At 69.4% G+C, this 56,738-nt stretch carries 53 protein-coding genes and 1 pseudogene (2 of these 54 running past the window's edge); 31 read left to right on the top strand and 23 right to left on the bottom strand.

Annotated features, from left to right (window positions below):
* The 8 genes from FOH10_RS21240 to FOH10_RS21205 all read left to right on the top strand — a co-directional run.
* Positions 1-105: the 3' end of a ribonuclease HII gene (locus FOH10_RS21240; protein ID WP_039816341.1), read on the top strand. Its footprint begins 546 nt before the window's first position; the window shows 105 of its 651 coding nt (coding positions 547-651); its start codon lies beyond the left edge, outside the window; it ends in the stop codon at positions 103-105.
* A 53-nt stretch (positions 106-158) separates the two neighbouring features.
* Complete coding sequence (locus tag FOH10_RS21235; protein WP_011210678.1) at positions 159-464, top strand: DUF2469 domain-containing protein; 306 nt, start codon at positions 159-161, stop codon at positions 462-464.
* A gap of 431 nt (positions 465-895) precedes the next feature.
* Positions 896-1,261 carry a YraN family protein gene (locus FOH10_RS21230; RefSeq protein WP_143984237.1) on the top strand — a complete coding sequence of 122 codons (366 nt, stop codon included), beginning with the start codon at positions 896-898 and terminating at the stop codon, positions 1,259-1,261.
* On the top strand, positions 1,261-2,769 hold the full coding sequence (locus FOH10_RS21225) for a YifB family Mg chelatase-like AAA ATPase (protein WP_029930017.1): 1,509 nt from the start codon (positions 1,261-1,263) through the stop codon (positions 2,767-2,769). The genes FOH10_RS21230 and FOH10_RS21225 overlap by 1 nt, the downstream gene beginning before the upstream one ends.
* A 707-nt stretch (positions 2,770-3,476) precedes the next feature.
* Positions 3,477-4,649, top strand: coding sequence for a DNA-processing protein DprA (gene dprA, locus FOH10_RS21220; protein ID WP_425326165.1), 1,173 nt, complete (start codon positions 3,477-3,479; stop codon positions 4,647-4,649).
* Positions 4,650-5,258: 609 nt separating this feature from the next.
* Entirely contained in the window at positions 5,259-6,182 is a 924-nt protein-coding gene (locus tag FOH10_RS21215; protein ID WP_143982055.1) for a tyrosine recombinase XerC, read from the top strand.
* 105 nt (positions 6,183-6,287) lie between these two features.
* Entirely contained in the window at positions 6,288-7,064 is a 777-nt protein-coding gene (locus FOH10_RS21210; protein ID WP_143982054.1) for a siderophore-interacting protein, read from the top strand.
* A gap of 90 nt (positions 7,065-7,154) precedes the next feature.
* Entirely contained in the window at positions 7,155-7,466 is a 312-nt protein-coding gene (locus FOH10_RS21205; protein ID WP_029930010.1) for a nuclear transport factor 2 family protein, read from the top strand.
* Here the strand turns inward: FOH10_RS21205 and FOH10_RS21200 are convergent.
* Positions 7,457-7,978, bottom strand: coding sequence for a DUF1990 domain-containing protein (locus FOH10_RS21200; protein WP_143982053.1), 522 nt, complete (start codon positions 7,976-7,978; stop codon positions 7,457-7,459). The two genes, FOH10_RS21205 and FOH10_RS21200, sit on opposite strands and share 10 nt — an antisense overlap.
* A 260-nt stretch (positions 7,979-8,238) precedes the next feature.
* Between FOH10_RS21200 and FOH10_RS21195 the strand changes: the two genes are divergently transcribed.
* Both FOH10_RS21195 and FOH10_RS35795 read left to right on the top strand, forming a co-directional pair.
* The gene (locus FOH10_RS21195) at positions 8,239-8,595 is read left to right on the top strand and encodes a YidH family protein (protein ID WP_143982052.1); all 357 of its coding nucleotides are present in this window, start codon (positions 8,239-8,241) and stop codon (positions 8,593-8,595) included.
* Positions 8,592-8,930: a DUF202 domain-containing protein gene (locus FOH10_RS35795; RefSeq protein WP_186000951.1), complete on the top strand. Its 339-nt coding sequence runs from the start codon at positions 8,592-8,594 to the stop codon at positions 8,928-8,930. Before FOH10_RS21195 ends, FOH10_RS35795 begins: the two co-directional genes overlap by 4 nt.
* Positions 8,931-8,968: 38 nt before the next feature.
* Here FOH10_RS35795 and FOH10_RS35790 read toward each other — a convergent pair.
* A pseudogene (locus FOH10_RS35790) lies at positions 8,969-9,442 on the bottom strand (M23 family metallopeptidase); the annotation flags it as partial.
* A gap of 494 nt (positions 9,443-9,936) precedes the next feature.
* Between FOH10_RS35790 and rpsB the strand changes: the two are divergent.
* Positions 9,937-10,803: a 30S ribosomal protein S2 gene (gene rpsB / locus FOH10_RS21180; protein WP_029929999.1), complete on the top strand. Its 867-nt coding sequence runs from the start codon at positions 9,937-9,939 to the stop codon at positions 10,801-10,803.
* Between the two features lie 105 nt (positions 10,804-10,908).
* Positions 10,909-11,733, top strand: a complete 825-nt coding sequence (tsf, locus tag FOH10_RS21175; protein WP_029929998.1) for a translation elongation factor Ts — start codon at positions 10,909-10,911, stop codon at positions 11,731-11,733.
* 180 nt (positions 11,734-11,913) lie between these two features.
* Here tsf and FOH10_RS21170 read toward each other — a convergent pair whose 3' ends face one another.
* Positions 11,914-12,354, bottom strand: coding sequence for an SRPBCC family protein (locus tag FOH10_RS21170; RefSeq protein WP_039816087.1), 441 nt, complete (start codon positions 12,352-12,354; stop codon positions 11,914-11,916).
* 259 nt (positions 12,355-12,613) lie between these two features.
* Between FOH10_RS21170 and pyrH the strand changes: the two genes are divergently transcribed.
* From pyrH to FOH10_RS21155, 3 genes are all read left to right on the top strand, one after another.
* Positions 12,614-13,348 carry a UMP kinase gene (gene pyrH / locus FOH10_RS21165; protein WP_039816082.1) on the top strand — a complete coding sequence of 245 codons (735 nt, stop codon included), beginning with the start codon at positions 12,614-12,616 and terminating at the stop codon, positions 13,346-13,348.
* Positions 13,349-13,401: 53 nt separating this feature from the next.
* Positions 13,402-13,959, top strand: coding sequence for a ribosome recycling factor (frr, locus tag FOH10_RS21160; protein WP_029929992.1), 558 nt, complete (start codon positions 13,402-13,404; stop codon positions 13,957-13,959).
* 183 nt (positions 13,960-14,142) lie between these two features.
* Positions 14,143-15,003 (top strand): phosphatidate cytidylyltransferase, encoded by an 861-nt coding sequence (locus FOH10_RS21155; RefSeq protein ID WP_052373344.1) that lies wholly within the window; start codon positions 14,143-14,145, stop codon positions 15,001-15,003.
* 33 nt (positions 15,004-15,036) lie between these two features.
* Here FOH10_RS21155 and FOH10_RS21150 read toward each other — a convergent pair whose 3' ends face one another.
* Positions 15,037-15,387, bottom strand: coding sequence for a LapA family protein (locus FOH10_RS21150; RefSeq protein WP_143982051.1), 351 nt, complete (start codon positions 15,385-15,387; stop codon positions 15,037-15,039).
* A 152-nt stretch (positions 15,388-15,539) separates the two neighbouring features.
* Between FOH10_RS21150 and rlmN the strand changes: the two genes are divergently transcribed.
* The gene (gene rlmN, locus FOH10_RS21145) at positions 15,540-16,649 is read left to right on the top strand and encodes a dual-specificity RNA methyltransferase RlmN (RefSeq protein ID WP_029929987.1); all 1,110 of its coding nucleotides are present in this window, start codon (positions 15,540-15,542) and stop codon (positions 16,647-16,649) included.
* A gap of 345 nt (positions 16,650-16,994) precedes the next feature.
* Here rlmN and FOH10_RS21140 read toward each other — a convergent pair whose 3' ends face one another.
* Genes FOH10_RS21140 through FOH10_RS21120 form a run of 5 tightly spaced genes read right to left on the bottom strand, consistent with a single transcriptional unit; the run spans position 16,995 to position 18,505 of the window.
* Complete coding sequence (locus FOH10_RS21140; protein ID WP_143982050.1) at positions 16,995-17,267, bottom strand: hypothetical protein; 273 nt, start codon at positions 17,265-17,267, stop codon at positions 16,995-16,997.
* A gap of 8 nt (positions 17,268-17,275) precedes the next feature.
* The gene (locus tag FOH10_RS21135) at positions 17,276-17,686 is read right to left on the bottom strand and encodes a hypothetical protein (protein WP_143982049.1); all 411 of its coding nucleotides are present in this window, start codon (positions 17,684-17,686) and stop codon (positions 17,276-17,278) included.
* A 47-nt stretch (positions 17,687-17,733) separates the two neighbouring features.
* Positions 17,734-18,114 (bottom strand): hypothetical protein, encoded by a 381-nt coding sequence (locus FOH10_RS21130; protein WP_143982048.1) that lies wholly within the window; start codon positions 18,112-18,114, stop codon positions 17,734-17,736.
* The gene (locus tag FOH10_RS21125; protein ID WP_143982047.1) at positions 18,111-18,305 is read right to left on the bottom strand and encodes a hypothetical protein; all 195 of its coding nucleotides are present in this window, start codon (positions 18,303-18,305) and stop codon (positions 18,111-18,113) included. The genes FOH10_RS21130 and FOH10_RS21125 overlap by 4 nt, the downstream gene beginning before the upstream one ends.
* Positions 18,302-18,505 carry a hypothetical protein gene (locus FOH10_RS21120; RefSeq protein ID WP_143982046.1) on the bottom strand — a complete coding sequence of 68 codons (204 nt, stop codon included), beginning with the start codon at positions 18,503-18,505 and terminating at the stop codon, positions 18,302-18,304. Before FOH10_RS21120 ends, FOH10_RS21125 begins: the two co-directional genes overlap by 4 nt.
* A gap of 338 nt (positions 18,506-18,843) precedes the next feature.
* Here FOH10_RS21120 and FOH10_RS21115 point away from each other — a divergent pair, with 338 nt between their 5' ends.
* The 3 genes from FOH10_RS21115 to FOH10_RS21105 are packed head-to-tail and all read left to right on the top strand — an operon-like array spanning position 18,844 to position 20,505.
* Positions 18,844-19,170 (top strand): hypothetical protein, encoded by a 327-nt coding sequence (locus FOH10_RS21115; protein ID WP_143982045.1) that lies wholly within the window; start codon positions 18,844-18,846, stop codon positions 19,168-19,170.
* Positions 19,148-19,678 (top strand): DUF6879 family protein, encoded by a 531-nt coding sequence (locus tag FOH10_RS21110; protein ID WP_143982044.1) that lies wholly within the window; start codon positions 19,148-19,150, stop codon positions 19,676-19,678. Before FOH10_RS21115 ends, FOH10_RS21110 begins: the two co-directional genes overlap by 23 nt.
* Complete coding sequence (locus tag FOH10_RS21105) at positions 19,675-20,505, top strand: helix-turn-helix domain-containing protein (RefSeq protein WP_143982043.1); 831 nt, start codon at positions 19,675-19,677, stop codon at positions 20,503-20,505. The genes FOH10_RS21110 and FOH10_RS21105 overlap by 4 nt, the downstream gene beginning before the upstream one ends.
* Positions 20,506-20,631: 126 nt before the next feature.
* On the opposite strand, the gene FOH10_RS21100 is transcribed toward FOH10_RS21105, so the two are convergent.
* Positions 20,632-21,408 (bottom strand): hypothetical protein, encoded by a 777-nt coding sequence (locus FOH10_RS21100; protein WP_143982042.1) that lies wholly within the window; start codon positions 21,406-21,408, stop codon positions 20,632-20,634.
* Positions 21,409-21,755: 347 nt separating this feature from the next.
* Here FOH10_RS21100 and FOH10_RS21095 point away from each other — a divergent pair, with 347 nt between their 5' ends.
* On the top strand, positions 21,756-25,214 hold the full coding sequence (locus tag FOH10_RS21095) for a serine/threonine-protein kinase (protein WP_143984235.1): 3,459 nt from the start codon (positions 21,756-21,758) through the stop codon (positions 25,212-25,214).
* Between the two features lie 89 nt (positions 25,215-25,303).
* Here FOH10_RS21095 and FOH10_RS21090 read toward each other — a convergent pair whose 3' ends face one another.
* The 4 genes from FOH10_RS21090 to FOH10_RS21075 all read right to left on the bottom strand — a co-directional run bounded on the left by FOH10_RS21090 (position 25,304) and on the right by FOH10_RS21075 (position 30,696).
* Entirely contained in the window at positions 25,304-25,888 is a 585-nt protein-coding gene (locus tag FOH10_RS21090) for a YdeI/OmpD-associated family protein (protein ID WP_143982041.1), read from the bottom strand.
* 124 nt (positions 25,889-26,012) lie between these two features.
* Positions 26,013-29,126 carry an ATP-binding protein gene (locus FOH10_RS21085; protein WP_143982040.1) on the bottom strand — a complete coding sequence of 1,038 codons (3,114 nt, stop codon included), beginning with the start codon at positions 29,124-29,126 and terminating at the stop codon, positions 26,013-26,015.
* Positions 29,123-29,731, bottom strand: coding sequence for a hypothetical protein (locus FOH10_RS21080; RefSeq protein WP_143982039.1), 609 nt, complete (start codon positions 29,729-29,731; stop codon positions 29,123-29,125). The genes FOH10_RS21085 and FOH10_RS21080 overlap by 4 nt, the downstream gene beginning before the upstream one ends.
* Positions 29,732-30,099: 368 nt before the next feature.
* Positions 30,100-30,696: a TetR/AcrR family transcriptional regulator gene (locus FOH10_RS21075; protein ID WP_186000545.1), complete on the bottom strand. Its 597-nt coding sequence runs from the start codon at positions 30,694-30,696 to the stop codon at positions 30,100-30,102.
* Between the two features lie 92 nt (positions 30,697-30,788).
* Between FOH10_RS21075 and FOH10_RS21070 the strand changes: the two genes are divergently transcribed.
* Genes FOH10_RS21070 through FOH10_RS34900 form a run of 3 tightly spaced genes read left to right on the top strand, consistent with a single transcriptional unit; the run spans position 30,789 to position 33,936 of the window.
* Positions 30,789-31,811, top strand: coding sequence for a saccharopine dehydrogenase NADP-binding domain-containing protein (locus FOH10_RS21070; RefSeq protein ID WP_143984234.1), 1,023 nt, complete (start codon positions 30,789-30,791; stop codon positions 31,809-31,811).
* Positions 31,812-31,821: 10 nt separating this feature from the next.
* On the top strand, positions 31,822-32,679 hold the full coding sequence (locus tag FOH10_RS21065; RefSeq protein WP_143982037.1) for an NAD(P)H-binding protein: 858 nt from the start codon (positions 31,822-31,824) through the stop codon (positions 32,677-32,679).
* A 60-nt stretch (positions 32,680-32,739) separates the two neighbouring features.
* Positions 32,740-33,936, top strand: coding sequence for a hypothetical protein (locus FOH10_RS34900; protein ID WP_186000544.1), 1,197 nt, complete (start codon positions 32,740-32,742; stop codon positions 33,934-33,936).
* A 24-nt stretch (positions 33,937-33,960) separates the two neighbouring features.
* Here the strand turns inward: FOH10_RS34900 and FOH10_RS21050 are convergent, their stop codons facing one another.
* Positions 33,961-34,383, bottom strand: coding sequence for a DUF5997 family protein (locus tag FOH10_RS21050; RefSeq protein ID WP_143982034.1), 423 nt, complete (start codon positions 34,381-34,383; stop codon positions 33,961-33,963).
* A gap of 60 nt (positions 34,384-34,443) precedes the next feature.
* Here FOH10_RS21050 and FOH10_RS21045 point away from each other — a divergent pair, with 60 nt between their 5' ends.
* On the top strand, positions 34,444-35,163 hold the full coding sequence (locus tag FOH10_RS21045) for a LysR family substrate-binding domain-containing protein (protein WP_143982033.1): 720 nt from the start codon (positions 34,444-34,446) through the stop codon (positions 35,161-35,163).
* A gap of 273 nt (positions 35,164-35,436) precedes the next feature.
* Positions 35,437-36,174: a DUF8020 domain-containing protein gene (locus FOH10_RS21040; RefSeq protein WP_143982032.1), complete on the top strand. Its 738-nt coding sequence runs from the start codon at positions 35,437-35,439 to the stop codon at positions 36,172-36,174.
* A 76-nt stretch (positions 36,175-36,250) separates the two neighbouring features.
* On the opposite strand, the gene FOH10_RS21035 is transcribed toward FOH10_RS21040, so the two are convergent.
* Positions 36,251-36,535, bottom strand: coding sequence for a DUF2631 domain-containing protein (locus FOH10_RS21035; protein WP_039816066.1), 285 nt, complete (start codon positions 36,533-36,535; stop codon positions 36,251-36,253).
* Positions 36,536-36,663: 128 nt separating this feature from the next.
* Here FOH10_RS21035 and dxr point away from each other — a divergent pair, with 128 nt between their 5' ends.
* From dxr to FOH10_RS21020, 3 genes are read left to right on the top strand one after another with little or no spacing between them, the layout of a single operon-like run.
* Positions 36,664-37,803, top strand: coding sequence for a 1-deoxy-D-xylulose-5-phosphate reductoisomerase (gene dxr / locus FOH10_RS21030; RefSeq protein WP_244961309.1), 1,140 nt, complete (start codon positions 36,664-36,666; stop codon positions 37,801-37,803).
* A 20-nt stretch (positions 37,804-37,823) separates the two neighbouring features.
* Complete coding sequence (locus FOH10_RS21025; RefSeq protein WP_143982030.1) at positions 37,824-39,026, top strand: M50 family metallopeptidase; 1,203 nt, start codon at positions 37,824-37,826, stop codon at positions 39,024-39,026.
* 35 nt (positions 39,027-39,061) lie between these two features.
* Positions 39,062-39,814: an AAA family ATPase gene (locus FOH10_RS21020; RefSeq protein ID WP_186000543.1), complete on the top strand. Its 753-nt coding sequence runs from the start codon at positions 39,062-39,064 to the stop codon at positions 39,812-39,814.
* Positions 39,815-39,829: 15 nt separating this feature from the next.
* Here FOH10_RS21020 and FOH10_RS21015 read toward each other — a convergent pair whose 3' ends face one another.
* Entirely contained in the window at positions 39,830-40,513 is a 684-nt protein-coding gene (locus tag FOH10_RS21015; protein ID WP_244961308.1) for an endonuclease V, read from the bottom strand.
* A 238-nt stretch (positions 40,514-40,751) separates the two neighbouring features.
* On the opposite strand from FOH10_RS21015, the gene ispG reads away from it, so the two are divergent.
* The 3 genes from ispG (at position 40,752) to FOH10_RS21000 (ending at position 44,706) form a co-directional block, all read left to right on the top strand.
* Entirely contained in the window at positions 40,752-41,885 is a 1,134-nt protein-coding gene (gene ispG / locus FOH10_RS21010) for a flavodoxin-dependent (E)-4-hydroxy-3-methylbut-2-enyl-diphosphate synthase (protein WP_228808073.1), read from the top strand.
* A 73-nt stretch (positions 41,886-41,958) separates the two neighbouring features.
* Complete coding sequence (locus FOH10_RS21005) at positions 41,959-42,822, top strand: GNAT family N-acetyltransferase (RefSeq protein ID WP_244961307.1); 864 nt, start codon at positions 41,959-41,961, stop codon at positions 42,820-42,822.
* A gap of 93 nt (positions 42,823-42,915) precedes the next feature.
* A complete protein-coding gene (locus tag FOH10_RS21000; RefSeq protein ID WP_143982028.1) occupies positions 42,916-44,706 on the top strand; it encodes a penicillin-binding transpeptidase domain-containing protein in 1,791 nt (596 codons plus the stop codon).
* Between the two features lie 11 nt (positions 44,707-44,717).
* Here FOH10_RS21000 and FOH10_RS20995 read toward each other — a convergent pair whose 3' ends face one another.
* From FOH10_RS20995 to FOH10_RS20970, 6 genes are all read right to left on the bottom strand, one after another.
* Positions 44,718-44,942 (bottom strand): hypothetical protein, encoded by a 225-nt coding sequence (locus FOH10_RS20995; protein WP_143982027.1) that lies wholly within the window; start codon positions 44,940-44,942, stop codon positions 44,718-44,720.
* Positions 44,943-45,197: 255 nt separating this feature from the next.
* On the bottom strand, positions 45,198-45,710 hold the full coding sequence (locus tag FOH10_RS20990; RefSeq protein ID WP_051037548.1) for a peroxynitrite isomerase: 513 nt from the start codon (positions 45,708-45,710) through the stop codon (positions 45,198-45,200).
* A 92-nt stretch (positions 45,711-45,802) separates the two neighbouring features.
* Positions 45,803-46,621, bottom strand: a complete 819-nt coding sequence (locus FOH10_RS20985) for an ABC transporter permease (protein WP_081872454.1) — start codon at positions 46,619-46,621, stop codon at positions 45,803-45,805.
* A 1-nt stretch (position 46,622) separates the two neighbouring features.
* The gene (locus tag FOH10_RS20980) at positions 46,623-47,432 is read right to left on the bottom strand and encodes an ABC-2 transporter permease (RefSeq protein WP_244961306.1); all 810 of its coding nucleotides are present in this window, start codon (positions 47,430-47,432) and stop codon (positions 46,623-46,625) included.
* On the bottom strand, positions 47,429-48,403 hold the full coding sequence (locus tag FOH10_RS20975; protein WP_143982025.1) for an ATP-binding cassette domain-containing protein: 975 nt from the start codon (positions 48,401-48,403) through the stop codon (positions 47,429-47,431). Before FOH10_RS20975 ends, FOH10_RS20980 begins: the two co-directional genes overlap by 4 nt.
* Positions 48,400-56,738: the 3' portion of a non-ribosomal peptide synthetase gene (locus FOH10_RS20970; protein WP_143982024.1), read on the bottom strand. The gene runs 4,903 nt beyond the window's last position; the window shows 8,339 of its 13,242 coding nt (coding positions 4,904-13,242); the start codon falls outside the window, past its right edge — the gene reads right to left on this strand; its stop codon occupies positions 48,400-48,402. Before FOH10_RS20970 ends, FOH10_RS20975 begins: the two co-directional genes overlap by 4 nt.

The raw sequence follows: 56,738 nt of genomic DNA, 5'->3' as shown, positions 1-56,738 counted from the left end.
ACCGAGGCGCTGAACCGGCTCGGCCCCACCTCCGAGCACCGTCGATCGTGGCGAAACGTACGAGAGACCGGCCGGGTGGCTACCGATACCGCGTATGCGGGATGATGTTCTGATAAGCCAGTGTGGCCAGTGTGGCGAGAAGGAGGATTTTCCACCCGATGAGCGCCGAGGATCTCGAGAAGTACGAAACCGAGATGGAACTCTCGCTGTACCGCGAGTACAAGGACATCGTCGGCCAGTTCTCGTACGTGGTGGAGACCGAGCGCCGCTTCTACCTCGCCAACTCGGTCGAGCTGCGGCCGCAGAACGCGGACGGCGAGGTGTACTTCGAGGTGCGGATGTCCGATGCGTGGGTCTGGGATATGTACCGGCCCGCCCGCTTCGTGAAGCATGTTCGAGTCATCACCTTCAAGGACGTGAATATCGAAGAGCTGGAGAAACCCGACCTGCGGCTGCCTGAGTAGGCGGTCCGGAGGCCGGGTTGTCCACAACCCGGCCGACTATCCCCAGACTTTCTGTTTTCCCAGCTCGGCGTGGGCGGGACCATCGCGGTCCCGCCCACGCTGGTCGTATGGCACAGAAACCGCTGGCACAGCATCCAGCGCTCGAGGGCGCACATACACCGGTACTGCTCCCGGACGGTGGTCCGCCGGGGGGTGGTGTGCTGGGAGGCGGTGTGCTGAGCAGCGATCCGCCGACCGCCGGTCTGCCGGGTGCGGTCCCGCCGGGTGGCGGGCTGCCAAGGGGTGGTCTGCCGGGTGGCATTCCGCTAGGCGGTGATCTGCCGGGTGCCGTTCCGCCGACCGGTGGGGCGGCAGGGGCTGTGGCGCGCGGTCGGGGTGGTGGTGGCGGGGCGCACGACCGCGTTACCGGTGGTGAGCCGCGTGATCGAGTTCTGGACGGTGGGCCGCACAATCAGGTGCTGGGTGCGCGCGGGGAGGAGCTGGCGGCGCGGTACCTGCGGGCCGCGGGTATGGAGGTGCTCGCTCGCAACTGGCGGTGCCGTTACGGCGAACTCGACCTCATCGTGCGTGATGCGGAGGTCACGGCCTTCGTCGAGGTGAAGACGCGCAGCGGTGTCGGGTTCGGGCTGCCTGCCGAGGCGGTGACCTTCACCAAGCAGCGGCGCATCCGGCAGCTGGCGCTGCTGTGGTTGCGGGAGCAGACCGGGCCATGGCTGCGCATCCGCTTCGACGTGGTCTCCGTGCTGCTGCCGCCCGGCGGGGAGCCGGAGATCACACATCTGCCGGGGGTGTTCTGATGCCGCTGGGGCGGGCGTATTCGGTGGCGGTCGCGGGGGTGGACGGGCAGCTGGTCGAGATCGAGGCCGATATCGGGCAGGGGCTGCCGTCCCTGCACCTGGTGGGGCGGCCGGACACCACCTTGCAGGAGTCACGGGATCGGGTGCGGGCGGCGGTCACCAACTCGGGGGAGCGGTGGCCCGACGGGCGCGTGGTGCTCGCGCTGTCACCGGCGACGCTGCCCAAGGTCGGCAGCGTGTACGACCTGGCACTGGCCACGGCGGTGCTCGATGCGGCGGGCGCGGTGCCGGTCGACCGGCTCGCCAAGGCAGTGCTGCTCGGTGAGCTGGCCCTCGACGGGCGGGTGCGCCGGGTGCGGGGCGTACTGCCCGCCGTACTGGCCGCGCGCACGGCCGGACGGTCCACGGTGGTGGTGCCCATGGCGGCCCTGCCCGAGGCCGGACTGGTGGACGGCATCGAGGTCTTGGGCGCGCCCACCCTGCGCGCGCTGCTGGACTGGCTGCGAGGCGACGGAGATCTGTTCGCCCCCGACCGCGTGCAGCCCGCACCGACCTGGACCGGTGGTGATCTCACCGAGGTGGTCGGTCAGGACGAGGCGCGGTGGGCGCTGGAGGTGGCCGCCGCGGGCGGGCACCATCTGCTGCTCACCGGCCCGCCCGGCATCGGCAAAACCATGCTGGCCCAGCGACTTCCGGGGCTGCTGCCGCCGCTGAGCGAACGTGAGTCGCTCGAGGTGACGGCCATCCACTCGGTGGCGGGCACTCTGTCGGGCAACCATCCGCTGATCACGGTCGCACCTTTCGTCGCGCCGCATCATTCGTCATCGGTGAGCGCCATGGTGGGTGGCGGCTCACCCTCGGCCCGGCCCGGGGCGGTCAGCCGGGCGCACCGCGGCATTCTCTTCCTCGATGAATGCGCGGAGGTTTCCAAGGCTGTATTGGAAGCTCTCCGAACGCCTTTGGAAGAAGGCGAGGTGCGCATCGCGCGGCGCGACGGGGTCGCGCGCTTCCCCGCGCGGTTCCAGCTGATCCTGGCCGCGAACCCGTGTCCGTGCGCACCGGCCCGCGATATCGACTGCATCTGCGCCCCTTTGGCCCGCCGCCGTTACCTGGGCAAACTGTCCGGCCCGCTGATGGACCGCATCGATCTCTGGGTGCAGATGCACGCGCAGGCGGCGGGTGCGTTCAGCGGCGAGAAGGCCGAGAGCAGCGAAACCGTGCGCGCCCGCGTCACCGCCGCCCGCGAGGTCGCGGCCAACCGCTGGAAGGCGGTCGGCTGGTCGCTCAATGCCGAGGTGCCGGGACATGTGCTGCGGCAACGCTTCCGGTTGCCACGCGAGGCGCTGGCCCCGGTGGAGAACGCGCTCAAACACGGCCGGATGTCCGCACGCGGTGCGGACCGCGCCATCCGCGTCGCCTGGACCATCTGCGACCTGCGCGGCGGCGAGGTGCCCACCGCGCAGGATGTATTGCAGGCATTGACCTTTCGGCAGCGGGGAACATCATGAGCGAGCCGCAGCCTGCACCACGTCCCACGCCGTATGCGTTGCCGCTGCCTGCACCACGTCCTACACCGTGTTCGATGCCGTTGCCTGCACCGCCTCCCACACCGTGTCCGACGCCGACGCCGACGCCGACGTCTATACCGATGCCGGATTCCGATGCGTGTGCGTCTGCGTCTGGATGTGCGGCCGCAGGGGTAGGGACGGGCACGGGTGGCACGGATGCGGGTTCGACCGAACCAGATACAGGGTCAGCCGCTTCCGGTTCGGGTACGGCCGACCCAGGCACCGATACGGGTGCGTGGCAGACTCGCGCGCCGGATGGTCGGGATACCGCGCTCCGTCGCCAGCGGGACACCTCCGATACCGACGTGGCCAGTGCGGCAAGCGAGTTCCGCACGAGAGTCACAGCGAGCGCGAGCGGGATGGTGAGCGCGAGCGGCGTGGTGAGCGCGAGCGGTGTGGCGGGTGCGAGCGGCGTGGTGAGCGCGAGCGGTGTGGCGGGTGCGAGCGGCGTGGTGAGCGCGAGCGGTGTGGCGGGTGCGAGCGGCGTGGTGAGCACGAGCGGTGTGGCGGGTGCGAGCGGCGTGGTGAGCATGAGCGGCGTGGCGGGTGCCACGGGAGTGCAGGGTGGGTTGGGCGCGGCGCGGGAGGCGGGGGTGTTGGGTGCGGTGAGCGCACGCGCTGCGGTGGGTGGAACCGACGTTGCCGGCGTGCCGTTGAGCACCGAAACCGTTGTACCTGACGTTGATTCGGAGGCTCGTCGGTTGGCGTGGGTGTACCTGTCTCGGGTTGTCGAAGGGCCGTGCGCGCCGCTCTCGGCGCTGATCGAATCGGTCGGGGTGGTCGAGGCCGCGCGGGCGGTGCGGGAGTGCGCGTTACCGGACACGCTGCGGGGTCCGACCGAGTCGCGGAGGGGAATCGACAGGGCCGAGCGGGATCTGGAGCTCATGGAGCGGATCGGTGGACGGGTGGTGACGCCCGATGACGCCGAATGGCCCGCGTGGCGGGTGCTGGGATTGAGCCAGCTCGATCCGGGTGCGGACGAGGGCGGCGCGGTGCCGCTGGTGCTGTGGGTGCGCGGGCCGCGATCGTTGGCGGAGTGCACGGAGCAGGCGGTGGCAGTGGTCGGCGCGCGGTGCAGCACCGGGTACGGGAACCAGGTCACGGGCGAGATCGCCGGTGAGCTGGCCGCTCGTGGGTGGACGATCGTCTCCGGTGCCGCCTTCGGCATCGACGGCATGGCGCATCGGGCGGCGCTGGCGGCCGGGGGCGTCACGGTCGCGGTCCTGGCATGCGGGGTCGACCGCCCGTACCCCGTACAGCACGACCGGCTGCTCGCCGAGATCGCCGACACCGGGCTGGTGATCAGCGAGTACCCGCCGGGCGTCACCGCGCGCAAGCACTACTTCCTCGCCCGCAACCGGCTCATAGCCGCTTTTGCAGACGGTGTGGTGGTGGTCGAGGCCGGGCTGCGCAGCGGCGCCCGCAACACCGTGAAGTGGGCGCGCCGCCTCAGCCGCCCCGCCCTCGCCGTCCCCGGCCCGGTGACCTCGGCGGCCTCGGTCGGCTGCCATCGCATGATCCGCGAGGGCGAGGCCCTGCTCACCACCGGCGCGGAGGACATCGTCGACGAGGTGGGCCCACTCCGGCTCTCCCTGCCGCGCAGTGTCCCGCCGAACCCGGAGGACAACCTGACCGGCGACGAAGCCGCCGTCTACACGGCCCTGCCGACAACCGGATCCCGCCTGCCCCGCCTGCTGGCCGAGCACGCCGGACTATCCGTACCCGCCGTCCGCGCCGCCCTGTGCGCCCTGGAACTGGCCGGTCTGGTGTCCTGCGACGAGAACGGCTGGTACCGACTCGCCGTCGCCGCGCGCCCGTGAACATGCCGGTCACGCCGTGGTTCGGCGGTCCACTGTCCCTGCCGTCGCGGCTGATCCGATCAACTACGCCCGTGTCGTCCACGGTCGTGTCGCCCGTGTCGCCCACGGTCGTGTTGCCCGCGTGCGCGTGCCCGCCGCGTACGCGTGCTCCACCGCCGTGACGTACCAGTCGCCGATGATCCCCTCGTTAGTCTGCTGTGCTACCGGCGAATACGAAGCCTGGCAGGACACCCTGGAGCCGGACGGGTTCACCCCGGAGGACTTGCGCGACGCCGTCTACGGTGTATTGATCGCGCAGTGGGCCGGATGTTTGGCGGAGTGCGGAGCCGGAAGCCGACGGCGTCGGGACCGGCCGTCGCGCCCGTCGTGCTCGTGGTGCATGATGCCGCCGAACGTGGTGCCGGAGCGGCCCGACAGGAACCGGACAGTTGAGAATCGGCCGCGTCACGGTCGGCCGACGCGGTGCCACGGCACTCGCAGCGTCGCACAGCGGAAGGCCGCCGGCCCCGCGGCTGGTGGTCGGCGTAGCGGTGTGCTGCTTCGCGCCGCCGCGTGGTCCGGTGGCGCGTCGCTTGCGGGAGTGGCCGGGGGAGGGGGAATCATGGGGATATGAGTGGTCTGCCCGAGGATTTGGATGCGTTGCTGGTGGAGTACGGGCGGCATCTGCGGCTGGGGCGGAACCGGTCGGAGCATACGGCGCGGGCCTATGTGGGGGATGCGCGGTCGCTGCTGGAGCATTTGGTGCAGCGGTCGGCCGACTCCGGAGTGGGGGAGGTGGACGTGGCGCTGCTGCGGTCGTGGTTGAGCGCGCAGGCGGCCAAGGGGGCGGCGCGGACCACCATGGCGCGGCGGGCGTCCTCGGCGCGGACGTTCACCGCCTGGCTGACGCATACGGGGCGCTTGGCGGTCGATCCGGGGCCGCGGCTGGGGTCGGCGCGCGCACATCGGGTGCTGCCCGCGGTCTTGGGGCGCGAGCAGGCGCGGTCGGCCATGGATGCGGCGGAATCCGGTGCGGCGCAGGAGGATCCGCTTGCCCTGCGGGACCGGCTGATCGTGGAGTTGCTGTACGCCACCGGAATTCGGGTGGGCGAGCTGTGCGGGCTGGACGTCGACGACGTCGATCGGGAGCGTCGACTGGTGCGGGTGCTGGGAAAGGGCAACAAGGAGCGGTCGGTGCCCTTCGGCGGCCCGGCGGACACCGCCCTGGAGAACTGGTTGCGGCGGGGCCGCCCCGCCCTGGCCACCGCCGATTCCGGCCGTGCCCTGCTGCTCGGCCGCCGTGGCCGCCGCCTCGACCAGCGCCAGGCCAGAACCGTTGTGCACGAGGTGATCTCGGCCATCCCCGGGGCTCCCGACATGGGGCCGCACGGCCTGCGGCACACCGCCGCCACCCATCTGCTGGAGGGCGGCGCGGATCTGCGTGTCGTCCAGGAACTCCTCGGCCACGCGAGTATGGCCACCACGCAGCTCTACACCCACGTCTCCATCGACCGTTTGAAGAAGGTGCACGACCAGGCTCACCCGCGCGCCTGAGGTCGCTGTGATCCATCCCTCACCGTCGTATCGCGACTGTATCGGCGAACTATCGTCAGCCAGGCGTATGGTTTGTTAGGTAATCCTAATACGGAGGTGATTCACTTGGCTCGTCCCGCACGTCCTCGGACGAAACTCGTCGTCCAGAGCACCACCCGGCTCACCGACCACCTGATTCGCGTACACCTCGGCGGTCCCGAATTCGCCACGTTCCAGCCCAACGATTTCACCGACGCCTACGTCAAACTGCTGTTCCCGGGCGAGGACGGCGCGACCATGCGCACCTACACCGTGCGCTCGGTCGACCCCCAGGCCCAGCAGATCGCCATCGACTTCGTCTACCACGGCGATGAGGGTGTGGCCGGACCCTGGGCGGCGACCGCCCGCCCCGGCGACGTCATCGAGATGTTCGGTCCGGGCGGCGCGTACGCTCCGCGCCCCGACGCGGACTGGCATCTGCTGGCCGGTGACGAATCCGCGCTGCCCGCCATCGCGGCGGCCTGTGCGGCCATGCCCGCCGCGGCCGTGGGCCGTGTCTTCGTGGAAATCGCCGGTCCCGCCGACGAACTCGACTTCGAACGCCCCGACGGCGTCCGCCTCACCTGGATCCATCGCGGCACGGCCGCGCCGGGGGAGAAGCTGGTGGCGGCCGTTCGCGCGGAACCGTGGCTCGACGGGCAGGTGCAGGTGTTCATCCACGGTGAGGCCCAGGCGGTCATGCATCAGCTGCGGCCCTATATCCGCAAGGAGCGCGGCATCTCCGCGGAGTGGGCGTCCTCCATCTCCGGCTACTGGCGGCGCGGCCGTACCGAAGAGGGCTTCCGTCAGTGGAAGTCCGATCTGACCGAGCGCGAACAGGTGGAGGCCGCCGCGGCTCGGTAGGGGCGCTCACATCGGTTGCGGTACGTTAGCTGAAGGTAGTGCAGTCGTACCTGACCGGAATGTGTGAACACCGAGTCGAAAGGGTTTGCGATGGCCGACCAACTCGATCCCGTGGTGCGGCGGTTCGTCGACGCGCTCAATGCGGGCGACCGCGATGCCTTCTACGGGGTGCTGACCGCCGACGCGACCATGTCCGACGACGGGTCCGACCGCGATCTACGGCAGTGGACCGCGAGCGAGATCTTCGATACCGCCGGACGGATGGACATCCAGTCGGTGAGTGAAGGCGGGCGGGCACTGGTGGCCGACTACTCCAACAGCCGCTGGGGCGCCATGCGCACCGCCTGGCGGTTCGAGGTGGACGGCGACAAGATCAGTCGATTCGAGACCGGTCAGGCCTGACCGGGGCGGACGGCGTCGATGTACCGACCCGCTATGTAGCGCTGGATGATTCGCACCGCCGGGCCACCCAGCCTGGTGTACCAGGTGCCGGGCCGGGAGAACGCCGCGACCACGCCGTACACCGACTCGTCGGCCGGGTCGTACTCGACGGCGAACAGCTCCTCCCCGCACTCCGGATGCCCGGGCAGGGTGCCGTAGGCGAAGCCGAGCCGGTTCGGTTCCGCCAGTACATAGACGACCTGGCACGGCGCGACGATGGCGACCGGTCCGGCCCCGAGCCGGACCGTGAGCCGCGTCCCCACCTCGGCGACCGGCGTACTCGCCTCCCGGAAGATCCCGGTACCCCGCTGCATGCGATACGCCCGAATGTCCGCACCCGCCCGCTCGAACAGCTCCCGCCCGGACCCGATCCGGCGGCGAATCCGGAAATGGTGGTAGCCGGACGGGAACTCACCCTTGGTCGCACCGACCTCGGGATAGGTGAACGGGGTGGGGGCGGGACGGATCGACATGGCTCCATCCTGCTGTCGGCAATCGCGTCGGGCCAACGCGGCAGGGAAGCTACGGCGGCTCCGTGGCCGAATTCCATAGCTGCCGCGCGCTGCTCCGGTGCCGAGACGGATCGTTGGCCAACACCCCCCATCGGCCACTGCGAACACGTGCACCGGCAGCCGTAGGTCGCTCGCTGCGGGGCACGGTCAGATGCCTGCTCGCAGCGGACTCGCCGACGTGTGCTCCGACATCGGCTCGGCGGCCGGGGGAGACTGGTGCCATGAGTCACCCCACGCCCGTGGACGACGACGAACAAGAGGTGGACTACCGCTTCACGCTCGCCAATGAGCGCACCTTTCTGGCTTGGATACGGACGGCTCTGGGTCTGCTGGCGGGTGGTGTGGCGGTGCACGAGTTGGTGCGGCCGTTCCGGCATCACGGGCTGCGCACGGCGGTGGGGATGAGCTGCATCGTGCTCGCGATCGCCATCGCGGTGGGCGCCTACGGGCGCTGGCGGCAGGTGACGGCCGCCATGCGGCGCGGCGATCCGCTGCCGCGCACGGTCATGGTGCCCATCCTGTCGGCGGGCATCGCCGTCATCTCGGTGCTGTCGGGTATCGGAATGCTGTTGTCGTGAGCGGAGTTCCGACGACCGAACAGGGCCTCCAGGCGGAGCGGACCGCCTTGGCGTGGTGGCGCACCGCCGTGGCCGCCATGGCGAATGTCGTCCTCCTGCTGCACGCGGCCGCGGTCAGCGGTTGGCGGCCCGCGGCCGTCGCCCCGGTAGCCGCGGCCTTCGCGCTCGTCCTGGTGGTGGCGGTCGGGGTGCGCCGCGCACACATCCTGCACACCCGCCCCCGGGCGAACTGGAGCGACGGTCGATTCGCGGTGGTCGTGGTATCCCTCGCCATCATCGCGGTCACCTGCGTGGTAGCGGTGTTCACCCTGGGACTGTCGCGGCTCGAACCGTGACCTGCGTCGCGGCCCTGCGTTCCGCCGGTGATGTCGGCCAGTGGCTTCAAGCGCAGCGGTGTGGGGCTGACCAGCGGCAGCGGGTCCAGGTACGTCCGTCCGCGCCGCAGTCCCCAGTGCAGGCAGACCCCGGGGCAGCCGTGGTCGCCGCGCTCCAGGACGCCGAGCGCGCTCCCGCGCGTCACTCGCCGTCCCGCCGCCGTGGTGGCCCGCACCGGCTCGTAGGTCGTGCGCAGGCCGCCCGCGTGGTCCACCGACACCACGGGCTTGCCCGCCACCGTTCCGGCGAAAGCCACCACTCCGTCGGCCGCGGCGAGCACCGGTTGTCCGGCGGCGCCGGCCAGATCCACCCCGCGATGTCCGGGTAGCCAGTCGTGCTCCGGATTGTCGAAACCCCGCACGACCGCCGGGCGCGGACGCAGCGGCCAGTCGAACGCATCCTTCGGAGCGGCCGATCCGGTGGGCGATGCCGCGGCGGTCAGTACGAGCCAGCTGAGGCCGACCCGGCTCAGCACGTGCCGGTGGAGGGCAACCCGGCTCAGCACGTGCCGGTGGAGGGCAACCCGGCCCAGCTCGAGCCAGTGGAGAGCAACCCGGCTCAGCACGAGCCGGTGCAGAGCGACCCGACCCAGCACGAGCCGGTCGCGGGTGCCCCAGCCCTGGCTGGGCGTTGTGATCCGATGCATGTATCCAGCGTCGTATCAGCAGGTCGACAAGGGAATCCCGGTATCGGCGAGTGTGGATGACACGCGCCGGTGTGAATATCCGTCTCTTCCCTCGCGGGACCCGATTTCTGTCTGACCCGTCACCCCCGTAGACTGGTCCAGCGGTTTGCGTACGCAGACCGACTTCGCGCGCCCGCATCGAGGGTCGCCGGCTGGTCCCATCGCGTTCCGCTGAACATCGATTGTTCAGCAGGTGCGTCGTGGGTTCCGGTGGCCGCGGGCGCCAGGGCAGAGATCGCCGATTTCTGCGTCAACCAGCGATAAGAGGAGATACGGGAGCCATGGCTGTCGTAACAATGAAGCAGCTGCTCGACAGCGGCGCGCACTTCGGTCACCAGACCCGTCGGTGGAACCCGAAGATGAAGCGGTTCATCTTCACCGACCGCAACGGCATCTACATCATCGATCTGCAGCAGACGCTGACCTACATCGACAAGGCCTACGAGTTCGTCAAGGAGACCGTGGCGCACGGCGGCACCGTCCTCTTCGTCGGCACCAAGAAGCAGGCCCAGGAGTCGATCGCCTCCGAGGCGACCCGCGTCGGCATGCCCTACGTGAACCAGCGCTGGCTGGGCGGCATGCTCACCAACTTCCAGACCGTGCACAAGCGGCTGCAGCGCCTCAAGGAGCTCGAGGCGATGGAGCAGACCGGCGGTTTCGAGGGTCGCACCAAGAAGGAAATCCTCATGCTGACGCGTGAGAAGAACAAGCTGGAGCGCACCCTCGGCGGCATCCGCGATATGGCCAAGGTGCCCTCGGCCATCTGGGTCGTCGACACCAACAAGGAGCACATCGCCGTCGGCGAGGCGCGCAAGCTGAACATCCCGGTCATCGCGATCCTGGACACCAACTGCGATCCCGACCTGGTCGACTACCCGATCCCGGGCAACGACGACGCCATCCGCTCGGCCGCGCTGCTGACCAAGGTCGTCGCCTCCGCCGTCGCCGAGGGTGTGCAGGCCCGTGCCGCGCGCGCCACCGGCGATGCCAAGCCCGAGGCCGGCGCCGGCGAGCCGCTCGCCGAGTGGGAGCAGGAGCTGTTGGCGGGCGCCACCGCCGAGGCTCCCGCGGAAGCCCCGGCCGCCGAGACCGCCGCCGAGGCGGAGCTGAAGGAGAACCCGGCCACCAAGACCCCGGCCGACTTCTGATTCTCAGCCGCGAGGCTTTGTTCACCTTGCCGACCGTTTCCGTTGGGTAGCGGTCGGCAAGGTGTGACCACCACAGACTTACTCACAACAGGAGGCTCGCCCCAGATGGCGAACTACACCGCCGCCGATGTGAAGCGGCTCCGCGAGCTCACCGGCTCCGGCATGATGGACTGCAAGAAGGCTCTCGAGGAGAACGGCGGCGACTTCGACAAGGCCGTCGAGTTCCTGCGTATCAAGGGCGCCAAGGATGTCGGCAAGCGCGCCGAGCGCGCCACCGCCGAGGGCCTGGTCGCCGCGCAGGACGGCGTCATGATCGAGATCAACTCCGAGACCGACTTCGTCGCCAAGAACCAGGAGTTCCAGGATCTGGCGAACGCGGTCGTGACCGCGGCCGCCAAGGCCCGTCCGGCCGACCTGGACGCCCTCAAGGCCGTCGACCTGGGTGGCAAGACCGCCGACCAGGCCGTGCAGGAGCTGGCCGCCAAGATCGGCGAGAAGCTCGAGCTGCGCCGGGTGGCCGCCTTCGACGGCACCACCACCGTCTACCTGCACAAGCGTGCCACCGACCTGCCGCCCGCCGTCGGCGTGCTGGTCGAGTACCAGGGCGAGGGCGACGCCGCCGCCGAGGTCGCGCGTGCCGCCGCCATGCAGGTCGCCGCGCTCAAGGCCAAGTACGTGAGCCGCGACGAGGTTCCGGCCGACGTGGTCGAGAAGGAGCGCTCCATCGCCGAGGCCACTGCCCGCGAGGAGGGCAAGCCCGAGGCCGCGCTGCCGAAGATCACCGAGGGTCGCGTCAACGGCTTCTACAAGGACGTCGTCCTGCTGGAGCAGCCGTCGGTCACCGACAACAAGAAGACCGTGAAGCAGCTGCTGGACGAGGCCGGTGTCACCATCACCCGCTTCGCCCGCTTCGAGGTCGGCCAGGCGTAATCGCCTGACACAGCGAAACGGCCTCTCGCGCAACGGGATTGCGCGAGGGGCTGTTTTCTTCCTGGGCGTGTTCTTCTTGGGCGCGGCGCGTCGATGGGCGCTGCGAGGCCGGTGGCGGCGAGGATCGGCCGTGCGTGAGTCACGGCGCAGCGGCCACCCATCCCCATCGCGTTCGCGCCCTCATCGCGCCTCCAGCAGTTCCTTCAGCCGCTCGAGATCCTTCCGATTGGCCGAACGCATCGCCGCGACCAGAACCGGTGCGGCGATCTTCGCGAATCCGGTGGGCTCCCCCCGATTGCGCAGCGTCATACGCGTTCCGCCGTCCGCCGTGTCCTCCCACGTGTAGGTCGTCTCCATCGGAAACGGCCCCGCCGCGGTGCTCATGACGAATCGTTCGCCGGGCACCAGTTCCCGCACCTCGTAGGTGTAGGCGAGTTCGCGTCCGAGGAACCGCGCCACGAACGCCATCCGCGAGCCCACGCCCACCGGTTTCGCGGTGAGCCACTGCACGGACCGGATATTCGTGTACCAGCGCGTGGCATTGTCCGGATCGCCCGCGAAGGCCGCGACCTCCGCCCGCGGCCGAGCTATCTCGATGGTGGTCGCGACGTCGACGGACATGGGCCGATGCTACGCCGGGCAGCTGTCATACCGCGTACCGTCGGCGGTACCCGACCCGTCGCCTCCGGCCGCGCTGTCGGACCGCGCGGAAACCGGATAAACTGCCTCGAAATTCTCACCGGGAACGAGGGTCGGGTCACCCTCGCGCCCGCGCGTGAGGCAGGATAGATAAAGCTCGTCGCCGTCCCGTGCAATACGCATATCGGGATGGTCTTTTCATGTGCGTGCGCAGGCTCGCTGCCGAGGGAGAAGGAGACCGATGACGGACCCGGAAACGGCGCCCGACCGCAAGGGCTATCGCCGAGTACTTCTCAAATTGGGTGGTGAGATGTTCGGCGGCGGCAAGGTGGGGCTCGACCCGGATGTCGTGCAGACGGTCGCCGAACAGATCGCCGAGGTGGTCTCCACCGGTGTGCAGGTCGCGGTCGTGATCGGCGGCGGCAACTTCTTCCGCGGCGCCGAACTCGAGGAGCGCGGGATGGAGCGGGCCCGCTCCGACTACATGGGCATGCTCGGCACCGTCATGAATTCCCTTGCGTTGCAGGACTTCCTGCAGAAGCAGGGCATCGACACCCGGGTGCAGACCGCCATCACCATGGGGCAGGTCGCCGAGCCGTACCTGCCGCTGCGCGCCAAGCGGCATCTGGAGAAGGGCCGCGTCGTCATTTTCGGCGCCGGTATGGGTATGCCGTATTTCAGCACCGACACCACCGCCGCGCAGCGCGCGCTGGAGATCGGTGCGGAGGTGGTGCTCATGGCCAAGGCCGTCGACGGCGTCTTCACCGCGGATCCGCGCGAGGACGCCGCCGCCACCATGTTCACCGAGATCACGCACAAGGAAGTCCTGGAGCGTGGTCTCAAGGTGGCCGATGCCACCGCGTTCAGCCTCTGTATGGACAACCAGATGCCCATCCTGGTGTTCAATCTGTTGACCAAGGGCAATATCGCCCGTGCCGTGGCCGGTGAGAAGATCGGCACGTTGGTGCGGACGTGAACCGCACGGACCGCGCCGACCGAAACGAACGATGACGCTGTGGAGGAAACGCCGTGATTGAAGAAGCGCTCTTCGACGCCGAGGAAAAGATGGAGAAAGCCGTCTCGGTGGCGAAGGACGACCTGGGGTCCATTCGGACCGGTCGCGCGAATCCGGGCATGTTCTCCCGGATCGTCATCGACTACTACGGGTCGCCCACCCCGATCACCCAGGTGTCGAGCATCAACGTGCCCGAACCGCGCATGGTCGTGATCAAGCCCTACGAGGCCGCGCAGCTGGGTGCCATCGAAACCGCCATCCGCAACTCGGATCTGGGTGTGAACCCGACCAATGACGGCCACATCATCCGGGTGAGCGTTCCGCAGCTCACCGAGGAGCGCCGTCGCGAGATGGTGAAGCAGGCCAAGTCCAAGGGTGAGGACGCCAAGATCTCCATCCGCAATGTGCGCCGCAAGGCCATGGAGGAGCTGGGCCGCATCCAGAAGGACGGCGAGGCGGGCGAGGACGAGGTCGGCCGCGCCGAGAAGGAACTGGACAAGACCACCCACAAGTACGTCGCGCAGATCGACGAACTGGTCAAGCACAAGGAATCGGAACTGCTCGAGGTCTGAGCCGGTCGGCGGCGCCGGCCGGGGGTAGGGACGAACGGACGACAAGTGAGCGACAGGACAATCGTGGCCGAAGATACTGCCGCCGCAGACAATGCGACGCCGTCGGAGGTGACGGGGGCGGCGCAGCAGCCCGCGACCCCGGGCGCATCCGGCGATCCGGCGCGCACGGGTTCGTCGGCCGCCATACCGGATCCGGTCCCGGCGTCCGACGGCGACAAGGGCGGCAAGTCCAAGGCGGGCCGCAACCTGCCCGCCGCCCTGGTGGTCGGTTTCGGGTTGGGGCTGTCGCTCATCGCGATCCTGCTGTTCGTGCCGAAGGTTCTCATCGGCGTGATCGCGGTCGCCATGGCGGTGGCCACCTGGGAGGTCGCCAAGCGGCTGCGTGAGGCCGATGTGCTGGTGCCGCGCATTCCGCTGCTTGTCGGCGGTCAGGCGGTCATCTGGCTGGCCTGGCCCTTCGGCACCGAGGGGGTGGCGGGGGCCTTCGCGGCGACCGTGCTCGCCCTCATGGTGTGGCGGCTGTTCGACCACGGGTTGCGCGCCACGCCGCGAAACTACCTGCGCGACACCGCGATCAGCATCTTCGTCCTCGCCTGGGTGCCGCTGCTGGCCTCCTTCGCCGTCCTCATGCTGCTCGACGACGACGGCAATCTGCGGGTGCTGACCTTCATGATCCTGGTGGTCTGCTCCGATGTGGGCGGCTATGTCGCCGGCGTGCTCTTCGGCCGCCACCCCATGGTTCCCGCCATCAGTCCGAAGAAGTCCTGGGAGGGCTTCGGCGGCTCCCTGCTGTTCTCGGTGATCGGCGGTCTGCTCACGGTCACCTTGCTCTTGCAGGCGAATTCCATGATCGGCGTGCTGCTGGGTGTGGGCCTGGTGCTGGTGGCCACCACCGGCGATCTGATCGAATCCCAGATCAAGCGGGAGCTGGGCATCAAGGATATGGGCACCCTGCTGCCCGGACACGGCGGCATCATGGACCGGCTGGACTCCATGTTGCCGTCGGCATTCGTGTCCTGGCTGGTGCTGACGGCACTGCTGTGAGGCCGGGGGCTCCGACGGTGGAGCCCCCGCCCGTCAGCCCACTTTCTTCGCGGCGCGCCGGAGCTGGAAGATGCGCCAGCCGCCGACCAGCGCCATCACCAGTGCGCCGATGATCACCGACAGCAGTACCAGTACGCCGATCGGCATCTGGAACCGCCAGGCGAAGAATTCGACGTGGGCCGTCTCCAGGTTCTGCAGGATGAAGACCAGCAGCACGATGCCCAGCAGTGCCGCGATGATCAGGGCCAGCCAGGTGTAGCCGGTGCGGGTTTTCAGCGCCCGGTCGATGGACGGATCGGGCTTTCTCGTGTCGGTCGGCTTGTCGATCTGTTTCTCGGGCTCCGGGTGTTCAGCGTCCCCGGGGTGTACGGCGTCGGCTGTCATATCCCGATCATTGCGGATAGCTATGACCAGTGCACGGATATTGCCCGTTGTCGCAGGTATGTCGGACTTGCCGAGTGTTCGTGGGTGGTGTGATCAGCGCCGCCCGCCCCGGCACCCGCGCGACCGCGCTCGGATGGGACACTGGAGAGGTTATGACTGCCCCCCTGCCGCTCGTCTTCGACGCCCCCCGCCGTGGCATGCCGCCGCGGCACCTCGCCGACCTCGATGCCGAGGAGCGGCGCGCCGCCATGGCGGACCTGGGGCTGCCGAAGTTCCGCGCCGACCAGATCGCGCGCCAGTACTACGGGCGGCTGCAGGCCGATCCCGAGCAGATGACCGATCTGCCCGCCGATATGCGCGCCAAGGTGGGTGAGGCGCTGTTCCCGCCGCTGCTCACCCCCGTCCGGCATATCGCCTGCGATGACGGCAGCACCCGCAAGACACTGTGGAAGGCGGGCGACGGCACCCTGCTCGAGTCGGTGCTCATGCGCTACCCCGACCGGGCCACGCTGTGCATCTCCAGCCAGGCCGGCTGCGGTATGGCCTGCCCCTTCTGCGCCACCGGCCAGGGCGGCCTGAACCGCAACCTCTCCACCGCCGAGATCGTCGACCAGGTGCGCGCCGCCGCCGCGGCACTGCGCGACGGCGAGGTCGCCGGCGGGCCCGGCCGCCTGTCCAATATCGTCTTCATGGGTATGGGCGAGCCCTTGGCCAACTACAAACGCGTGGTCAACGCCGTGCGCCGCATCACGTCTCCGGCTCCGGACGGTCTGGGCATCTCCCAGCGCAATGTGGTGGTCTCCACGGTCGGCCTGGCCCCCGCCATCCGCAAACTCGCCGACGAGGACCTGTCGGTGACCCTCGCCGTCTCCCTGCACACCCCCGACGACGAACTGCGCGACACCCTGGTCCCGGTGAACAACCGCTGGCCGGTCGCCGAAGTCCTCGACGCGGCACGCTATTACGCCGACAAGTCCGGCCGCCGCGTGTCGATCGAGTACGCGTTGATCCGTGACATCAACGACCAGCCGTGGCGCGCCGATATGCTCGGTAAGAAGCTGCACAAGGCCCTGGGCTCCCGCGTGCATGTCAATGTCATCCCCCTGAACCCGACGCCGGGTTCGAAGTGGGACGCCTCCCCGAAACCTGTTGAGCGTGAGTTCGTCCGCCGCGTCGAGGCGCAGGGCGTGCCCTGCACGGTGCGCGATACCCGTGGTCAGGAGATCGCCGCCGCCTGTGGGCAGCTCGCCGCCGAGGGCTAGGTCTCGCGGCGACTCGCGGCGGCCTGCTCGGTGCGGATTCGTCGTATCGGCTGTTCGATTTTCGCGCATTACGACAGTACGCGCGGGCCGGCTTCTGGCCTTCGACTGCCTGCGGTAGGCCGTAGCTGAGATCAGGGTGTTTGAGCTCGTCGGCAGCTACTACGCCTGCCGTGCGCAGCGCTTCTGCGGTACGTGGCGTGATGGTTGTTTCGTAGTAGTAGTCGTCCTCGTCCGGATCGGCGACTGTGCCCTTGTCTATCTGCTGGTTATGTCGGTCTGGTCGAACACAAGCGGTGGGTCGGTGGCAGGCATTCCGGTCGGCAGGACTTGGACGTCACCGATGGGTCAGTCGATACCCATCGCGTCGAGGGACCAGTCCCGGGCGGCGGGCTTGTCGTGCGCGCCGATCGAGCGGGTGTGGTGCAGTGGCGGTGCCCACCGGTGCGAGCGCCATCCGTCGGCGGGCCGCACGGTCCACCCCCACACGGCCTCGTGGCGTAGCGGGTAGCTGCCGACCGAGCGGGGGTGGCGGGTGAGTGCGCGGTCGAGGCGCAGCTGAAGGCGCAGCCACCGCTGTGGCCAGGTGAGCGGGGTCGCTGTCGCGGGCTTCGGGTGCATCGCGTTCCTCAGCAGGTGATGATCGTCTCGGGGGTGTCCCGGACCATCGAGCGGTCTTGGTTGTCCACGGTAAACCACATCGAGGCCACACCACGCCAGAGACCGGGTGTGCAGTTCAGGTCGTAGACGCCCGCGTTCAGGCGCGGGCTCGGGATGCCGGTGAAGTGGTCTGCCGCTCGGACCTGCCAGGAACCACCGCGGGGGTGGAACTCGAGGGTCAGCGACAGCTGGAACGATTCCGGGGTCGGTACGCAGTCAGCCCATCCGGTGACCACGACCGCGCCGGATTCGAGGTAGGGCAGGCCGCAGTTGAAGTGGAAGTCGCAGCTGTAGTACGCGTGGGCCGGTGCCGCCGGTAGCAGCGGTGTGGCGAGGGCGGTCAGGGTAGCGGCGGTGAGGTAGAGGGCTCGCGATTTCATGAGCGTTCCTGGCGGTTCAGTTGTGGGTCTGCGTGATTCGAGGCTGGTTACCGTGCGCCGACGGTGGCGCGTGGTACGGCGTCGCGGAGTCCGGGCCGCTGGTAGGGCCGCCCGTATCCGCTGTAGGCGATGGTGCGGATCGGGTTGGCGAGGGTGACGTCGGCGACGCCGGTCATGGCGCGAAGTTGCCCGTCGAGGTGCTCGGGTACGAGGACGAAGATCGTGGACGCGGCATGCTTGTGGACCGCAGTGAGCAGGCCGTAGATCCACAGGGCGTCGCCTTCGTGCCAGGCCACGAAGGTGGCGAGGGCGTGACCCTCGGTGTCGGCCAGCTTCGCCAGCTCCTGCCGCCAGTGGCTGCCGTCTTCCGGGTAATCCTTGGGGATGCGGTAGACGCCGATGCCGATGCGGGTGAGTTCGGGAGTCATCGTGGCCGGCCCGCCTGTTCGAGCAGGGTGGCCAATGAGTGGGAGCCCTCGCTCAGGTGATGTCTGCCCCTGATGTTGTTGGGTGCGTGCTTGCCGGTCTGCACGGGCGGCAAGAACATCAGGAGCACGGTGAAGCCGACGAGTCCGACGAGCAGCGCGGACAGCAGGAGGTCGGCCCATATGGTGGTCATGACGCGGCTCCCGTCGTGGCTGTACGGTCCTCGATGAAGAACACCCCGCGACTGAGCACGCGTTCGGGGGTGACGGTGGCGAGGACGGCGAGCTCGGCGCGGACCACGCCGTCGATGCCGCCGAGGTGTTCGGTGCCGGGGGTGATGACGCCGAGCGCGATGGATGGTGCGGCGGGATGGGTCGGTGTCTTCGATCCCATGGGCTTCCCCTTGGTGTGTCGAGCACCCACGCGGGGAGGGTCTGCAGCCGGTCGGCCGGGGTCGGTGACCGGTGCGCCGGGTGAGCGCGCTCGGATAGGGCACCCGGCGTCGGCGGCTTTCGCCACCTGCTGCCCGCCCTCCGCGGCCAGTAGATGTGCACTTCACGTGGAGAGGGGGAAGTGACAACCGACGCCGGGTGAGTCGAACGCTAAGAGCCCGACCACACCACGCTCTACAAATGTGCAGAAATGTGCGCAATTGGCTGCGACTGATCTGTCTGACCTGGGAGCCTAGGAGTGCAACTCACACGGATGCTCACCTCATTAGGCGGTGCCCTATGAAAGTTCGATTCATCGGCGGTGAATCGGGTGGTGACGGATCTCCTCGGCTGTACGCCAGTGACCGCGACACCCTCGTTGTCCAGGGATGGAAGACCAGCAGTGCGGACCAGATCGAGATACCGCATCGGCTGCTTGCGTTCGCCGAGCCGGGCACATGCCTGCACGGCCTGCGCGATACCGGTCACGGCACCTTCCTGCTGGACGGTGATCCGCTGACTGATCCTGAAGCGTTGGAGATAATGCAGATCCCTGATCATGAAGCGGCAGTGGAGATCTCGATCGGAGTGGAGGTGCGCCCGGATGCAGTTGCTACTGGGGGCTGAGCAGTTCCGGCCCGTCCTGGCGACCGCGCAGTACCGCGCGTTCCATCTCGAGACCCGCGACGAGTACCTCGCGGAGACCGAGCACGAAAGCTTGACCGCGTTCCGGGCTGATGAGTCCATCGATCCGGGTGGTCCGTGGTTCGACGGCTGGCTGCAGCAGGTTCGCAGCGCGCGTGACCGTGGCGTCGCTATCGAGCGGGCCCGGATCGTGTCGGTGCCGCACACTTTCTACACCCGGTATCTGCTGGCGCTCACCCGTCACAACGTCGCTGCCGGTGAGGATGTGCGGTATCTGCGCCGCGAGGACGCGGACCCCGCCGATGCGGTGGCAGAGGATTTCTGGCTGCTCGACGAACGGCTCGTCGCGTACTCGTTGTTCGACGAGCGCGGCTACTGGGTCGGCGCGGCCGCGTCGACCGACCCGGTGCTCGTCGCGGCCGCGGTGGCGATCCGCGACCGGATCTGGGCGCAGTCGGTTCCCTACGGTGAGTATCTGGTCGCCCGGTGACCGAGGTTGCCCGGATCAGACAAGCACTCGGCGCGCGGCTGCGAGAGCTGCGCAAGGGCGCGCGTCTGACCGGGCAACAACTCGGTGACGCGGCGGGCTGGCATTGGTCGAAGGTCTCGCGCATCGAGAACGGCAAGCAGTTGCCGAGCGAAGCGGACGTCGAGACCTGGTGTCGCCACTGTGATGCTGAGCTGGCGATCCCGGATCTCATCGCGTCGCTACGCAACGTCCAAGCGCAGTGGGCGGAGTGGAAGCGTATCGCCGCCGGTGGGCATGCGCGGCGGCAGCGACGTGGTGTCGAGCTCGACGCCGCCACGACGCTGGTGCGCATCTACTCGGCGAATGTCGTGTCCGGGATCCTGCAGACCGAGGCGTACGCGCGCGCCGTGCTGTCGACCTGCATCGGATTCCTGGGCGCTCTCGATGATCTCGACGCCGCGGTCGCGGCGCGGTTGGAGCGTCAGCGCGCGTTGCACACCGGCGTCACCCGATATGCGATCCTCATCCACGAGTCCGCGTTGTATGTCGACGTCGCCGATCCGGCCGTCCGCGCCGTGCAGTTGCAGTACCTGCTCGATGCGGGGTTCGACAATGTACGCCTGCTGCTCGGGATCGTTCCGACTGCCCACCGATTCATCTATACGACAACGAGTTTCACGATGTACGACGCTCGGATGGCGTTGGTGGAAACGATCTCAGCGGAACTGACGATCAATGCCCCCTCGGAGCTGGCGCTCTACGAGCGTACTTGGACCGCGCTACAGGGGCAGGCGGTGTTCGGCGACAACGCGAAAACGCTCATTGCACAGGCGATCCCGGATGCGTAGTGCGCTGGCTTCTGCCGCCGCGTCAGCACACTCTCGACACGGACGGTCCAGCGGTGCGTCGAGCGCGAACACGTCCTCGTGCGGGCGCCGATCCGTCACCTCGGGCGAACCGGGCGCGCTCACCCGTCACCAAGGCCGTATCTCCTGTGTGAGATCCGAACCGGGCGGAAGGGACGGACGGAGTCGCAGGTGTTCCGACAAGCTTGACTCGAGTTCTCGCGCAACGGTTTCGGCGCCGTTCTGGGCGATGGCTATCGCGGTGCCGAGGAAGGACTCGAATGCCGGTACGAGACCGCCGAGGACGAGGCCGGACACCTTCTGGCGGTTCGAGACATGGAGTAGCACCGCGTCCCCGTCCGGGCTGGTGTCGATACCGAGGAGCTTGTCGAAACGCCATTCGCGGGTCATCTTGAATCCCTTGAAGACGACGCGAGAGGTGGTGAGCACTGCTTGGCCGCTGTCGATGGGTGTCTGTAGTTCCGGGCCGGGGAGATAGCGTCCGCGGGAGCCTCCGACGTGGTAGCGAACACCTCTGGCGATGCGGACACTGACCCCGGAATACCCGCGGCTGTAGGTACCGGGATGTCGACGCGGTTCGATCAACGCAACCGCCTCGGCGGCCCAGAGCGCCGATTCGCTCTTCTTCAGCAGAACACCGTATTCGGCGCCCCCGGTGTGCCAGATGGCGGACTCGGCGGCGTGCAGCAGTGCCGACAACTCGTCGTGCTCGAACTGCCACCGAGCCAACTGGTCGGCGTACTGCTGAGCGGCGAGGGCTTGTGTTTGTCGGCGCTGTTGCTCGAGACGTGCCGACTCACGCTCACGCTGCCGCGAAGCCTTGCGAGCGGCACGGCGCTCGCGCCAAGTCGACCCCGCGGGAAAAGGCTCTGCGGGATCCGTCATGGCCGCTCGCGAGCGATCGGTCCGACCATCTGATTCCCCCTTCACCTGGCCGGTAAAGATCTACCGAGTTTCACGGTACCTGTACACCGGTAGGCCGGGAGAGAAGAACGGTGGAGAGGATGTCGTTGCGGGCGTCCGGGGATGTGGCAGCGATCGACGCTGTGGATACGCTCGCCGTGACGATCGGCTGGAATCAACTCGATCTCGGCGTGGAATGATCCCGACGGGTGGCGGGCCTGAGCGGCTGTTCGGCGCGCGCCTCGGCCGCCATGCCGCGTGAGGTGCCGCGCGAATACCTCGACAGGCATATGCTCGTGGTAACTGGCACGTTTCGTATCGAGGTCGTCGTGGCGCATATCGATCCGCACACCACGCAACGCGACCTGACCGCAGGGTTCGCGGCGGAGCTCGAGGCGGGCGGGTTCAGTGCGGCTCGGGAGATCGGGCGGGGCGGGTTCGGGGTGGTGTATCGGTGTTTCCAGGCCGCGTTGGATCGGACCGTCGCGATCAAGGTGTTGACGGCGGATCTGGACTCCGAGGCGCTCGAACGGTTCGTGCGGGAGCAGCTCGCCATGGGGAAGCTGTCGGGGCATCCGAATATCGTCACCGTGTTCGAGGTGGGGTCCACCGCGACGGGGCGGCCCTACATCGTGATGCCGTACCACGGGCACGGGTCCCTGGATGCGCGGATTCACCAGCACGGACCGCTCGAATGGCCGGATGTGCTGCGCATCGGGGTGAAGATCGCGGGTGCGCTGGAGACCGCGCACCGGCGCGGACTGCTGCACCGGGATGTGAAGCCCGGCAATATCCTGCTCACCGAATACGGCGAGCCGCAACTGGCCGATTTCGGAATCGCCCGGCTGACAGGCGGTTTCGAGACAACGGCGGGCACCATCACGGGATCGCCCGCCTACACCGCGCCCGAGGTGCTACAGGGGCAGGTGCCGGATGCCACGGCCGACGTGTACAGCCTGGCCTCGACCCTGTTCTGCGCGGGTACCGGGCACGCGGTGTTCGAACGCCGCAACGGTGAACAGTTGGTCGCGCAGTTCGTGCGGATCACCCGGCAGCCGCTGCCGGACCTCGGTGACGCCGGCCTACCGCCCGACCTGATCGGCGTGATCGAAACCGCCATGGCCCGCGATCGCGGTGAACGCTACCCCAGCGCAGCGGATTTCGGGGCGGCGCTGCGCGAGGTTCAGCTCCGGCTCGGGCTCGCACCCGACGAGATGCCGCTACCCATCCCCGCCGCGGACTCGATCGCTCCGCGCCCCGCCACCACCCCGACCGGCCGCCGCCGCACCACCACCCGCACGACCCCGCCGGTACCCGCCACCCGGCTGCGTCCGCCGGAACGCACCCGGCCGCTGGTCGAACGCCCCCGTCTGCTCGCACCGCTCCGGCACGGATGCGACCGCAGGCTCGCGGTGATCCACGGCCCCACCGGCTTCGGCAAGACCACCGTGGCCGCGCAGTGGTGCGCGGCCGTGCGTGCCGAGGGCGGGTCGGTGGCGTGGCTGACCGTCGACAGTGACGACGACAATGTGGTGTGGTTCCTCTCGCACCTCATCGAGGCCGTGCGCGCGGTCCGGCCCGCGCTGGCGCGCGAACTCGGCGAACTGCTCGAGGAACACGGCGACGAGGCCGGTCGCTTCGTGCTGACCGAGCTCATCAACGATATCGACCGGCGCGGTGAGCAGCTGACCGTGGTGATCGACGACTGGCACCGCGTCGCCGACCCCGACACCGTTGCCGCACTGCGCTTCCTGATCGAAGGCTCCAGCCCCGTCCTGCACCTCGTGGTGACCAGCCGCAGCCAGACCGGGCTGCCCATGAGCACCATGCGTGCCCGCCACGAACTGGTCGAAATCGGCCCCGCCGCACTACGTTTCGACTCCGATGAAGCCTACGACCTGCTGGTGCGGCTGGGTGGGCTGGACCTGGAGCGCGGCGATGTGGAGGATCTCACCGAATCCACCGGCGGCTGGGTCGCGGCCCTGCAACTGGCGTCGCTGTCGCTGCGCGGCAGCGACGAACCGGGACGTCTCATCGCCCAGCTGACCGGTCGCCACCACGCCATCGGCGCGTTCCTGGCCGAGAACGTGCTCGACACGCTGGAACCCGAGACGCTGGACTTCATGGTGGCGACCTCGATCACCGAACGCGTCTGTGGCGATCTGGCTTCCGCGCTCACCGGGGTTACCGACGGGCACGCGCTGCTGGAGCGGATCGAACAGCAGGACCTGTTCCTGCGCCGTCTCGACGGTGGCCGCTGGTTCCAATACCACCATCTGTTCCGGGATTTCCTGCGGCAGCGGCTCGAACATGATCTGCCCGAACGTATCGACCGGCTGCATCGGATGGCCTCGCGCTGGTTCGCCGACCATCGGCACGTCAGCGAGGCGGTGGATCACGCGCTGCTGGCCGGGGACGAGACCGGCGCCGTCGACATCGTGGAACGCGACGGCATGTCACTGCTCGAGTACGGGCAGATGGCCAGCCTCATCGGGCTGGTGAACAAACTGCCCCCGGCGGTCATCGAATCGCATCCCCGCCTGCAACTGGATCTGGCGTGGGCGAATATCCTGCTGCACCGCGCCGACGCGGCGGAACGCGCACTGCGCCTTGCGGAATCGACCTTCGACCGCGACGGCCTCGACGCCGACGCCACCGCCCTGCTGCGCGCCGAGGCGGGCGTGGTGCACGCGGTGGTGACCGTGCGCGGGGATGTGCTGATCGGGGTGGAGGAGATGCTGGCGCCGTGCTTCGCGCGCGCCGACGAACTCTCGCCCTATGTGGTGGCGATCGGGGCCAATGTGGCCTGTTTCGCGGCGGCCTACCGCTACGACTTCGACGAGGCGGTGCGCATCGAGGACTGGGCGGCACCGTACATGCGCCGGAACAAGGGGTTCTACAACAAGGTGCACGGCCTGTGCTTCCTCGGCCTGGCGGCGAGTCTGCAACTCGATATCGAACGGGCCGAACACTATTTCCGGGCCGCGCTGCAGGTGGCGAAGCAGTCCGGCGGTAGCCACTCCTACGGTGCCCGGCTGGCCGGATCGCTGCTCGGTGAACTGCTGTACGAGCGCGGGGAGATCGGCGAGGCGGAACGGCTGCTGGACGAGGGCTACAAACTGGGACCGGACGCGGGGGTCGTCGACTTCAAACTGGCCCGCTACGTGGTCGGGGCCCGGATCAAGGCGCTGCGCGGTGATCGCGCCGCCGCCATTCGCCGGTTGAACGAGGGCGCGCGCGTGGCGCATTCGATGTCGCTGCCCCGGCTGCGGGCCGAGGTGGAGAACGAACGGCTGCGGCTCGGCCTGCCCGCGCACCCCGACTTCGGCCCGCTGCCCGTGGTCGATTACGCGGCGCGCCGCCGGCCGGTGGACGAGATCGACGAATTCACGGTGCTCTACGAGGAATTCACCGCGATTCGACTGCTCCTGTCCGAATCCTCGCCCGCCCGTGCCGAACTCGCCCATGTCTGGGCGCGAGAGTGGGTGGATCGCCTCGAATCCGTGCACCGGCCCCGGGAACTGCTCAAGGCGCGGCGCATGCTCGTCGCCTGCCTGGCCGCCACCGGACGCACCGAGGCGGCGAAGGCCCTGCTGGCGATGGTGTGCGCACAGTGCGCGGAGCACGGATCGGTGCGCTACATCCTCGACGGCGGGCCGCATGTGGTGGCCACGCTCGCCGCCCTGCACGCGGATCGGCTCGCCGGTCGATGGTGGCCGGAATGGCCCGAGGTGCCGGACGGATTCCTGCGGTCGTTGGTGGAAGCCGAAGCCGCACAGACGATCTAGCCTGAACGTTCGAGTCTCAGGGTGGCGCGGCGGGATGCTCGGCAGCCGGGACGGCCGGGGCCCGTGGCCCCGCCCACCGGTGAGCGCGTTCAGTCGTCGGCGATGCGCACACCGGGATGATTGGCGCGTTGGTTGCGGGCGGCGAGTTCCACCGTGCGCGCGATGCGCCGAGTCCGGGTCTCGGGGCGTTTCGCGCTGGCGATCCATTCCAGGATCAGCCGTTTCGAGGACGGTGGAAAGCGGCGGAAGTTCTCGTCGGCCACGGCGTTTCGCTCCAGCGGGCGTCGCAGGTCGGTGGGGATGGCGGTGGCGGCCGTATCCGGCAGCGGCTGCCAGGTTCCTTCGGTGCGCGCACGCTCGATGACCGCTCGTCCTCGCTCGGTCATCAGTCCCTGCTCGATCAGGCGCACGGCTCGGTCCCGGTTGACCTTGCTCCAGCTGCTGCGCGGGCCCCTCGGGGTGAATCGCAGTATCGAACTGTCCGCGTCGTAGGTGCGGTGCACGCTGTCGATCCAGCCGAAGCACAGCGCCTGCTCCATGGCCTCGTGCATGCGCACACTGGGAATGCCGCAACCTACGTGCCGGATCACCAGCCACGCCTCGGTGGTCGTGTGGCTGTGTTCGGCCAGCCAGGCTCGCCATTCGGCCGCATTGCGTGCGACGACGGTCGTCATCTTCACGCCTCCTTCTCGATCGGTGTCGAGAACCATCCTCCGCGTATAAGTGCTCATCGAGTGAGCACTTATGTGCGGGAACCGGTGCCGTGCCGGATATCGGCGCACATGTGCGGCGCGGGGCTCAGCGCGGTTCGCGGCGGGCCCGGGCCAGGACCTCCTCCTCGGTGAGGGCGCTGGGCGGATGGTGGCTCAGGCACATCGGGGTGGTGATCTTGCGGAAGGCGGAGCCCTCGCCCGCGCCGTAGAAGCGGCCTGCGGGCAGCCGGGCGATGTCGTCCACGCACCCGCCCTTGGCCCGGGCCAGTTCCTGCGCTGCCTGGATCTGCACCGAGGCGTTGAGCAGGCCGATGAACTGGGTCGCGGCATTGCCGGTGACCAGGTTGTGCAGCGCCTTCGGCGCCTGGGTGGCGTAGACCATGCCGAGGCCGTATTTGCGTGCCTGCGTGGCGAGTTGGAGGGTGCTGGCGGTGGAGGCCGTCGTACCGCGAGACGGCGCGAAGGTCTGGGCTTCGTCGAGGACCAGCAGGCCGCCGAGTGGACGGTCGCCCGCCGGATGCCGTTTGATCCAGGCGAACAGGGCCAACTCCAACTGGTTGACGAAGGTCTGGCGCTGCTCGGTGGTGGGCAGGCCGATACAGCTGATCACGGAGATGCGGGCGCGCCGTCCGGGGGCCGGGGTGAGCAGGGTGCCGGGATCGAGCCGTTCACCGTCGCCGCCGAACACCGGATCGTTGATCATGGCGGCGTTGAGTTCGTCGGCCATTCCCGATGCCAGCCGGGCCGCGTTCCGGATGGAACTGACGCCCTCCGGCAGGGCGGCGAGCAGTTCCACGAACGCGTTCAGTTCGGTGCCGTGCTCGCGCGCGAAATGGGTCAGCGCCTCGGTCAGTACCGCGGTGCCGGTGCGCAGCTTCGCCGCCGTCAGTCCGGTGCGGGGGAGCAGCCCCGCGACCGAGGCGTCGATGGCGGTGCGGAACTCGTCGGGGTCGTCCAGCACATCGCCGAAGTCGGGCAGCGGATTCAGGGCGAGTGGTCGTCCCGCTTCCCGCCGGGGCGTCCAGACGATCACCTCGGTATCGTTGAAGTACCGCTCGGCCAGCTCCGCGTCCGCACGCCCCCACGCATCCGGTGCGGCGGGCCAGCTGTCGCCCAGCCGGGCCAGATCGTTGTTGGTGTCGATCAGGATGGAGGACACGCCGTGCAGCGCGGCCTCCTCCACCAGCCGTCGCAGCAGGACGGTCTTGCCCGAACCGCTGCCCGCGAAAACCGCGGTGTGCTTGCGCAATTGGTGCAGCGGAACCTGGAAGGCCGCACCGGTGTCCACCTGGCGGCCCACGGTGAGCATGGGCCGCTCGGCGTCGTCGGGTGCGTTCGGCTCGGTGACCGCCGATGGCGGGGCGGCCTGTTCGACGGTGGCGGGCGGTTCGAGAGTTGCGGGCGGTTCGAGCGCCTCCGTGACGGCATCGCCGAGAACGCGCCTGAACAACCGTGATTCGCTGGCCGGCCGCCGAGTCGTCAACCAGCCGTGGAACTCCGGGCCCGCCTCGCCGTACATGGTGTGCAGCGCACTGAAGGTGCGTAGGTCCTCCTCGTCGATGCTCAACGAGAGCCCCTGTGCCGCTTCCAGTTCGGCCAAGGCGGCCCGGGTGGCCGGACCGGACGAGTACGGGGTGTTCCGCACGATCACGAGATGCCGCTTGCGGGCCCGTGGTCCGATACCGGCCTCCAGACACGCCGAGCGCAGTCGGGTCAGGACCGCGCGCGCGTGCCCGTGGGCGATGGCCCGGAAACTCCAGTGCTCCTCGTCCTCGCTGGCCTCGTCGAGGGTGCGCCGCAGCCGCGCGTGCAGGGCGGGTCGCACCAGGGTGGGCGGATCGACCGTCAGCTGCTGCCCCCCGCCCGGCTGTTCCAGCACGTAGCAGGCCAGCGCCGAATTCAGCAGCGAGAACATCAGGTCGTCCTCGCGTGTGGGGTCCAACGGTCCCGCCACGTTCGCGCCGGCGCGCAGCCGGGCGAAGCGTTCGTCGAGCGTCGTCGAGCCGCCGGCCGCGGGAATCGCCCGGGTGGGGTCGGCCGCCGGTACGGCCAGCCCGAACGAGGCGAGTTCGCCGATGGTGTTCGCGGCCAGGCAGCCGCGCACGTGTTCCTCCACCCGCTGGAGCAGGCGGCGCGGGGTGTACATGGCGACCTCGGGATCATCGAACGCCCGCGGCAGCACCGGCCAGGTCGGATACGGCGGCTCGAATCCGATATCGGCGTACAGGCTGCCGAGATGGCGTTCCACGATGGCGGTGGCAACCGCCTCGGAGGGCATGGCCGTGGAGAGTTCGAGCACCGTGAACCGGTCCGCGGCGGAGTTCACCGCGCGGGCGGTGAGCAGCTCCCAGGATTTGGGGATACAGGCGGCGACGATCAGGGTCCGAACGGTTTCCTCACGCATCCGCATCAGCCCGTCGGCGAGCCGGTTGGCGAGCTGGTCCGCATCGCCCCGCCCGGACTGGGCGATGAGGCTGTCGATCTGATCGATGGCCAGCACGACCGGGCCGGTGAGGGCGAACAGCCGGCACATGTCGCCGAACACCAGCTGCGGCACCCGCTCGCGGCGGCGGAAACCCCAGGCGGCCCGGTCGGATTCGTCGATGCCCTCCGGCAGGGTGAGGAAGCTCAGGCCGATCTCACCGAGATTCCTGCGGGCCTGGTAGAGCACCAGGGCGCGCAGGGTATCGCGGCACTGGGCAGCCACCTGCGGGTCGAGATCCTCGACGCGGTCGAGGAATTCGTCCAGATCGCCACGGCTCACCGGCATGGTGCCGCGCAGCCGCATGCCCAGTTCGGGACCGCAGCCGGTCATTTCGGCCAGTGCGGTCAGCATCCGGCCCAGCTGGCCGCCGTCGGAGCCGCGCAGCTGGGTGACGATCCCGTGCACCGCGCCCGCCCAGAAGGATTCGCCGTCGATGAGCTTGGGCATGAAGAACGCGCCGCCCTGATCCTGCACGTGGCGGCGCAGCCAGCCGAGCATATGGGTCTTGCCGACACCCTTCTCACCGCTGAGGACCAGACCGGTGGGCATGCTGCGAGGCCGGTTCCGGGCGGCGCGCACCGCATGGGTCAGCACCTCGACCGATGCGGAGTGCAGGCCGTCGACGTGGTAGCTCAGCGGGCTCCACACCTGATCGGGTCCGAGTACGCTGCTGAACTGGATCGAGGCCAGGGCGTGCCGCTGTTCCTCGTTCACCGTGCCGCCTCGATGGTGAGCAGATGTCGCGGGGTACCGCCCAGCACCACGGCGGCCGCGTGATCGGCCGCGGTCAGCGTCTTCTGGTCCGCTTCCGCGCGCACGTGCACGTGCGGCCGCCGGGCCAGCAGTTCCAGCGCCCGGTCGACCTCGCCGCGCGGCAGTTCCGCGAGCCGTTCCCGCAGTGCGGCCAGCCGCACCGGCGTGCCGCCGCCCCGGCTCAGCTCGGCGTACGCCGACTCCACCCGACCCGGCACATCGGGCCGGAAGACGTCGGCGAGCACCTGTCCGCTGTCGTCGAGATACCGCCGCAGTCCCGCCAGCACGGCATAGAGCGCCCCACCGGCGCACCCGGACCGGGCGGGTCGCTGCCGCGTCAATTCCTCGGCACACCACACCGCGCCCTTGTCGGTCAGCTCGTGCACGTACGCCCGCCCGACCAGGGCGCTGCTCACCAGACCGAGATCGTTGAGGTGGCGCCGGTAGCGACCGTCGAGCTTGATGCCCGCGACCGACGACAGTTCGGCATTGGTCAGTTCGCGCGCCTCGGCCATCAGCACGAGCAGCACGCATCGCTCACTCAGTGTCAACCGGTCATCGGTCATCGTCGATCCTGTTCTTCTAGGTTCATTACCCGATCGTGGTGCGCGAGTGACCGGTGGCGAACGCGTGGGCGACCGGTGCCGAATTCGAGTGCGGACCGAATCGACTGTGCGCGTGCGGGAACCGTGCGGGCCTCGGTGTGGCCCGGCCGCCGCGCCGACCGCTCGGCGGGACGCGGGTCGGCCGCGCATCGAGCATCGAACCCCTCCCGCGCCACGAGCCTCCCGCACCTTCGAGTACCACACTGTAGCCATCGAGGAGTCGAGCGCAGAAGTTTCCGCGCGAATTGCCCGCATTCGTCGGATCGCCGGCCGAGTCGAAACATACTGGTCTGCTTGAAATTACGCCGACGCGCCGTTGGTCACGGCTGCTAGTCGTGTCGCAGTCCCGCGAGCAGTCGGCTCGCCTCGGCGACGACGAGTGGCAGGGCCGCGGTCGGGTCCTCGGTGCGCGCCAGCATCATTCCGCCCTCGCAGAGCGCGCCGAAGACGAGATGGCGGCGGATCTGGAGGTCGCCGGGGGATAGCTCGCCCTCGGCGGTCGCCAGGGCCAGTCCGCTGGTGAGTACGCGCAGGGTGTGGTCGGATTCGATCTCGCGCACGGTGTCCCAGCCGAGTACGGCGGGGCCGTCGAGTACCACGATGCGGCGGAAGCGTGGCTCCAGACTGCGTTCGAGGAAGGTGCGGCAGCCGGTCAGCAGGGCGGTCCAGGAGTCGGGAGCGGCGGCGGCGACCTGCTCCAGTTCGGCTGCCATCCATTCCTGTTCGGCGATGAACGCGGCGCGGAAGAGAGCCTGCTTATCGGTGAAGTGGTGATAGGCCGCACCCTTGGTGACACCGGCCGCGGTGGCGATGGCGGCAATGGAGGTGGCGGCGTAGCCATTGTGCCCGAACAGGTTTCGGGCGGCTGCGACGAGTTTGCCGGTGGTGGTGTCCGACCGTTCGGCTTGGGTGCGGCGCGTGCTCACGCACTCAATGTATCCGCCGGTGGGTCATTGACTTGCGTACTCGGGGTATGTAAGTCTCGAAATGCGTACCCAGAGTATGGAAGTTGATCACCATGACGATCTACGCCATTTACGGGGCCACCGGCCACACCGGCCGACTGGTCACCGCCGAACTCCTCTCCCGCGGCAAGGACGTCATCGCGTCCGGCCGCGATCCCGATAAACTGGCCGCCCTGGATTCGAGCGGCACGCCGGGCTCGGTCACAACGCACACCGCCGCCGTGGACGACGCCGAATCGCTACGCGCACTTGCCGATACCGCCGATGTGATCATCAACTGCGCGGGCCCGTTCGCCGTCACCGGCATGCCGGTCGCGCGGGCCGCGGCCGAGGCGGGCTGCCACTACATCGACCATTCCGTCGAGGTGCACCCGGTGCGGCAGCTGTACGACACCCTCGCCGAGACCGCGCAGCGCGCCGGGATCACCATGATCCCGAGTCTCAGCTTCTACGGCGGCCTCGGCGACCTGCTCGCCGGTGCGGTGGCGCGCGGGGTCGCCGACATCGACCGCATCACCGTGGCATACGCGGTGACCAACTGGAAGATGACCACGGGAGCGGTGAATACGGCACGGCTGCTGTTCGCCGACACCGAGCGCGTCGGCTTCGAGAACGGGGAATTGCGCATCGGATTCGTGGAACCGCGCAGTGCGGTCTTCGCCTTCCCGCCACCCGTCGGGCCGCGCGCCGTCATCGCGCCGGTCCCGTTCCCGGAGGCGTTCACCGTGCCCCGGCACACCGCCGTGCGTTCGGTGGAGGCGCAGCTCACCGCCCGCACCTTCGAGGAGGAACAGGCGTTCGCCAGCGAACACCTCGACTCCGCCGACCGCGCCGACAGCGAATTCACCATTGCCGCACAGGTTCTCGGCGCATCGGGATCGGCATCCGGCACGCTGCGGGGACGTGATCTCTGGCGGGCGGGTGCGCTCGCCTCCGTGGAGGCCGCGGTCCGCGTCGCCGGGGGCACGGTGAAGAGCGGCGTCGTCAGCCCGGGCGAAGCCTTCGACGCGCCGGAATTCCTCGGCGCACTGGCCGATCGGGACGCGTTCACGGTCGACCTGCCGACCGGATCCTGAGGAGGACGGCATGGAACCGATACTCGTCACCGGCGCGGCCGGCGGCACCCAGGGCTCCACCGGTCGCCGGGTCGTCGCGGCACTGCGTCGTGCCGATCGGCCGGTCCGCGCCTTCGTGCGCACCGACGACGCCCGCGCCGACGGGCTCCGGGAGCTGGGCGCGGAGGTCGCCGTGGGCGATCTCCGCGAGATCACCACCGTGCTGCCCGCCGTGCACGGGGTGCGCCGCGCGTACTTCACCTATCCGGTCACCGCCGGAATGCTCGACGCCACGGCCGCTTTCGCCGCGGCCGCGCATCGCGAACAGCTCGAACGCGTGGTCGCGGTGTCGCAGCTCGGTTCGGACCCGCAGGCGGGCACCCCGCACATGCGCAGGCACTGGGTCGCCGAACAGGTCCTCGACCGCGCCGAGATCGGGGCCGTGCACCTGCGGGCGGCGGTGTTCTTCGAGAATCTGCGGGTGGTGGTCGAGCACAGCGGCGCCCTGGCGCTGCCGCTCGGCTCACCCGATACCGTGCTGCCCCTGATCGCGGCCGAAGACGTCGCGCGGGTGGGCACCGGCCTGCTGCTGCGTGCCGACAAGGCGGACCCGGTGTACTGGCTCACCGGAGAGGTACTGACCGCGGGTGAGGCGGCGGCGGCCTTCGGCGTGCGCTACGTCGACGTCGACCCGCGCGAGTGGGAGCGCACCGCCGCCGCCCTGTACCGGGACGAGGTCGTCGTCGAACACCTCTCCCACCTGTGGCGCATGTTCGCCGCCATCGGATCCGGTCACCAGCTCTACCGCGTCACCGAGGCCATCGCGGATATCGGCGGCCGACCACCGCTCACACTGCGCGAATACCTGGCCCGCCGCCCCGACGCCTGACCGCTCCGCCATCCGACCCGGGATATGCTGCGGCGGACACCGACCGCAGGGGGAGAGCCCGTGACCAGCGAACAATCGCAGCCTGACCAGCACCCGGACCTACGCCCGCCGTATCCGGAGCAGCCGTGGAACTCGGCGGCGGCCGCGGACGATCACGCCGCACCGCAGCCAGACTCCGCCGCGCCGCCGCAGGCCGAATCGAACCCGCAGTCCGTCGATGCGCCGACACAGCAGGTGTCCACGGCACCGCCGCCCGCCGCTGCGGGCCCGGACGCGGCCGCGAACCCGTGGGCGAGTGCGAGTCCGCAGGCCGATGGGAACCGGTTGCCCGTCGACCCGCCCACGCAGTACATGTCCACGCCGCCCGGCGGCGCGTACCCGCCCGGCGACGCCCCCACCCAACACCTGGCGATGCCGCCGTCCTACTCCGCCGCGCCGCCGTCCTCCTCGGCCGGATACGCGGAATACCCCGGCACGCCATCGCCGTATCCGGCCGCGTACCAGCCGTATCCGGACGCCGCGGTCACGTCGCCGGGGCCGCCGCGTCCGGTGCAGAACGCCTACTACCTCATGCTGGCCGGGGCGGTGCTGACCGTTCTCAGTACGCTGATCGGCTTTCTGCAACTGCCGTCGCTGCGCGAGGAGATGGCCGAAACCACGGAGGGCGTGTTCACCCAGAGTGAGCTGGACACGCTGGTTGCCGTCTCGTTCGGGGTCGGCGTGGTGTTCTCGCTGATCTCGGTGGGGCTGTGGGTGTGGATGGCCTTCGCCAACCGGGCCGGGAAGAACTGGGCCCGCGTCACGGCCACGGTCCTCTTCGGCCTCTACACGGCGTCCATGTTGTTCGCCCTGATCGGCATCTTCATGCCGGAGGCGCGCACCACGGTGGTGTCCACCATGTTCAGCGTCGTGCTGTGGTGCGTCGGCCTCGCCGCGGTGATCCTGCTGTGGAACAAGCAGTCCACGGCGTACTTCCGCCCGGCCCCCGCCGGATACGCACCGTACGCCGGTCCAGCGGGGATGCCGTATCCCGGACAGCCGGGAGAGCCGTACCCCGGGCAACCGGCGAATCCGTATCCCGGCCCATCGGGAGCGCCGTACCCGGGCCAGCCGGGAGCGCTGCATCCGGGGCAGCCGGGAGCGCTGCATCCGGGGCAGCCGGGAGCGCCGTATCCCGGACAACCGGGGGCACCGTACGCCGAATCCGGTACCCCGCCCACTGCGGGTAGCCCGTACTCCGGTCCGCCGGGAGCCTGATCGGCCGCACCGGGAACGGGCGTTCTACCAGCCTGTTCCGCGGTCGCGCCGGGGTCGGTTGCCGGTGGTTCGGCGCTCCTCGCGCTGGGCCTTCACCCGCTGCGCCTCGGCGCGCACCTGCTCGGCGTTCGCGCGTTCGCGCACCAGCCAATCCGGCGGATCCGCCAGCAGTTCCGCGATCTCGGCGGCGGTCAGCGCGTCGGCGACCTCTGCGCGGCTCAGGCCGCTGTTGGTGATGCCGAGTTTGCGGGCGGTGATGTCGCGGGGGAACGGGCCGTTGGCGCGCAGGTCGGTCAGCCACTGCGGCGGGTTCTCGCGCAGTTCGTCGAGTTGGGCGCGGGAGATCGGAGTGCCGCGGAACTCCTCCGGCGTGGCGGGGAGGTAGACGCCGAGTTTGTCGGCCGCCGTCAGCGGCTTCATCAGTTGCGAATTCTGGTCCGGGCTCACCGGCCAAGCCTATCGGGCGGGTCGGCGGGGCCGATCCGGCGGTTCAGTACGCTTTCGGGAATGACCAACGACGACGCGTCCGCCGACGCCCCTGCGCTGCGGGTCGGGTTCGTTCCCGGTGTCACGCCCACCAAATGGGAGCGCAAGTGGGGTGAGCGGTTTCCCGGACAGCGCTTGGAACTGGTCGTCGTCGCCCAGGGGGAGCAGGACGAGGCGCTGCGGTCCGGACGCGTCGACATGTGCTTCGTGCGCCTGCCCATCGACCGGGAGGGTATGCACGCCATCCCGCTCTACCGCGAGGTGCCGGTCGTGGTGGTGCCCAAGGACCACCCCATCTCGGTCTACGACGAGGTGAGCACCGCCGACCTGGCCGACGAGCGCGTGCAGGACACCGCCGACCTGGATGCCGCCGCCGGTGCCATCGAACTGGTGGCCGCCAATGTCGGGGTCGCCATCGTGCCGCATTCCATCGCCCGTCTGCATCACCGCCGGGATGTGGTGTTCCGGACGGTCACCGACGCGCCCGACACCCAGATCGCGCTGGCCTGGCCGATCGAGGCGACCTCGGATACCACCGAGGAGTTCGTCGGCATCGTGCGCGGCCGGACCGAGCGCAGCTCCCGGTCGCCGTCCGGACGTGAGGCAACCGGGGAGCAGTCGAAGCGATCGACACAGAAGCCGCAGAAGCAGGGGAGTGGCCACCCGGCTGCCGGGCAGCGCGCGGGAGCCAGACGGGGGCGTGCCGCGGGTGGGCGTAACGGTCGGCGCAGGGGCCGCTAGCTGCGCTTATAGCCTGTGAGCTATACCGCTTTTGTCCGATTCTGAGGGTTCTGTGACGTAGATCATGCCACTTCCCTTGAATGCCGAAAGTTGGCCCACTGCGGGACTTTTCATACCTGAGGTCTGGTTCTGTTGACGCTTTCCTAACATTCAGCACTTTCTAAGTTACTTTTCAGCAACAATCTGCTGGACACTTGACCACGGGTGCTCACCGAGGACCCGCGCTCCAGAAGTTGGATGCGCGAAACGCTGTTTCGAAAGCGACGCACACATATGAAGTTCACGAAGGTCGCCGCAACCTCGGCCCTGGTCATCGCGGCACTCGGCATCGCCACCGGTACCTCCTACGCGCAGCCGGCTCCGGCTCCGGCCCCCGCGCCCGCCCCGGGTGTCATCCCCTCCCTGCTGGACGGCATCAACCAGGGCGTGAATTCGGTGCTGCCCGCCATCAACTGGAGCACCCACCTGGAGGGTGACTCCATCGTGCTGGAGACCTCCGCCGGGTCCCTGACCACCGACAACGGCCAGTTCGCGGTGCGCGACAACGCGGGCAACATCGTCACCGCGTTCCCGCTGAGCTACACGCTCAACGATCTGCAGTACCCGATCGACGCCGCGGTCGACGGCCTGCGCGCCACCCTGACCCCGAGCAAGGACGCCGCCGACGCCCGCCCGGTGGGCATGGTCAAGCCGGTCGTCAAGCAGGAGGCGTTCGACGACGCCGTCTCCGCCGCCGCCACCCAGTTCGGCATCATCACCTCGATCGGCACCCTGGTGGGCACCATCGTCGGCGGCGGCGCGGGCTGCGCCATCGGCGGCATCGGCGGCCTGGTGCTGGGCATCCCGGTGCTGGACCTGGGCGGCGCGACCGGTATCGCCGGGTGCCTCGCGGGTGCGGCCATTGGCATACCGCTGGGCGCTGCCGCCGGGCTGGTGCTGACCGGTGTGCCCGCCGCCATCATCGTGGGCATCGGTTTCCACAACCGCATCAACGCCCCCGAGAACCAGTAGTTCTTCCGGGCAATACCGAGAATCGGGCCGGGTCGCGCATGGCGACCCGGCCCGATTCACCGTGGTGCGTGGCGGATTACCGCGGCTTGCGGGAAATGATCGAGTCGCGAATCAGCACGAACGCGAGCAGCGCGGCGAAGCCGATGGTGAACAGGTAACCGACATTGCCCGAACCCGACGAGGCGCCCTGCGGGCCCTCGAACAGCATGCCGAGCAGAATGACGACGACAACCCAGCCCGCGATGCGGAAGGTGCGCTTCGACTCGCCGCTCCAACCCCAGGCGGCGGAAGGAACCTCGGCCGGATCGACCTTGGTGACGACACCGGCGCTGTGGGTGGGTTCCAGTTCCGTGGCGGCCACTTTCGCTCCTTGATGGCTCGATTGATTGCTGGCCAATATGGTGGCATACGACCATGCGTCGTAGCCAGCAGGGTGGCGGTGACGCGGCCGGGGGATCGGCCGGATTCGATTCGGGAGACAATGAACGCGTGTCCGACGTTGTGAAAGTCCTGCTGCTGGGCAGCACCGGTTCCATTGGCACACAGGCGCTCGAGGTGATCGCCGCCAATCCGGATCGATTCGAAGTGGTGGGCCTGGCCGCGCGCGGCGGCAACACCGAACTGCTGGCCAGCCAGATCGCCGCCACCGGTACCGGCAACGTGGCGGTCGCCGATCCCGCCGCGGCCGCGAAACTCGGTGTGCCGCTGGCCGGTCCGCACGCGGCGGCGCAGCTGGTGCGCGACACCGACGCCGATGTGGTGCTCAACGCGCTGGTCGGCTCGCTCGGACTGGAGCCGACCCTCGCCACCCTCGAATCGGGTCGACGGCTGGCCCTGGCCAATAAGGAATCCCTGGTGGCGGGCGGCTCGCTGGTCACCCGCGCGGCCGCGCCCGGACAGATCGTGCCGGTCGACTCGGAGCATTCCGCCCTGGCCCAGTGCCTGCGCGGCGGCCGGGCCGAGGAGGTGGAGCGGCTGGTGCTCACCGCCTCGGGCGGTCCCTTCCGCGGCTGGACCACCGAGATGCTGGAATCGGTCGATCCCGCCGCGGCCAAGGCGCATCCGACCTGGTCCATGGGGCTGATGAACACCCTGAATTCGGCGAGCCTGGTGAACAAGGGCCTGGAACTCATCGAGACGCATCTGCTGTTCGGCATCGACTACGACCGCATCGACGTGACCGTGCACCCGCAGTCCATCGTGCACTCCATGGTCACCTTCACCGACGGCTCCACCCTGGCCCAGGCCAGCCCGCCGGATATGCGGCTACCCATCGCGCTGGCGCTGGGCTGGCCTGACCGGGTGCCGGGCGCGGCGACGGCCTGCGACTTCTCCCAGGCGGCGACCTGGACCTTCGAGCCCGTGGACAATACGGTGTTCCCGGCGGTCGAACTCGCCCGCCGGGCGGGTAAGGCGGGCGGCTGCGTGACCGCGGTCTACAACGCAGCCAACGAGATCGCGGTCGAGGCGTTCCTCGACGGCGTGATCCGATTCCCCGACATCGTGCGCACGGTGGCGCGGGTCGTCGAGTCCGCCGACCGCTGGTCCGCGGAACCCAGTACCTTGGACGAGGTGCTCGCGGCGGATACGTGGGCGCGTGACTGTGCCCGCGCCTTCGTGCGCAACTAGCTAGGAGGATTCGAGACCGCATGGTGTTCGCGATCGGCTTCGCACTGTTCGCGCTCGGTATCACCTTCTCGGTTGCCCTGCACGAATGCGGCCACATGTGGGCGGCGCAGGCCACCGGGATGAAGGTGCGGCGCTACTTCATCGGCTTCGGCCCCAAGGTGTTCTCCTTCCGCCGCGGCGAGACCGAGTACGGCCTGAAGGCGCTGCCCCTGGGCGGCTTCTGTGATATCGCGGGCATGACCGCCCTCGACGAGCTGGAGCCCGAGGACCTGGACCGGGCCATGTACCGGCAGGCCACCTGGAAGCGCCTGTTCGTCATGTCCGGCGGCATCATGATGAACTTCCTGCTCGGCTACCTCCTCATCGTGGTGCTGGCCGTGGGCTGGGGCCTGCCGCATCTGACGCAGCCGCCGGAGACCCAGCTGGGCGCGATGGGCTGCGTGGCGAGCTACGCGCCCGACGGCACCCGTCAGGAGTGCAGCGGCGACGGCCCCGCCCAGCGCGCCGGATTGCAGCCCGGGGATCTGGTCACCGCGGTCGACGGCACCCCCGTCGACACCTGGAACGACTTCCGCGCCCTGACCGAGAAGCAGACCGGTGAGTTCACCTACACGGTCGAGCGGGACGGTCGGACCCTCACCATTCCCATCACCCCGGAGCGGGTGACGGTCTACGACAAGGACGGCAAGTCCGAGATCGTCTCGAAGGTCGGCGTCGGCCAGGCCACCGCGGGCCCGCCGGTCGAGTACAGCCTGCCCGGCGCTTTCCCCGCCGCCGCGGCCTTCACCGGCGAACTCGGTGTGAAAACCGTGGAATCGCTGGCCAAACTGCCCGCCAAGGTCGGCGCCCTGGTGGACGCCGTCAGCGGCGGCGAGCGCGATCCGGAGACGCCGGTCAGCGTCTACGGCGCCAGCCGCATCGGCGGTGAGACCGCCGAACGTGGCTACTGGGGCATGTTCATCCTGGTGCTGGCCAGCCTGAACTTCTTCCTCGGCGTCTTCAACCTGCTGCCGCTGCTGCCGCTCGACGGCGGCCACATGGCGGTGGTCGTCTACGAGAAGATCCGCAACCTCTTCCGCAATCGCCGCGGCCTCCCCGACGGCGCACCGGTCGACTACCTGAAGCTCATGCCCGCCACCTATGTGGTGGTGGTACTCGGCGGCGCGTACATGCTGCTCACGCTGGCCGCCGACATCGTCAATCCGATCACGCTGTTCCCGTAGCGGAAGCCGACGGGTCGGGCTGGTTACCATCGGGTGTGCGCAGCGGATTCGGAGCGGGCGGTTTCATCCGCGAGGTGGTATCGGCTCCGACGCCGCGGCCGTCGGGGTACCCCTTCGATCTGCCGGTGGTGCGGCATCTCGATCGGGTCGGCGCGCTGGCGCTGTCACCGACGGTGACCTTTCTCGTCGGTGAGAACGGCAGCGGCAAGTCGACGCTGATCGAGGCCATCGCGGTCGCGGCCGGGATGAACGCGGAGGGCGGCAGCCAGAACTACCGGTTCGCCACACGCGCGTCGGAGTCGGAACTCGGTGACCACCTGGTGCTGCGGTGGGGCACCCGGAAACCGCGCAGCAGGTTCTTCCTGCGCGCCGAGTCGTACTACAACGTGGCCACCGAAACCGAACGGCTGGGGCCGGAGCAGCTCGCGGTCATGGGCGGCAGATCACCGCACGAGCGCTCGCACGGCGAATCGTTCGTCGATCTCATCACCCACCGATTCCACCCCGACGGGCTCTATCTGCTGGACGAACCGGAGGCGGCGCTGTCGCCGCGAGGCTGCCTGGCCGTGCTGGCGCTGCTGTCGGACCTGGTCGCGCAGCGGTGTCAGATCGTGGTGGCGACCCATTCGCCGATTCTGCTGGCGCTGCCGGGCGCCACCATCTACGAATTGGACGAGGCCGACGGCATCGAGACCGTCGGCTACGACGACGCGCTGCCGGTACGCATGACCAGGGACTTTCTCGCCGCTCCGGAGCGCTATCTCGAGCACCTGCTGAAGCCGCGGTAGGCCGGGCGGGGGCGCTCACGCTGTTTCGGGGGCCGAGAGTTCGCGCAGCAGGCGGCGGCAGAGGCGGTCGGCGCGGCGGGTGGTCTCGGGTTGCCGGAACTCGGGGGTGAGCGCCAGCACCTGGGCGCAGGCGGTGTCCAGGTCGATGCGGTGACCGACCGAGACGAAGACCGGTTTGACGCCGGTGCGGGTGCGCAGGGCGCGGCCGACCGGTTCGCCGTCGATGGTGATCTCGCCGGTGCCGCCGCGTTCGGGGGCGGGTTCGGCGTAGTCGCCCCAGGCGTTCTTGGCCACCCCGATGGTGGGCAGGTCCGCCAGCAGGCCCAGGTGGCAGGCCAGGCCGAAGCGGCGGGGGTGGGCTAGGCCCTGGCTATCGCAGACGATCAGATCCGGTGTGGTGGAGAGCTTTTCGAGGGCGGCGAGGGTGGTGGGGAGTTCGCGGAAGGCCAACAGGCCCGGGACATAGGGGAAATCGGTGGTCCCGACGGCGGTGGCGGTGTCGACGGTCTCCAGCGTGGCGGCGTCCAGGACCACCGCGACGGCCACCACATTGCCGTCGTCGTCGTAGGCGGAGTCGAGTCCGGCGATCGTCCGGAAGTGCGGTGGCGCAGGGTTTTCCGTGATCACCAGCGGCCGGAGACGGTCTTGGAGGGCGATGGCCTCATCCGGGGTGACCGGCCACGAATCAGGAATCTGCACTTTCACTTCCGCCGGGTTACCTTTCGCCCTCGAGAATCGAATACTTACTGTATGCGGCTGCAAGTGACCGCAGGGCAACACCGCTTCCAGGGCAGGCGTCGGCGCAGGCTACGCTTGTCGCCGCTGTCACAGGGCGGCCGGTAACCCGACGTCGTTAGACTCGGAACCGGAACGGGTGAGGACAAGATCGCAACACGAAAGTAGGCAGCCGATCGTGAGCAGTGCCATCGCATTGGGGATGCCGTCCGCACCGGCGGCGACCCTCGCGCCCCGGCGCAAGACCCGCCAGCTGATGGTGGGCAAAGTGGGGGTGGGTAGCGAATTCCCCGTCTCGGTGCAGTCCATGACCACCACACGGACCCATGACGTCAATGCCACCCTGCAGCAGATCGCGGAGCTGACCGCGTCCGGCTGCGATATCGTGCGCGTGGCATGCCCGCGGCAGGAGGACGCCGACGCCCTCGCCGCCATCGCGAAGAAGTCCCCCATTCCGGTTATCGCCGATATCCACTTCCAGCCGAAGTACATTTTCGCCGCCATCGACGCGGGCTGTGCCGCGGTGCGGGTGAACCCCGGCAACATCAAGGAGTTCGACGGCCGCGTCAAGGAGGTCGCGGCGGCGGCCGGAGCCGCCGGCATCCCCATCCGCATCGGCGTGAACGCGGGCTCGCTCGACAAGCGCATGATGGCCAAGTACGGCAAGGCCACCCCGGAAGCGCTGGTGGAGTCGGCGCTGTGGGAGGCGAGCCTGTTCGAGGAACACGGCTTCGGCGACATCAAGATCTCGGTCAAGCACAACGACCCGGTGATCATGGTGGAGGCATACCGCCAGCTGGCCGCGCAGTGCGACTATCCGCTGCATCTGGGCGTGACCGAGGCCGGTCCCGCCTTCCAGGGCACCATCAAGTCCGCCACCGCCTTCGGCGCACTGCTATCCCAGGGCATCGGGGACACCATCCGCGTCTCCCTGTCCGCCCCGCCGGTGGAGGAGGTGAAGGTCGGCAACCAGATCCTGCAATCGCTGAACCTGCGCCCCCGCAAGCTCGAGATCGTGTCCTGTCCGTCCTGCGGTCGCGCGCAGGTGGACGTCTACACCCTGGCCAACGAGGTCACCGCCGGGCTCGAGGGGATGGAGGTGCCGCTGCGCGTCGCCGTCATGGGCTGCGTCGTCAACGGCCCGGGTGAGGCCCGCGAGGCCGACCTGGGTGTGGCCTCCGGCAACGGCAAGGGGCAGATCTTCGTCAAGGGCGAGGTCATCAAGACGGTGCCCGAACACCTCATCGTCGAAACGCTCATCGAGGAGGCCATGCGGTTGGCCGAACAGATGGGCGATGCCGCCGGTGCGGGCGAGCCGGTGGTCAGCGTCAGCTGAGCGGACCTGGGCAGACGCTGAGGCTTTCGGCATACGTGGGGCGCATTTTCACAACTCGTGGCAGGCTGTGAACGTGCGGAGTGTGCTGGAGCCGACTCGCCGGACCAAGGTCTCCGGTGTCCGTCAACTCGCAAACCGCGATCTGACGCAGGTATTGCGCGTGCTCGACACCGATCCGGTGGCGAGCTGCATGGTGGCTGCCCGGCTCCAGGAATACGGCCTGGATACCCGGGGCGGCTACGGGGAGCTGTGGAGCCGCGGCGGACCGGGGAATTCGCTGTGCTTCTCCGGGGCGAATCTGGTGCCGCTGCGCGGCGCCCCCGATGATCTGCGGGCCTTCGCCGACCGTGCGGTCCGCGGCCCCCGCATCTGTTCGTCCATCGTGGGTCGCCGGGAGCTGGCGCTGCCGCTGTGGGAGTTGCTGGCGCAGCGCTGGGGTCCGGCGCGGGAGCTGCGCGCCGAACAGCCGCTGCTGGCCCTGGATCGCACCGCGAGCGCCGCGCCGGATCTACGGGTGCGGCGGGTGCGACCCGAGGAGCTGGACCGCTACCTGGTGGCCGCCATCGCCATGTTCACCGAGGAGATCGGGGTCGATCCGCGCGCGGGGGACGGCGGCCGCAGCTATCGCCGCCGCGTCGCCGGTCTCATCGAATCCGGACGGGCGTGGGCGCGTTTCGAGGACGGTGAGGTGGTCTACAAGGCCGAGGTGGGTTCGCTGTCCCGGCGCACCGGCCAGATCCAGGGTGTCTGGGTGCATCCGGAGCGGCGGGGCGCGGGCGTCGGCACCGCGGGGACGGCGGCGGTGGCCAATGCGGTGGTGGCCTCGGGGCGGACCGCGAGCCTGTACGTGAACTGCTACAACGAGGTCGCCCGGCGTGCCTACGCCACCGTCGGATTCCGACAAATCGCTACATTCGCGACAGTGCTGCTGGACTGACCGCGCGCCGCGGTGTGACGTCTCCGGCGAAATCCGTTCGGGTGCAGTGTGTCACCGCCGGTTTGCGAGTGGTTACCTCTACCCTCGGTGCCGATGTCGACGCGACTGCTCACCCTGCTCGTCGCCGCGGCGGTGACGCTCGCCGCGGTCGGATGCTCCACCGCCCGACAGCGTCCGGTGACCACCGCCGAGGCGTTCTTCGACGCCTTCGCCCACCAGGATGTGACCGCCGCCGCCGAACTCACCAACCTGCCCGAAAAGGCCGGCCCGGCATTGGCTTCCGCCTGGGAGAAGCTACAGGCCGAGGGGCTCGAGGTGACCACCGGCGACACCCGCGTCTCCGGTGACACCGCCACCGTCGACTACACCTACGCGTGGCGGCTGCCCCGCGACCGCACCTGGACCTACGACGGCCAGTTGCAGCTGGGCCGCAGCGAGGGCCGCTGGACGGTGCGCTGGACCTCGTCGAATATCCATCCGCGCCTGGGCGATACCCAGACCCTGGAATTGCGCTCCATCCCCGCCCCGCAGGCCCGCGTGAACGAACGCTCCGGCAGCGACGTGCTGATCCCCGGGACCGTGCACCGCATCGTCTTCACCCCGGCGCAGGCCCGCGATCCCGCCTACGTCGCCGATGCCATTGCCGCCGCGCTGAATCCGATCCTGCCCAAACTCACCGGCGACGGGATTCTGAAGGCGGCGCGCAAGGCCGACGGCGGGGTGTATCCGGTCGAGGTGCTCACCGAATGGGAGTACAACCTGGTGGGCGCGAATCTGCTCGGTCTGCCCGGGGTCACGATGTCCCGGCAGTGGGATATGGTCGCCACCGATCGCGATTTCGCCCCCGACCTGCTCTCTCAGGTGCGCAAGAGCATTATCGACGATGTGGACGGCCGGGCGGGTTGGAGTGTGGTCACCCGCAATCGCAATGGCGTGGACACCGGCCTGCTCACCGAGGTGCGTCCGCAGCCCGCGCCGTCCTTCTCACTGAGTCTGGACCGTTTCGTGCAGCTCGCCGCGCAGCGTGCCGTGGACGCGCGCCGGGAGCAGGCCATGATGGTGGTGTTGCAGCCGTCCACCGGTGCGATTCTCGCGGTGGCGCAGAACCGGGAGGCCGATCGGGACGGTCCGGTGGCCACCTCCGGTTTCTATCCGCCCGGTTCGACCTTCAAGACGGTCACCGCCGCCGCGGCCATGAACACCGGGCTGGCGACGCCCGATACCGTGCTGCCCTGTCCGAGCCGAATCATCATCGGCGAGCGCACCATTCCGAACTACAACCTCTTCACCGTCGGCGATGTGCCCATGGCCACCGCCTACGAGCGCTCCTGCAACACCTCCTTCGCCAAGCTGGCCAGCCGCCTGCCCGCCGACGCGCTGCGGTCGGCGGCGGCACAGCTGGGTATCGGACCGGACTACACGGTGGTCGGCCTGCCGACGATCTCCGGTCAGGTGCCGGAGTCGCAGGACATGGTGCAGCGCGCGGAGGACGGCATCGGCCAGGGCAAGGTGGTGGTGAGCCCGTTCGGCATGGCCCTCGCCGCCGCCACCATCGCGCACGGTTCGGCCCCGGTGCCGTATCTGATCTCCGGGAACAAGACCACCGTCGACGGGCAGCGGCCACCCATCGATCCGGAAGTGGTGGCGGGATTGCGGCGGATGATGCGCCAGGTGGTGACGGGCGGTACCGCGGAACGCATCGCCGATCAGGGTGAGGTGTACGGGAAGACGGGTGAGGCCGAGGTGGAGGGCGGCTCACATTCGTGGTTCATCGGTTACCGCGGGGATATGGCCTGGGCGACGCTGCTCGTCAAAGCGGGCAGCTCGGACAATGCCGTAGCGGTAACCAGGGAGATGCTGACAGCGCTGCCACCGGGTTATTGACCCGGGAGCGATCAGCGGGTGGACTGCGTCTGAATGGAATATCGGCCCGAGGCGAGCTTCACGCAGGCGGCGGGTCGCACCACGCCCCCGTCGGCCTCGAGTACGACGGGCTGTTGCTGGGACAGGTTGCGCACCGCGGGCGCGGGACTGGATTCGTCACCGAGTAGCTCGCTGGCTCCGGTTCCGGCGAGGATGATCCCCACCGTGGTGATGAGCAGAAAAGCCGAACGTTGCATGTCCTACTCCCTGGATGTGGGGCGAGTGAGGAGACCCGAACGGTCCGTTTCGGTAAACCGGTACTGCTTTAGGATTGGCTGACTGTTTGCCGCCGAAACAAAACGTTAGATCGCTCTCATTGACGGCACAACCCATGAGTGCGCTCCCGCACACCCGTCCAGATGTGGTGACGCAGGTCACATACCTAAAAGTAGGTTCGGAAAATTTTGTCCGAACCGCGAGGATCGCTCGACTCGCGTCTCCGGTGACGCGTCTCAGTTGTCGCGACGCAGCGTCGCGGCGAGATGGTGTTGCAGCGGCTGTCCGACCGCCGCCATGCGCAGCGTGTAGTCCAGGGTGTCGCCCGACAGCGCCAGCGAGCGGCCGAGCGCCGTCACCGATTTGGCGGTGCTGCTGCGTCCGATGCTGGTCGAGTCCAGTTCCATGCGCAGGCCGTCGCCGTCGGCGACCAGGCTGCCCTCGCAGATCTCGGTGATTCCGGTCGGGTGGGCCAGGATGAGTTCGATGCGATCGGGGCCATTGGGCCGCAGGTAGCCGGTTTCGGCGTGCAGGGGCCGGCTGCCGTCGGCGGCGCGGGTGCGCTGCCGATAGGTGAGGAACGGGCGGCCGACATGGCCGAAGTGCACTTCCTCCAGATAATCGAACGAGTCGATGGTCGGGTACTCGCCGTGTCCGCCGCCGCGCCAGGTGCCCAGCAGCGGGGCGAGATGGGCGATATCCGGATGGGGCGCGACGGGGGTCTGGGGATCGAGCACGGCGGTCAGCATAGTGCGCCCGACCGGCGACCGAGTGATCTCGACGCGCGTCGGCGGAAGTAATTCGCGCAAGGGGACTGAATGGGCGAGGCGGCGTTCGCGGGTCAGCGGCGGCTGGCCCGCCGGTAGCCGATGGCGGCGGGCACCGCGAACAGCGCGATCGCGCTCATCGACCAGATCAGGGTGAGGGTGAGCGGCCGGGCGAGCGCCCCGCCCTCGGCGAGGGCGCGCATGGTGTCGACGGCGACCGACATGGGCTGGTTGCGCACCACCGGTTGGATCCACTCCGGATAGGCGGGCAGCGGGACGAAGCCGGTGCTGAAGAACATGAGCAGCGAGGTGATGATGGTGATGCTCTCCACCAGCGTGGCCTTGGCGGTGAAGACGGCGATGGCGATGACCAGTGTGGCGAAGGCCAGCCCGAACAGCACCGGCAGCGCGAAGAACGCCAGCGTCGCCAACGGCCCCTCATGGAACCGGAAGCCCAGCGCCATCCCGAAGCCGATGATCACCACGGTGCCGCCGAAGATGCGGCAGCCCTCGGCGATGATGCGGGCGGCCAGGCCGGAGGCGCGGTGCACGGGCAGCACCCAGAAGCGGGCGAGCAGCCCGGCATTGCGTTCCCGCCCGAGCATGACGCCGCTGGCGATGGTGCCCGACAGCGCACCGACCAGCGCGACCATCGGCACCGAGCCATAGAGGGCACTGCTGCCGGTGAACTTCTCGATCTGGCTGCCCACCACGATGTCGAGCATGAGCAGCAGCAGGCACGGGATGATGAGCGTTTCCAACAGCGTCACCGGATCGCGCAGCCAGCGCAACAGCAGCCGCTGCACCTGAATCCAGGTGTGGCGCACCAGCGCGACAGGGGAGCCCTCGGCCTCGGGGGCGATGGTCGTGGGTTCCGGCATGGAGATGGCCATGTCACGACCTCCGCGTGTTGAGCCGAACGGTGAAGACGAGCGAGACCGCGATGATGGCCAGCGCCCACAGCAGCGGCGGACCCATGACCGACCAGGTCACCGCACCGGCATTGCCCAGGCTGTCACCGCCGAGGGCGCGCAGCCCGTACGCCCACTGCGAGACCGGCTGATTGCGCACGAACGGTTCCACCCAGTCCGGGAACTGGTCGGCCGGGGCCAGACCGGTGGAGAGCATGCCGAGAATCAGCGGCGGCAGCACCAGCAGCTGGGTGGTGGCCTCGGGACTCTTGGCCGCGGTGCCGATGACATCCGCGCCGAAGCAGAAGGCGATGCCGATGAGCAGGCCCAGCGCCAGGAAGCCGACCGTGTGCAGCGGCCCGCCGTGGAAACGGAAGCCGATGGCATGGGTCGCGATCAGCGCCGCGGTCAGGGCGACGAGCAGGCGGAAGATATTGCCGGACATGCGTGCCGCGGTGGGCACCAGCGGGTGCATGGGCATGGCGTCGAAGCGCCGGTCGAGTCCGGACACCGCGTCGGTGGCGGCGCGGAAGGCGGCCGAGATGGCGGCGAAGGATCCGGCCTGCAGGATCACGATCGGTGCCATGAACTGTGCGTAGCTGCTGAATCCGGTGCCCGCGAAGGACATCAGCCGGTTGAGCGGAATATAGAAGCTGATGGTGAACACGATCGGCGCGAACACCATGTTCAGGATGTCGCCGCTCTTGACGGCGGGCACGATGAGCCGCACGCTCAGCACCCACCACTGCTGGAGGGTGGCGGGGGTGGCGCGGACGCTGCTGACGGCGGTCACGATCGGGCCTCCGCGGTGTCGGCCTCGGCGAGATGTCCGGTGAGATTGAGGAATACGTCGTCGAGTGAGGGGCGGCGCAGCGCGATGTCCACCAGTTCGATGCCCGCGCCGTCGAGCCGGCGCAGCGCCTCGGCGAGGGTTTTCGCGCCGTCCGGGGCCGGAATGGCCAGTCGGTCCGAATCACCGGTCAGGGCTTGGCGACTCGACGCGGGCACCAGGCTGTCGAGTGCGTTGACAATGGCCGCGAGATCCTCCATGCGCAGCGGCACGATCTCGCAGTAGCTGCCGCCGGTGCGGGATTTGAGTTCGTCGGCGGTGCCGTCGGCGATGACCACGCCGTGGTCGATGACGATGATGCGGTCGCAGAGGGCGTCGGCCTCCTCCAGGTACTGCGTGGTGAGCAGTGTGGTGATGCCGTGTTTGCGGAAGCCGCCGACGAGATCCCAGACCCCTTGGCGGCTGCGGGGATCCAGTCCGGTGGTGGGTTCGTCGAGGAAGACCACCTCGGGCCGCACCACCAGCCCGCAGGCGATGTCGATGCGCCGGCGCATACCGCCGGAGTAGGTGCCGACGCGGCGACCGGCGGCCGCGGTGAGGTCGAATTCGCCGATCAGTTCGTCGGCGCGGGCGCGGGCGGCGCGTTTGCGCAAGCCCATGAGCCGCCCGAACATGACCAGGTTCTCGTAGCCGGTGAGGGCGTCGTCCAGGGCGGCGAACTGTCCGGTCAGCATGATGCCCCGGCGCACGGCGGCGGCCTCGGCCACCACATCGTGTCCGGCGACCACGGCCCGTCCGGCATCGGGGGCGATGAGGGTGGACAGGATGTTCACCGTGGTGGTCTTGCCCGCGCCATTGGGTCCGAGGATGCCGAGCACCTCGCCGGGCGCGGCCTCGAAGTCGATGCCGCGCAGGGCCCGGACGCTGCCGAACGATTTCTCGACGCCTTCGACGACGACTCCGCCGCTGCTCATGGCCTGCCTCCCAAATGTCGGTCGAGGACGCGGGCGACGGTCGCCAACGCTTCCGGGGTGGTGAGTTCGTCGTGGCTGACCTCGATGTCCACGCGGGTGATGTCGCCGGTGATGTGCGGTCGCCAGCCGTCGGGTCCGAAGATCTCCGAGGTGTCCACGGTGGCGTGGAAATACAGTGCGTCGCCGTGGAATACGGGTCGCCGGTAGCCGGTGCGGGTGCGGGCGGAGGCATTGTAGGAGGCCGCCATGCGTTCCAGGGTGGCGGCGTCGACCAGGTTCACCCCGCCCATGCGGTCGCGGATCAGCTCCGCCGCCTGTTCGGCGCTGGCCTCGGCCGGGATATCGGTCATGCCGAAGACGTGGCCGAAGGTGGCGATGAACGCTCCGGCGCTGAGTTTTTCGATGCTGTCGCCGTCGATATCGGCGGTGTCGGCGTCGAGCAGGGCCAGTACGCCGAGTTCCGCGCCCTCCTGCTGGAGGCGGGTGGCGACGGCGTGCGCGATGAGTCCACCGAAGGACCAGCCGAGCAGGTGGTACGGACCCTCCGGTTGCAGACGGCGGATCTCGCGCACATAGCGGCGCGCGAAGTCGTCGATGTCGGCGGCGGCGGGCTCCCCGGACAGGTCGGGGGCCTGGAGTCCGTAGATGGGTCGCCCGGGGGTCAGGGCGTCGGCCAGCCCGAGGTAGGTCCAGGCGATACCCGAGGACGGGTGGATGCAGAACAGCGCCGGTTCGGTGCCGCCGGGCCGGATCGGCAGCACCACGTCGAGTCCCAGCCCCGGCGTCGAATCGGGTTGGGCGGCAGTGGCTTCGGCCGTGCGGTCGGCGAGATAGCGCGCCTCGTCGGCTGCCGCCTGCCGGGCCGCCGGGGTGTCGGCGAAGGTCGCGGCGGCCGTGAGCGCTTCGCTCCACAGCCGTGCCAGCGTCGTCACTTCATCGCCGCGCAGCAGCGTTTCGGGATAGGAGAAGCTGGCCTGCAACCGGTCGTCGACCACCACCGCATTGATCTCGACCTCGGCCGTGACCGCGACGCCCGGGTCCTCGGTGGCGTGCAGGTCCCCGAATTCGTCGGTGGGCAGCCAGCCGAGACCCTCCAGCCCGGCCGGGATATCCGCGGCGGCGTAGCGGCCCAGGTAGTTGAAACCGATGCGGCCGGGCACCCGCTGCGGAAGGTGCTGTGCGGTATCGGCATTCAGGTAGCGCAGCAGGCCGTAGCCCATGCCCTTGTCGGGCGCGGCCAGCAACTGGTGCTTGACCGCGCGAATGGCCGCGCCCATGGCGGGACCCCCGGTGAGGGCGTCGTCGATATCGATGCCCGGCAGATCCAGCCGCAGCGGGTAGAGACTGGTGAACCAGCCGATGGTGCGGGACAGATCCGCGCCCGGCACGATCTCCTGCTGCCGCCCGTGGCCTTCCATACGGATGAGGACGGACTGCTCCGGCGCGGCCGGTTCGGCGGTGTGTTCGGCAGCGGGTTCACCGGAACGCCACCGCAGCACCGCCAGCGTCAGGGTGGCGAGCAGCGCGTCCTCCACGCCGCCGTCGAACAGTCCGGGCAGGGTGGTGAGCAGGGCGGTGGTGGTCGGTTCCGGCAGTTCGATCTCGACCGTGCGCACGCTGTCCACACGATCGACGGCCGGGTCGAGTTCACGTCCACCCAGCGGCGGGTCGGGGGTGGCGGCGACGGCGCGCCAGTGGTCGAGTTCGGCGACCCGGTCGCCGCTGCGGGCCTCCTCGGCGAGTGCGTGCGCCCAGCGGCGCATGGAGGTGCCCGGTTCGGCCAGCACGGGGGTGGCCCCGCCCGATATCTGCGCCCAGGCCGCCATCAGGTCGGGGACCAGAATGCGCCAGGACACGCCGTCGATCACGAGGTGGTGGGCGACCACGATGAGTCGTCCCGCCCGTTCCGGAGCCTCGGGGTCCAGCCAGACCAGTTGCAGCACGCGGCCCGCCGCCGGGTCGAGCCGGTCGAGGGCGGCATCCACCTCGGTGACCGCGTATTCGCGCAGCTCGACCGAATCGGCGGCGGCGCCGAACTCGATGCGGTGCACCAGCGCGTCGACATCGACCGCGCCCGGCTCGCGGGTGGACAGCCGCCAGTCGTCCCCGTCGCGTTCCAGTCGCGCCCGCAGCATGTCGTGGCGGTCCACCGCGGCCGATACCGTGGCGACGAGCTGTGTCCGGGTGATGCCGACCGGCAGTTCCAGCACGGCGGTCTGGGCGAAGCGGTGGAAACTGCCGCCGCGGTCGGTCATCCACCGCACGATCGGGTTGAGCGGCATGTCGCCGACTCCGCCGCCGGGCAGCTCGGCCAGTACGACCGCCGTGTCGGCGGCGTCGGCGATCTCGGCCAGCGCGGCCACGGTGCGGTGTTCGAACACTTGCAGCGGGGTGAGTTCCAGGCCGTGCAGCCGGGCCCGCGACACCAGTTGGATGGCGAGGATGCTGTCACCGCCGAGGGCGAAGAACGAATCGTGCACGCCGACCCGTTCCCGGCCCAGCAGTTCGGCCACGATCCCGGCCAGCGCCGCCTCGGTGGGCGTGCCGGGTGCTCGGTACTCCGTTTCGGCCTCGAACACCGGGGGCGGCAGGGCTTTTCGGTCGAGCTTGCCGACGGCGGTGAGCGGCACGTGGTCGAGGAGGACGAAGGCCGAGGGCACCATGTAGCCGGGCAGGGCGTCGGCGGCGTGTGCGCGCAGCGCGGCCACATCGAGGTCCGCGCCCGGGGTGGGCAGGAGGTAGGCGGCCAGGGCGGTGGCCCCGCCGGGACCCGGAACACCCAGTGTCACCGCGAATTCCACACCCGTGGCACGTCCCAGTACGGTGTCGATCTCGCCGAGTTCGATGCGCTGGCCGCGCACCTTCACCTGGAAGTCGGTGCGGCCCAGATACTCCAGCCGCGGCGCGGCGGCGGAGCCGACCCAGCGCACCAGATCGCCGGTCCGGTACAGGCGGTCACCCGGCGCGCCGTACGGGTCGGCCACGAACCGCTGCGCGGTCAGCCCGGGCCGGGCGTGATAGCCGCGCGCCAGGGCCGGCCCGGCGAGATACAGCTCACCGGCCACCCCGAGCGGCACCGGGCGCAGCCGGTCGTCGAGCACCAGGGTGCCCGCGCCGCGGATCGGTCGGCCGATGGTGACCGGAGCGTCCACCCGCAGCGGTTCGGAAGCCGTTGCCCAGATGGTGAATTCGGTCGGACCGTACAGGTTCACCAGGGTGCGTCCGGGACCCCAGCGCTCCACCAGTTCGGCGCTGATCGCCTCCCCGGCCACGGCCAGCACCCGCACCGTCGTCACCGCCTCCGGGTCCATGGTGGCCAGCGCGGACGGCGTGATCACCAGGTGGGTCACCCGTTCGGCGGCGATGAGTTCGGCCAGCGCCGTCCCGCCGAAGGTCTCCGGGGCGGCGACCACCGCGGCGCCGCCGAATCCGAAGGCCATCAGCGCCTCGAAGGCGGAGGCGTCGAAACTCGGTGAGGCCACCTGGAGCACGCGGGCGTGCTCGTCCAGGTCGAGCAGTTCACGCTGAGCGGCCACCAGGTCCGCGATCCCGCGGTGTGAGACCGAGACGCCCTTCGGGGTGCCGGTCGAGCCCGAGGTGTAGATGAGCCAGGCGGGATTGTCGGGATGCGTGGCCGCGAGGTATTCGCCCCCGTTCGGGGTGGGGTCGTCGGTCGGGGCGTCCAGCAGCAGCCAGGTGGTGGCGGCGGGCAACAGCGGCCGGTGCGCGGTGGTGGTGAGGCCGAGCGCGCACCCGGAGTCGGCGAGCATGTGCTCGATGCGGTCCACGGGGTGGCGCGGATCGACGGGCAGGAACGCCGCCCCGGTCTTGGCGGTGGCCCAGAGCGCGGTGAGCAGTGCCGCACCGCGTGACAGCGCCAGTGCGACAACCTTTTCCGGACCGGCTCCGCGTTCGGCGAGCCGGGCGGCCAATGCGTCGGAGGCGGCGTTCAGCTCCGCGTAGGTGAGCGTGCGGCCGTCGGCGACGACGGCCGGTCGGTCCGGGTGCGCCGCGGCGGTCGCCACGAGAATCTGTGCGAGGGAGGTGATTCCGACGGTTCGCGGGCCGCGCACCGGCACCAGGGCCGCGCGTTCGGTGTCGTCGAGCAGATCGATGTCCGACAGCCGGATGTCCGGGTCGGCGACGACGGCGGCCAGCACCCGCCGCCAGCGCGACACCAGCAGGGCGGCGGTGGCCGCGTCGAACAGATCGGTGGCGTAGGTCAGCGTGCCGTCGATTCCGGCCGGTTCACCCTCCGCCCTTCGTTCCAGCAACTCGACGGTGAGGTCGAACTGCGAGCCGTCGCGCCGCACCGGTTCGACGGCGACGGTGAGGCCGGGGAATTCCAGTTCCGGCGCGGTGAAGTTCTGCACCGACAGCGATACCTGGAACACCGGTGCGTGCGCCGTGGACCGCGCGGGCGCCAGCACCTGGACGAGGCGTTCGAACGGCACGTCGGCGTGGGCGAAGGCATCGAGATCGGTGTCGCGCACCCCGGTGAGGAAATCCCGGAAGCCGCTGTCCGCGTCCACCCGGGTCCGCAGCGCGACCGTGTTCACGAACATGCCGACGAGTTCGTCGAGGGCCGCCTCCCCGCGACCGGCGACGGCGGTGCCGATCACCACATCGGCGGTTCCGGCCAGTCGGGCCAGCAGCACCGCCAACGCGGCGTGCACCACCATGAACAGGCTGGTCTCGGTCGTGCCCGCCAGCGCCGCGAGCGCGGTGTGCGTTTCGGTGTCCAGGATGAACGGCAGGTCCCGGCTGCGCATGCTCTGCACCGCCGGTCGCGGGCGGTCGGCGGGCAACTCCAGCACATCCGGAATCCCGGCCAGCCGCTCACGCCAGTAGCCGAGCTGGTGGCTGGCCAGCGACTGCGGATCGTCCTCCGCGCCGAGCAGATCCCGTTGCCACAGCGCGTAATCGGCGTACTGCACGCGCGGGGTGGGCAGCGCGGCGTCCGCGCCGGAGATCCGGGACAGGTAGGCGGTCACCAGGTCGGCGGCCAGCGGGGCCATGGACGCGCCGTCCGCGCTGATGTGGTGTACGACCAGGACGACGACGTGTGCGGTCGGCACCCGGAACAGGCCCACCCGCACGGGGGCCTCGCGGATCAGATCGAATCCGGTCCCGGCGAGTTCGGCGATCCGATCCCGCAGCGGCGCACCGTCTTCGGTCTCGACCACGGTCAGCTCGGGTGCGGCGCTGTCCACGGTCACCACCACCTGACGCGGTCCGTCGGCGTCGGCCGGATAGATGGTGCGCAGCGTCTCGTGCCGTCCGATCACATCGTGCACGGCCGCGCGCAGCGCCGAGACGTCCAGTTCCCCGGTCAGCCGCAGCGGTGCGACGATGTTGTAGGCCGCCGAGTCGGGATCGAGGCGGTTGAGCACCCACATGCGCTGTTGGGCGGGGGAGAGCGGCACCCGGTCCGGCCGCAGTCGCGGGGCCAGGGCGGGGCGGTCGGGTGCGGTGCCCGCGGCCGGGACGACGCGCGCCGACAGCCGCGCCACCGTCGGCGCGTCGAACAGATCCCGCAGCGCCACCGTGGATCCCAGCGCCGCGTTGACCCGCGCCACCACCCGGGTGGCGCTGAGCGAATTGCCGCCGAGTTCGAAGAAGGAACGGTCGATGCTCACGCGGTCGGCGCCCAGCACCTCCGCGAAGACGGCCGCCACCGCGGTCTCCACCGAGGTGCGCGGGGCCAGATACCGCTGTGCGAGTGTCGCGAAATCCGGTGTCGGCAGGGCGTTTCGGTCCAGCTTGCCCACCGGGGTGAGCGGGACGTCGTCGAGTTCGACGAGGTAGCTCGGCACCATGTAGCCGGGCAGCGCCGCCGCGATGCGGGTGCGCAGCCCCTCCGTGTCCAGCTCCCGCTCGAGCTCGGGCGCGGCCACCACGTACGACACCAGCACGGTGTCACCGGTCGGCCCCGGAAGTCCCACGGTGGCCGCGTATTCCACCTGCTCGTCGGCGGCCAGCACCGCGTCGATCTCACCGAGTTCGATGCGCAGCCCGCGAATCTTCACCTGGAAATCGCTGCGCCCCAAGTACTCCAGCTCCAGGGCCGGACCCTGCGGCCCCTTGACCTCGATCCAGCGCACCATATCGCCGGTGCGGTACATGCGCACCCCGGGGGCGCCGTACGGATTGGCCACGAATCGCGAGGCGGTGAGCGCGAAGCGGTTGAAGTAGCCGCGCGCCAGCTGCGGGCCCGACAGATACAGTTCACCGGTGATACCGAGGGGCACCGGACGCAGCCAGCTGTCGAGCACCATGGCCCCCGCCCCGAGCACCGGCGCGCCGATGGTGATCTGCTCCCCGGCCCGCAGTTCGCCCGGACCGGTCGCCCACACGCTGAATTCGGTGGGCCCGTAGAGGTTCACCATGCGCCGGTCGGCCGACCAGGCCGCCACCAGCTCCGGGCCGACCGCCTCGCCCGCCACCGACAGGCAGCGCAGTGCGGGCAGCTCGCGCGGATCCATGGTGGCCAGCACCGACGGGGTGATGACGGCGTGGGTGACGCCTTCGGTGCGCAGCAGCCGCTCCAGTTCGCCGCCGCCGTACACCTCCGGCGGCGACAGCACCAGCCGCCCGCCCATACCGTGCGCCATGAGCAGTTCGTGCACGGAGGCGTCGAAGCTGGGCGAGGCCACCTGGAGGGCGCTCGCCGTTTCGTCGAGATCCAGGGAGTGCCGCTGGGTGGCGACGAGATTCGCCAGACCCCGGTGGCTCAGCAGCACCGCCTTGGGCTTGCCGGTGGAGCCGGAGGTGTAGATGAGGTACGCGGTCTGGTCCAGGGTGATGGGTCCGCCGCGTTCGGCGTCGGTGACGGGCGCGTCGGAGACCGTCATGGCGCGGCGGATGGTGTTGAGATCGTCGAGCAGCAGCCAGTCGATGGAACCGGGCAGGGTTTCGCCGACCGCGCACACCGTCACGCCGATGGGGGCGCGGGAGTCGGTGAGGATGTGTTCGATGCGTTCCACCGGATAGTTGGGGTCCAGCGGCAGGAACGCCGCGCCGGTCTTGGCCAGCGCCCACACCGCCACCACGGATTCCACCGAGCGGGTCAGCGCCAGCACCACGAAGACCTCGCGGCCCACGCCCCGGCGCAGCAGCACCCGGGCGAACCGGTTGGACCACGCGTCCAGGTCGCGGTAGGTCATGGTGAGGCTGCCCGCGCTCACCGCGACGCCGTCCGGGTCGACGCGTGCGCCCGCGGCGAGGATGTCCGGCAGGGTGCGCATGGGCACCGGATCGCCGCCGCGCACCGGCAGCAGCGCCCGGCGTTCGGCGGCATCGCAGTGCTGGAGCTGGGCGATGCGGCGGTGCGGGTGGGTGGCGATCTGGTCGAGCAGGGCGACGAAGCGGTCGAGCAGCCGCCCCGCCTCGGCCTCGGGCAGCTGGTCGGCCAGGTATTTCACGCAGACGCGCAGGGATTCGGAGCCGTCGCGGTCGCGCTGCGGAATCACCATGAGGTTCAGCGGATACGGCGTGGCATCGGTGCCGGATACGTCCAGGATGCGCATGCCCGCGATATCCAGTGCCCGCGAGAGAGTTTCGCGGTCGATGGGATAGGACTCGAAGACGGTGAGGGTGTCGAACAGTTCGGGCAGCCCGACCGCCTGGTGCAGGGCGGCCAGCCCGATGTGCTGGTGGTCCAGCAGTCGCGCCTGTTCGTCCTGCACGCGCGCCAGCAGATCGGCCACCCGCTCGGCCGGGTCGAGTCGCACCCGCACCGGCAGCGTGTTGATGAACAGTCCGATCATGTCCTCGACGCCGCTCAGCTGCGGGGGACGCCCGGAGACGGTGCCGCCGAACACCACGTCGGTGCGGCCGGTGAGCATGGCGAGCAGCAGCGCCCAGGCGGCCTGGACGGCGGTGTTCACCGTGGCCCCGGCGGCGCGGACGGTGTCCTCCAGCCGGGTCAGCGCCCGCGCGTCGATATCCGCCGCTACCGTGCCGGATTCGGTGGAGGCGATATCCGCGAGGGTGGGCACCGCGCGGGTCGGCCCGTCCACTCCCGCGAGCGCCTCCCGCCAGGCGGCCAGTGAGGCGTCGTCGTCCTGTTCGGCCAGCCAGCCCAGGAAGTCGCGATAGGAGTGCGGCGTGGGCAGCCCGGCCTGCTGCCCGGTGGCGGTGGCGAGGTATCCGGCGAGCAGTTCGCGCACCAGCAGCGGGGTCGACCAGCCGTCCAGGATCAGGTGGTGGTTGGTCATGAGCAGCGTGTACGCCTCGGCGCCGGTGCGCACCAGGGTGAAGCGCAGCAGCGGCGGGCGGGTCAGGTCGAAACGAGTGCCGGCGTCCACCTCGACGATGCGCTCGAGTTCGCGTG

It is taken from the genome of Nocardia otitidiscaviarum, assembly GCF_007362295.1.
GTDB lineage: Bacteria > Actinomycetota > Actinomycetes > Mycobacteriales > Mycobacteriaceae > Nocardia > Nocardia otitidiscaviarum.
The sequence above is the reverse complement of the archived record's forward strand: the minus strand, read 5'-3'. Positions and strand labels throughout refer to the sequence as shown.

Bases quoted from the DNA above. Each gene is read 5' to 3' on its own strand.
- FOH10_RS21235 (WP_011210678.1), top strand. From the start codon at position 159: ATGAGCGCCGAGGATCTCGAGAAGTACGAAACCGAGATGGAACTCTCG.
- FOH10_RS21225 (WP_029930017.1), top strand. From the start codon at position 1,261: ATGCCGCTGGGGCGGGCGTATTCGGTGGCGGTCGCGGGGGTGGACGGG.
- FOH10_RS21215 (WP_143982055.1), top strand. From the start codon at position 5,259: ATGAGTGGTCTGCCCGAGGATTTGGATGCGTTGCTGGTGGAGTACGGG.
- FOH10_RS21205 (WP_029930010.1), top strand. From the start codon at position 7,155: ATGGCCGACCAACTCGATCCCGTGGTGCGGCGGTTCGTCGACGCGCTC.
- FOH10_RS21200 (WP_143982053.1), bottom strand. From the start codon at position 7,978: ATGTCGATCCGTCCCGCCCCCACCCCGTTCACCTATCCCGAGGTCGGT.
- FOH10_RS21195 (WP_143982052.1), top strand. From the start codon at position 8,239: ATGAGTCACCCCACGCCCGTGGACGACGACGAACAAGAGGTGGACTAC.
- rpsB (WP_029929999.1), top strand. From the start codon at position 9,937: ATGGCTGTCGTAACAATGAAGCAGCTGCTCGACAGCGGCGCGCACTTC.
- tsf (WP_029929998.1), top strand. From the start codon at position 10,909: ATGGCGAACTACACCGCCGCCGATGTGAAGCGGCTCCGCGAGCTCACC.
- FOH10_RS21170 (WP_039816087.1), bottom strand. From the start codon at position 12,354: ATGTCCGTCGACGTCGCGACCACCATCGAGATAGCTCGGCCGCGGGCG.
- pyrH (WP_039816082.1), top strand. From the start codon at position 12,614: ATGACGGACCCGGAAACGGCGCCCGACCGCAAGGGCTATCGCCGAGTA.
- FOH10_RS21150 (WP_143982051.1), bottom strand. From the start codon at position 15,387: ATGACAGCCGACGCCGTACACCCCGGGGACGCTGAACACCCGGAGCCC.
- rlmN (WP_029929987.1), top strand. From the start codon at position 15,540: ATGACTGCCCCCCTGCCGCTCGTCTTCGACGCCCCCCGCCGTGGCATG.
- FOH10_RS21140 (WP_143982050.1), bottom strand. From the start codon at position 17,267: ATGCACCCGAAGCCCGCGACAGCGACCCCGCTCACCTGGCCACAGCGG.
- FOH10_RS21135 (WP_143982049.1), bottom strand. From the start codon at position 17,686: ATGAAATCGCGAGCCCTCTACCTCACCGCCGCTACCCTGACCGCCCTC.
- FOH10_RS21130 (WP_143982048.1), bottom strand. From the start codon at position 18,114: ATGACTCCCGAACTCACCCGCATCGGCATCGGCGTCTACCGCATCCCC.
- FOH10_RS21125 (WP_143982047.1), bottom strand. From the start codon at position 18,305: ATGACCACCATATGGGCCGACCTCCTGCTGTCCGCGCTGCTCGTCGGA.
- FOH10_RS21120 (WP_143982046.1), bottom strand. From the start codon at position 18,505: ATGGGATCGAAGACACCGACCCATCCCGCCGCACCATCCATCGCGCTC.
- FOH10_RS21115 (WP_143982045.1), top strand. From the start codon at position 18,844: ATGAAAGTTCGATTCATCGGCGGTGAATCGGGTGGTGACGGATCTCCT.
- FOH10_RS21110 (WP_143982044.1), top strand. From the start codon at position 19,148: ATGCAGTTGCTACTGGGGGCTGAGCAGTTCCGGCCCGTCCTGGCGACC.
- FOH10_RS21100 (WP_143982042.1), bottom strand. From the start codon at position 21,408: ATGACGGATCCCGCAGAGCCTTTTCCCGCGGGGTCGACTTGGCGCGAG.
- FOH10_RS21090 (WP_143982041.1), bottom strand. From the start codon at position 25,888: ATGACGACCGTCGTCGCACGCAATGCGGCCGAATGGCGAGCCTGGCTG.
- FOH10_RS21080 (WP_143982039.1), bottom strand. From the start codon at position 29,731: ATGACCGATGACCGGTTGACACTGAGTGAGCGATGCGTGCTGCTCGTG.
- FOH10_RS21070 (WP_143984234.1), top strand. From the start codon at position 30,789: ATGACGATCTACGCCATTTACGGGGCCACCGGCCACACCGGCCGACTG.
- FOH10_RS21065 (WP_143982037.1), top strand. From the start codon at position 31,822: ATGGAACCGATACTCGTCACCGGCGCGGCCGGCGGCACCCAGGGCTCC.
- FOH10_RS21045 (WP_143982033.1), top strand. From the start codon at position 34,444: ATGACCAACGACGACGCGTCCGCCGACGCCCCTGCGCTGCGGGTCGGG.
- FOH10_RS21040 (WP_143982032.1), top strand. From the start codon at position 35,437: ATGAAGTTCACGAAGGTCGCCGCAACCTCGGCCCTGGTCATCGCGGCA.
- FOH10_RS21025 (WP_143982030.1), top strand. From the start codon at position 37,824: ATGGTGTTCGCGATCGGCTTCGCACTGTTCGCGCTCGGTATCACCTTC.
- ispG (WP_228808073.1), top strand. From the start codon at position 40,752: ATGCCGTCCGCACCGGCGGCGACCCTCGCGCCCCGGCGCAAGACCCGC.
- FOH10_RS21000 (WP_143982028.1), top strand. From the start codon at position 42,916: ATGTCGACGCGACTGCTCACCCTGCTCGTCGCCGCGGCGGTGACGCTC.
- FOH10_RS20995 (WP_143982027.1), bottom strand. From the start codon at position 44,942: ATGCAACGTTCGGCTTTTCTGCTCATCACCACGGTGGGGATCATCCTC.
- FOH10_RS20990 (WP_051037548.1), bottom strand. From the start codon at position 45,710: ATGCTGACCGCCGTGCTCGATCCCCAGACCCCCGTCGCGCCCCATCCG.
- FOH10_RS20985 (WP_081872454.1), bottom strand. From the start codon at position 46,621: ATGGCCATCTCCATGCCGGAACCCACGACCATCGCCCCCGAGGCCGAG.
- FOH10_RS20975 (WP_143982025.1), bottom strand. From the start codon at position 48,403: ATGAGCAGCGGCGGAGTCGTCGTCGAAGGCGTCGAGAAATCGTTCGGC.